This is a genomic window from Streptomyces sp. NPDC048057 (assembly GCF_040653095.1).
Lineage (GTDB): Bacteria > Actinomycetota > Actinomycetes > Streptomycetales > Streptomycetaceae > Streptomyces.
Genome location: NZ_JBEZNF010000010.1, coordinates 1 through 53,117 on the forward strand (window position 1 = coordinate 1; position 53,117 = coordinate 53,117).

Below are 53,117 nucleotides of genomic sequence, written 5' to 3' on the forward strand. Positions count from 1 at the left end.
GATCCACCGTCAAATCCGCACCAAAACCCCGATCACCACTCGCGTCAGGCACGTACTTCACACAGACAACGATCTTCAAGCTCACGCCGACTCCTCAATGCCTACTCGCAGTGGCCGTATCCGTGGTGCCCCCAGGCCCGGAGGCCGGGGCAGCGCTGTGAGGCAGCATAAGTGCCCACAGTCGGGGTTTCCGGTCGAATCGACCGGCGCTCCGGTCAAAATATTACTTACCAGTACGCCATCGAACCGGCTCCTGAGCAAGCGCTTGGACCTGTGACCTTGCCGACGTCAGAGCGGGGCCTCCGCATATGAGCCGATGGACGGAAAAGAGGGACGTGACGAGAATCTCGCCCGGTCCACACCCCAGGACTGGCCAGCGGGCGCCACATGGGGCACGATCTGCCCAGCACCGAATACCTACGGCTGCGTAACTTCCGCCGGGAGAACCCTCCCCGGGCACGACAGAAGGATCCTCCCCGCATGGCAGAGCTCGTCTACCCGCCGGTCATCGGCGCGGCGCGCACGATGTTCAAGGCGCTGGACCTCAAGATCGACATTCAGGGGTCGCAGAACATCCCGCGTTCGGGCGGCGCCGTGCTGGTCAGCAACCACATCAGCTATCTGGACTTCATCTTCACCGGTCTCGGCGCCCTCCCCCAGAAGCGACTGGTGCGCTTCATGGCGAAGGACTCGGTCTTCCGCCACCGGATCGGCGGTCCGCTGATGCGCGGGATGAAGCACATCCCCGTCGACCGGGCCCAGGGCGACGCGGCGTACCGCCACGCCCTCGACTCGCTCCGTTCGGGCGAGATCGTCGGCGTCTTCCCCGAGGCGACCATCTCGCAGTCGTTCACGCTGAAGTCGTTCAAGTCCGGTGCCGCGCGGCTGGCGCAGGAGGCCGGGGTGCCGCTGATCCCGATGGCCCTGTGGGGCACGCAACGGCTGTGGACCAAGGGGCGTCCGCGGAACCTCAAGCGCAGCCACATCCCGGTGACGATCCGGGTGGGCGAGCCGGTCGAGGCGCCCTCCGACCAGTACGCGGGAGCGATCACCCGACGGCTGCGGGAGCGCGTGCAGGAGCTGCTGGAAGCGGCGCAGCGCGCCTATCCCGTACGCCCCCGGGACGCTTCGGACACCTGGTGGATGCCCGCGCACCTCGGGGGGACGGCTCCGACCCCGGAGCAGCTCCGCGGGGTCCACTGACCTCTGGGGCGCGTCAGGCCGGCGCGTGGACGACGATCCGCGCGCCCGGGCTGAACTTCTCCAGCGACTCCACCAGTTCCGCGCCGGCGGCCTCCAGCTCGGCGCCGGTCACGGGCGCCAGCGCCTCCAGCAGGAAGAGCGCGTTCGTCGTCTCCTCGGTGAGCCGGGTGCGCCGCCCCTGGCGCCAGCACCAGCGGCGGCAGGTGACGCCCGCGGCGTCCCGCCACACGACCTCGCCCGACTCCGGGTGTTCGACGCTCTCCTCGCCCGCGGCCACGGTGCCGAAGGGCTCGTCGCCGACGGCGCGGATCAGCCGCATGCCTCCCTGGATCCGGTCGAGGTCCTCGCCGCCGACGGGGAGCAGATGGGCGACGCTGATGGCGTTGTAGAGGTCGACGAGGAGGTTGATCCGCGGCAGTCCGCCGTCGGCGAGGGCCCGCTTGGCCAGCGCCTCGGCGGAGTTGCGCGTACGGGACGGCTTGGCGCCGAAGGCGGTGAAGGTCGTGCGCCAGGTGACCATGTGCGGGTCCTCGTGCGGGGCGCGTCCCTCCAGGCGCTGCGCGAGCCGGCGGGCGGCGTCGTCGAGGAGGGCGGAGCTGTCCTCGGTGCTGGGGCCGTTGACGAGGTCGTACGCCTCGATCGCGAGGTGCGTGTAGCCGGGCGCGAGGTCCCTGACGTCGTCGGAGACGGTGAGCGTGATCGCCATGCCGAAGTGCCTCATCACAGTGCGGTGGGAAGGTGCGCGAGCAGATGCTCCCGGTCGGGTGCGGCCTTGAGGGCGGCGAGGACGACCGGATGGGGTGCAGCATACAGCTCTGGATAGTCCACTTCATTGGACTCCGGCCGGACCGGGAAGGCCAACTGCTCCACGTCGAGTGAGAACTGGGCGTCGACGCCGGGCTTGTTCCCCCGCGGGTCCACGCGCGACCAGCCCGCACGCCCGGGCGGCCTCAGGGCGACCAGGCCGTGGATCCCGCCGAGATTCTGATAGCAGAAGGCGGCAGGGATGGACTCGACGCGCAGCAGTGCGACCAGGGCGTGGGCCTTGGCGTAGCAGATGCCGGTCCGCTGCCGCAGCACGTCCGAGGCGCGCCAGGTGACGCGGTCGTCCCCGGCGTCGGCGGAGTGCGGAATCGCGTCCCGGACGAACTCGAAGGCCGATCGGGCGTAGTCGTGCGCGTCGGAGGCGTGGCCGCGCAGGCGGGCGGCGGTCTCACGCACGAGCGGGTGCTCGTGGTCCACGGCTTCGTCGGCGGCGAGGTAGGCGGACAGGTCGGCGCTCTGCTGAATCAGCTCCATGGCGGCCCACCCTAAGCAGACGACCGACCGCAATCAATCGATTTACGGTCGGCCGCATATCCATGCACGAAGTCTGCCGGGGTCAGCCGCGGGCCGACTCCTCCTTCAGCGCCTGGACGAAGGCGTCGACGTCCTCCTCGGTGGTGTCGAAGGAGCACATCCAGCGCACGTCGCCCGCCGCTTCGTCCCAGAAGTAGAAGCGGAAGCGCTGCTGCAGTCGCACGCTCACCTCGTGCGGCAGCCGGGCGAAGACCGCGTTGGCCTGGACGGGGTGCAGGATCTCCACTCCGTCGACCTGGCGCACGCCTTCGGCGAGCCGCTGCGCCATGGCGTTGGCGTGCCGGGCGTTGCGCAGCCACAGGTCGCGTGCGAGCAGCGCTTCGAGCTGCACGGAGACGAACCGCATCTTGGAGGCGAGCTGCATGGACAGCTTGCGCAGGTGCTTCATGTGGCTGACCGCGTCCGGGTTCAGCACGACGACGGCTTCGCCGAACATCATGCCGTTCTTCGTGCCGCCGAAGGTGATCACGTCGACGCCGACGGCGTTGGTGAACGTCCGCATGGGGACGTCCAGGGAGGCCGCGGCGTTGGATATCCGGGCGCCGTCGAGGTGGACCTTCATCCCGCGCTCGTGGGCGTGCTCGACGATCGCGCGGATCTCACCCGGGGTGTAGACCGTGCCCAGCTCGGTGTTCTGGGTGATGGACACCACCTGCGGCATCGCCCGGTGCTCGTCGTCCCAGCCGTACGCCTCCCGGTCGATCAGCTCGGGGGTGAGCTTGCCGTCGGGCGTGGGCACGGACAGCAGCTTCAGCCCGCCCATGCGCTCGGGGGCACCGCCCTCGTCGACGTTGATGTGGGCGGTCTGGGCGCAGATCACCGCGCCCCACCGGTCGGTGAGCGCCTGGAGCGCGGTGACGTTGGCGCCGGTGCCGTTGAAGACGGGGAACGCCTCGGCGGTGGGGCCGAAGTGGCTGTGCATGATCCGCTGGAGGTGCTCGGTGTACTCGTCCTCGCCGTAGGCGACCTGGTGGCCGCCGTTGGCGAGGGCGAGTGCCGCGAGGACTTCGGGGTGCACGCCCGCGTAGTTGTCGCTGGCGAATCCGCGGACGTCGGGGTCGTGGTGGCGGCGCGCGGCCGTCGCGACGGGGGTCGTCCTCACGGTTGGGGCGTCAGCCACAGGCGCTGTCCATTCACTTCCGTGGCGGGCCGGTCCCAGACGCCGGCGATGGCATCGGCCAGCTCCGTGACGTCCGTGAAGCCCGCGAACTTGGCGTTCGGTCGCTCGGCACGCATCGCTTCGTGCACCAGAGCCTTCACCACCAGGATCGCAGCAGCGGAGCGCGGGCCGTCGTCGCCCCCCTCCTTGCGGAAGGCGTCGCCGAGGGCGAGCGTCCACGCCTCGGCGGCGGCCTTGGCCGCGGAGTACGCCGCGTTGCCCGCGGTGGGCTTGCTGGCGCCGGCCGCGCTGATCAGCAGGAAGCGCCCGCGGTCGCTGCGCAGCAGCCCGTCGTGGAAGGCGAGGGAGGTGTGCTGCACGGTGCGGATCAGCAGCCGCTCCAGGAGGTCCCAGTCGGACATCTTGGTCTCGGCGAAGGAGGCGCTGCCGCGCCAGCCGCCGACCAGGTGCACCAGGCCGTCGATGCGGCCGAACTCCTTCTCGGTCTTGTCCGCCCACTCGCGGGTCGCGGCGAGGTCGAGCAGGTCGACGGTGTCGCCGGTGACGGTCGCGCCGCCGTGGGCGTACCGGGCCGCGTCGACGGCCTCCGCGAGCCGCTCGGGGTCGGCGTCCGCGCCGACGACGGTGGCACCGGCCTCGGCGAGCCGCAGCAGGGCGGCGCGTCCAGCTGGACCCGCCGCTCCGGCGACCGCGACGACGGCTCCTTCCAGCGGGCCGTTGGAGTTCTTCATCTCGGTCGCCTCCTCGTTGCGCACGGTCACGCGGCAGCCCCGGAGGCAGCGCCGTCCACCGCGGGGCCGTTCGCGGTGATCCCCTTGGTGGAAGGAGTGCGCTTGCCTGCTTCAGATTTCACTACATCCTCCGCTGATTCATCGATCGCGCCGTAAATCTTCATGGGAGGCAGAGTGTATCCAGCAGGAGCTTCGACCCCTTCGTATGGGGCCATCGTCCGCAGGGCCTCGGCGTACATCCCGTCCGTGAACCAGCGGCGTGCAAGGCGGTAGAAGAAGCCCCAGCCCTTCCCGCCCATGCGCTCGTCGTGGTCGTAGTCGTGCCATCCCTTGATGTCGCGAAGCTTCTCCAGCAGCATCTGGAAGCACGCCCGATCCTCCAGGTTGGGCTTGCGTCGTGGTACCAGGATGCTCCCGACTCGCGCCCACTGCTCATCGGAGACAGCGAGAGGTATGGTGATCTTGTTCTTGCGGTGCCACTCCAGCATCGGGTCCTTGGTTCCGCCCTTCTGGCCGGACACACTGTCGCCGACGATCTCGACCCGCACCTGAAGTAGCTCCAAGATCTGCTTCTTGTCGACCCGGTCAAGATCATGGACATTTGTGCCGATCCGATCGATCAGCGCATGCATGCCCTCAGCCCGCCCCTCCTTGTGCTCGGCGTCCTCCAGCCACTCCGCGATGCGCTCCTGCTCCTCCCGGAGCCCCTTCTCCTTGGAGGCGATCTCCTCCTTCAGCTCGGCGATCAGCTTCTGGTCTTCCTCGTCATCCTCATCAAAGGAAGCGACGAGCATGGCGATCTTCTTCCGTCGGGTGTTGCGGAGCCGGTTCAGCTTCTCCTCGATCTCCCGCATACGGGCCCGGTAGGACTCCGCGCGCTCAGGGATGGCGCCCAGCCACTCGTCGACCAGCCCCTTGATCGACTCAGGGTCGGACAACTTCTTGGCAACCTCACCCCAGACCGCCTGCTCGGTCTCTTCTCCTGCAATCTGCTTGCAGGCGTGCCCATCGACCGCTTTGGCCGAGTTTGAGCACCGGTAGACGGTGTCGCCTTGGTCGGTTCGGCCCGCGCCGTACCGGGAGTGGCCGCAGATGCTGAACAGGTGGCCCGAGAGCAGGTGGGTGCTGTAGGAGGTCCGCGGGGTGCCCTTCATGTCCTCCAGAACGGCTTCCAGGGCCTTGCGCCGACTCTCATCCTCGAACAGGGGGGGCAGGTCCAGGCGGTAGGTGGTGGTGATCTCCTCCCCGTCCTCGTTCATGCCAGAGAAAGTGAAGTCGACGTAGCCGCGAACCGCCAGACGCATGCGGAGGATCAGGTTGTTACCCTCCCAGAGCTTCCCGGTCCGGGTGCGGCACTTGAGTTCGTTGAGCTCGGCGGCGGCCTGACCTCGGGACATTTTGCGGTCAATCGCCAGCTCGGCGAACTTGAAGATCACCTCCTGCTCGGCGGGATTGACGACGGGCTCGCCCTCTTCGTCGAGCTTGTAGCCGTAGGGCGGTACGCCGCTGGCCCAACCTCCCCCGGAGATCTTCTTGATCCGGCCGCCCATCGTTCGCTCCAGGATCAAAGCATGCTCAACCTCCGCCATGTACGCCAGAAGGGAGAGCAAGATCCCGAACATGGCGTCATCGGAGTCGATGCGGCCGTCGGCAGTGGCGACACGAACCCCGAAATCGGTCGCGTCGTAGACCCAGCGGTGGATGTTCTTCATCGTGCGGCCGATGCGGTCCAGCTTGCCGAAGACGACCACGTCAATCAGTCCCGCCTGGATGTCGCTCATCAGGCGGTCTACATCTTCGCGGTGTGCAATTTTGCCCGACACTCCTCCGTCGCAGTAGACGTCCACGATGACGTGTGGCGTGTTGCGCAACTGGTAGTTGACCCAAGCCCGGCAGCGCTCCTCCTGATCTTCGAGACCAAAGCCTTCGACCTGCTTGGCCGTCGAAACGCGCAGGTAGATGGCCACCCGCAATTTCTTGACCTTGCGAGGCAGCGTCTTCGTTCCCATGATCCCCTCCAGTTACATTTACACAGAGATGCGCGCGCCCCCGGCCAGAATGAGGCTCGGGGGCGCTTCGGGTACAGCGTGCACCTGTAGCTCAGTCAGCCCTTCTTCGCTACCGGCCCAAGCAGGATGCGAGCGAGGCGTTCACGTTCGGCCTGTGTCCATTTCACTCGCCTCCATTCGACGCTCACGACGGGGTCCCGACTCACTGGCGACGCCGACCTTCGAGTTCTTCGAGAAGGCCATCGATCTCGCTCACCGCACTCTCGTAGTTGCCCGCCTCCGCCACCAGAAGGAGTCGGAGGTCGGCGAGCTTGGCCTGCGCCCAGAGGGGGAGCATCTTCTCGCGCTCGCTGCTGAACAGGGTCGGGTAGCGCCCAATCAGGAACCGGGCACGATTTCGGCGTTCGTCACTCACGGAGTAGAGACCTCCTCGATCTGAAGCGGGGTGTCGGGGTGGGCGATGCCGCCCGGCTCGTACATGTCGAGCTCATTGACGTGATGGATCTCAGTGCCGCAGTGCTTCTCCAGCCAGGCGAACAGTTCGCGGAGGCGGCCAGCCTCCCGGCTCAACCCGAGGCCGACATGAAAGATCCTCTTCGGGCGCCTGCCGCGGAGCTGACCGAAGGCCCTCGCCCCGTGCAGGGTGAAGACGTTCTCCCGCTTGAACTCGGGGTGTCGACGGGCCTGGTGGAAGCCGTAGACGATCAGGACGTCGTCCTCGTTGACCGGCTCAAGCGGTCCGAATTTGAGCGACACTTACACAACCTCCTCAACGTAAATGCGGTTCTCGTACGACGCCCGTGACTCAGACGTCAGGTGCCAGCCACCCTCGGGGCACCGGTAGGTGCGGCTCTCGACCCGCAGCCCACGCCTGGTGCCGTGCGCGTCTGCACGTCGGGTCCGCTTGGCTCGGGCCTTGCCGAGGGCCCTCTCCGCGCCGTGCTTACTCATGAAATCCCGCTTGGCGCCGCAGGCGCACGGCCTCCAGTCGACGGTGCTCACTCTGATCTCCCTACTGGTCGAACTTGCTGTGACACGGCTTGCATCGCGGCTGGTAGTGCCCCAACTTCAGGCTGTACTTGACGACCCGACCAGCTCGGTCGGGACTGCTCACTTCCTCGGGGTCCCGGTGGTCGTAGGACCAGTCGCGAGCCTGGCCTCCGCAGTCGACGCACCCTTGCTCGGAGGCAGCGCCTCGCTCTCGCCGCAGACGCATGTGCACGAAGCCGTAACTCCGGTTCTCGCCTCGGGGGTGCTTGCTCCGATCTCCACAGTGAGGGCTTCCGCCTCCCGTGACTCCACCCATCCACTTCATGACTCGGGCGCCGCAGTCGCAGTCGACCACCCACTTGCGGTAGTCGCTGGGGTCTCGCTCGACGAAGATGAGCTGGTTGAATCGTTGTCCGGGGTGGTACTTCGGTTTGGTCAGAGTTCGTTCACCCCCTTCGCTGCGGCCGTCTTGGCGGCTGGCTTCCTCTTCTTGGCGCTGGGGTCGTCCTTGACGAACTTCCCGCAGTCGCAGTCCGCGCGGTGGCACTTGCCGCGGCTTGAGCCATCCATCGCGTGGTTCGTGGGGCTGTGCCCGCACTCGGGGTTCCAGCAGTAACCGGGCCAGCCCGTCTTGCCGTCGCAGTCGGCGAGGAGCACCCCAGACGAGGTAATCGGGACGACCCTGCCGGTGCCTCCGAGGCCCACCTTCTTGGCGAAGCTCTCGGCTTCAGCGACGGCGCCGAAGGGGCCCATGTTCAGCCCCTTCGAGCCGTCGGCCCAGGTGTGGACGAGGACGAACAGGTCCCGCATCTGGATCATGTCCCCGACCTCCTTGATGAGGGCCTTGGCCATCTGCTCGGGTCCGCTGAAGGTGGGGTCTTCGAGGATGTCGACGACCTTCTTGACCTCGTGCGCCCTCGCCGTGATCCTCATTCGTCCTCGTCGAGGCCGAGGTCGGCGCGCTCGCTCTCGTCCAGGTCGGCTTCGTCGACCAGTTCGGACGAGTAGCTGACGTAGTCCCACACGGCGTTCTCGATGATCTCGTTGTCCTCCGCGCCGTCCTTCTCGAAGTCGTCGTCGACCTCGATCACGCTGGTCTGCTCGGTATTGCTGTGCGGACCGCGTACCGTCACCCGCAGGTACTTCATCAGCCCACCACGATCTCGTCGGCGCGCAGCGCGCGGGCGAGACGGATCTGCTCGCGGGCGTGACGGATGTCGACCTGGAAGTGCTCGACGACCTCTCGCTTGGCCTCGGTCAGTGTCAAGGGCTGGGCGTGCTCGGAGGCGAACTTGATCGGCAGGATCTTGGGGAAGGCCGCGTCGCTCCAGTCGACGAAGTACTTCTCGCGCATCGCTGACTACTCCTCTCGTTTGGCTGCCATCGTCAGGGCCGAAGCGCCACCCTCGGCCGACCTCCTCCCGGAGGTTTCGGCTTGTCACACTTGCACACTCAGGTCTCGATGAGCGACACGTAGCGAGAGGCGACGTACTGGTGCATCCCGCCGTCCGACCGCACCTCGACGTCCCCGTCCTCGTCGAACTCGGCGATCACCGTGCCGACCACCTCGCCCGCGAAGTAGACCCAACCGCCCAGGGCGGTTACAGCATCGGCGGCGACGGTCACCCGGTCCCCCACCTTCAGCCGAGCGCCGAGCAGGTCACGCAACTCGGAGAGGAAGCTCCCGAGGTCGCCGTGCGAGTCGTTCCAGGCGCCGCGGCTGTGCTCGTCGTACGCGTTGAGGGATTGCCCCTCCTTCAGATCCCCCTCGCCGTCAAGGAAGGACTGGATGCCCTCCTCCCGCTTGGCGAACGCCACCCGGTAGCGCTCGACCAGTTCCACCAGGGCTTCGCGGCTGCTGCTCACTTCTCGGTACCCCTCTCTACGACCCGCGCTCCCCAGCGTCGGGTGTTGACGTACGTGTAGACGTTCTGGGTGCGGGACTTGTCCGCGGCGTGCCAGTGGCCGCTCCGCTTGAAGCGGATACTCCCTCGCTTGTCCAGCAGCTCAATCACGCTGCCATCCGGCAGTCCGTCGAGCTCCCGGATCGTCGTAACGCTCAACTTACACAGCCTGCGACAGTTGCACAAGATTGGCCACGCCATGCAACTTCAGGCGTAGATCCCGCGAGCCGTCGTTGACCAGCGTGTGGTCGTAGGCCCACCCCTCCAGGGCGACCTCTGATTCATGCACTCGCCCTGCTCGATCGCGAGCCGGCCCCGTACCGGGCCTCTCCACCCGGATCAGCACGCCGCCCCGCTCGCACACCGCGCGGGCCTCATTGGGGAAGCGCACGTCCGTGATCACCAGCGCCGCAGCTTCCGCGTGCTCGCGGAACAGGGCGTCGACCCAGACGTTGGCGCCGAGCACCTTGCGGCCGGCGTCAGTACCGGCCCGCTGAAGCAGGGCCCGAACCTCCGGGTAGCGCGTCTTGGCGTAGTCCCAGCCGACGTCCTCGACCAAGAGCCGCAGCCGAACGTTTCCCTCGCCGACCGGGCCGGGAATCACCGGGTTGAGGGCGAGCAGGAGCTCACGGAGCTTGTCGGCGAAGGCCGCCTGGCGCCAGCCGAACTGGACCAGAGCTTCGGCCGCCTCGTTCTTCCCAGACCTTGCGTAGCCGGCGAGTCCGATGATCAGCCCGCTCACTCCCGCGCCTCCTTCTTCCACAGTCGCTCTTCACGGCGCCGCACCAGGCGGCGAATCCACTGCCCCTTGTCGCCCTCGTTGGCGTACCAATGCTCCAGGATGCGGCTACCCGCACTGACGCTGCCGCGCAAACCGCCGCCAGTCTTGGACCGGAGCGCGGCCGGGCTCTTCCGGCCGGTGCCGGGTACGGGCTTACTCATCCTCGTCGTCCTCCTCGTCGTACGGCGGGTCGAAGTCGATGGTGACGCGGGCGACTCGTCCTCGCACGATCTCCGCGTACACCGGGTAGGAGCCGTCCCCGTACATCGTCGGGATGCTCAGGCCAACGCCGGACCCGACCGGCTCGACGACGTCGTAGTTCTTCCCGTTCCAGCGGAGCTGGCTGCACCACTCGGGCCAGGTCTTGATGTGGCGGGGGGCGTCTCCGGTGATGGTGTAGCAGGGATCTCCCACGAACACCGTCCCAGAGTCGACATCCACCATGCCGAGCTTCACTCGCTTGTCACTCACTGTCGGACTCCTTGGGGTAGTCGGGGAAGAGGAAATCGGCTGCCGCAAAGGCGCCCTCCACCTCATGGAGCGGCCACCGCTTGGCCTTCAGCTCCTCGACCGCGTCGCGCCGGGCCGCCCGGACCAGGTCGTCGAGCTCGGCCTTGCACTGCTCGTACTCGTCGCCGTACAGGCCGTTCGTGATCTCGCCCATCGCGATCTCGACGGTCGGCGCCCAGCGCGGGTCCTCCTTGGTGTACTCCCAGCCGTCCCGGTCGCGCGCCATCAGGCGGTCACCAGCTCGAAGTAGAACGCCTCGTTCACGTCGCCGGCCGCGACGAGCTCGCCCTCCAAGTGGGAGAACTGCCGGTCCACGGTCACCGCGACGGCCGCGACGCGGACCCGCCCCTCGACGAAGGCGACGCCCAAGTCCGTGATGGACCACCTCTGCTCGGTCTCGCGCTGGGCCAGACCGAACCAGGCCAGCTTGGCGAACACGCTGTACTCGGCGTTCGTGAGCTTCAACTCGTCGCGCTTCAGGGGCTGGCCGCCGTGCAGGTATAGCTTGCCCAGGCCCGCGACCTCGTTCTTGCCGATGCGGCTGCGCTTCTCCACCGTGGTGCTCCTCTCGATGACGTGGCTCATCAGGGCGTGGGCCGTCACCCCGCGCCGACCCCCGAAGGGGTTTCGCCTTGTGGTTGGTTGGGTCAGACGGCCAGGGCCTTGCGCTCTCGACCGAGGCGGCGCCCACCGATGTCGGCCCGCTCCCCCGCCGCGCGCCCGTCGTGCCAACCGTTGCCCGTCAGTCGACGTCGAGGGGAAGCCTTGACCTCGGGGTGGGCCTGCTTGAAGAAACGCTCAACGGCCGCCTCGCGTTTGACCAGGACCAGCTCGGCGCCGGAGCCCCCGGCTTGTGCTGGCGCCTCCTGGAGGGCGGCCTCTTCGGCCTCCGCCAGGCGCTTGCGCACCGTGCTGGAGAAGCCGGCCATCCAGCTCTTGCGGTAGGCGGTGACGGACTCCCCGTACATCGGGCGGGCCTTGGCCATGCCGTTCAGGGCCTGGAGCTGAAGGCTGCTGAACAGCATCTCGATGCGGTCGAGTGTGGACTGGTGGGCGTAGACCTTGATCTTGCGGTACCGCTTGCCGCCCTCCCGGTCAATCCGGGACCAGTAGATGCCCTGCGCGCCAAGCGCGTGGGTAATGGAGAACAGCAGGGCCGCGCGGTCCGGGACGTACTTGCCCTTGATGTCGAAGCTGCGGTACGTAAGCTCATCCGTCTCCGGGCGGGCCTCGGCGAGCATCGCCTGCTCGATCCCGTACTTCGCCATCAGGGTGGCGGCTCGCGTGAAGTACGCCTGCGCCTCTTCGGGCGAAGCGGCCGGGTCCTCGGCCTTCGCGAGCAGGGCCTTGATGGTTGCGAGCTTCAGGTTCTGATTCGTCGTCATCGCTACACTTTCACAGTCATGGCTGCCGTCGTCAGGAGGTGAGCGCCACCCCACCCCGACCTCCCCCTCGGGAGGTTTCGGCGTCACTTACGCAGCCCCGGTTCGATCGGGCCACGCCTCCTCCACCCAGGGAGGGCCGGACTCCTTGCGCACGCGGTTGAAGTTGTACGACTCCAGCTCGGGCGTCTCGCCAACGGCGACGAGCCTGTACTGCCAGGCCGCCTGGTAGACGTCTGCCAGGAGGGCGACGCCCCACTTCACCATCTGGCTGTAACTCAGGCCGGCCTGCCGTAGCGCCCGGATGTCTTGGGCCAGGGAGCCGTCAACCCGCGCACTCAACTGCCGGGGAAGGCTCACGTCGCGGCCACCCCCTCCAGCAGCTCGTCGGCGAACTCGCTGACGTCGCCGTCCCGAGTGAGGTACCCGGCTTGCACCAGCTCGATGGCCGTCCGACCGTAGGAGCCCTGAAGGGTCCAGGCCAGGCCGCTCTTCACCAGGAGGCTGAAGAGGTCCAACGTCTCCCGCGGAGAGAGTTCACCCATTTCGAAGCTGCCCAGCTCGATCGCAACGTCCTTCATGCGTCCCATCAGTAGTCCTCCCGAGTCGTTCCGAGGCGCTTGATCTCCTCAAAGCCCATCATGGCTACACTTTCACACATGGTTGGCTCATCAGGGCTGGAGATCCACTCCAACCGACCCCCGAAGGGGGTTTCGCCTTGTGTGCTACTCCTCGCGGATGCTCACCCGGTAGACGCGCTCGTCGTTCATTGGGTCGAGGGTCACGACTCGGATCTCGACGGGCACTCCCGGAACTGGGGGCAGCATCTCGGCCGAGACGATCGCAGCCGGCCGAGCCAGGCCCGCAAGGAAGCCGTAGAGCCGGTAGCGGAGTTCAAGCGGGTTCACTTCACGCCTCCTTGCCAAGTTCGTCGATACGCTCCTGCCACCCAGCCGCCTTCTTCTCGGCCGCCTCCGCCTCGGCGCGCAGGCGCACCGCCTCGCTCAGCTTGCGGTTGCGCTCGCACCGAAACAGGCGGTGCACGGACTCCCGCTCCCACTTGGGGTGCGCCTCAGCGAACTTCGCCAAAGCGCCATGCACGTACTCGCGCAGCACGTTGAAGGTGGGCGCGCGGTACTCCACCTGCTTCCGCTCGCTGCGGAAGGAGCCGCCGTAAGTAGGCTCGCGCTGCCACTGGCGGCCCGACGGCCCGTTGACCAAGGCCAGCATCTCTTCGATCACATACTTCCGGCCGCGCACCTTGACGTATCCGAGCTCGAACTCCTGCTTGAACTCGGGGTCGGTGGCCAGCCAGACCCGCGGACGCAGTTCCTCGCCCGGCTCGCTTCGGCCCATGACGTGGCGGCTGAAGGTCCGGCGCTCAGCCGCGAGAACGCGGACGTAGAAGGCGCCGTTCTCGGTCTCGATCTCGTGGGTTACGTAGTCGCTCATTCGCTACACCTTCACAGTGGGTGGCATCTTCAGGACCGGAACCCCCTCCCGGCCGACCGGCCGGAGCCGGTTTCGCCTCTCTGTGAGCTACAGTATCACACTGCTACACTTGCACGGTCTACCCGTAGCGAACCTCGTCGAAGATCGCCACCTGGACGATGGCGTCGGCCATGCCGGCGTCGATGATGCCGGTCTCGATCCCGTACTTGTCCGTTCTGTCCATCCAGGATTCGACGATGTAGCCGTGGTACTCGCGGCCCACGTACTCCTGGTCAAGGTCGAGCAGCTTCGCGTACGCCCCGCGGAGGTCGTCCTCGTTCAGAAAGTGGACCCCGTCCACGCTGCGCTCTTCCCCGGTGAAGGAATCGTCAAAGCCCTCTACGATGATCCACCTCTTGTCACGGGGGAAGTTGCGACGCTCCTCCGCAGTCGGCTCGATCGCCCAGTACGTGATCCCTCCGAACGATGCGATGTCCATGATCTCCTGGGCGCACTCGTCGGACAGGAACTTCTTGATCTCGTCGATGCTCGGCAACTGAACTCCTCAGTCCTCGGCGGTGTAGATGACGGCCCGATGCGTCCGGGACGACTTGATGAACTCGGGGAAGACGCGCACCATCGCGGGCGCACTGATCCGCGGGTGGACGAGGCGGGCCAGGAGCAAGGCGCCCGTCGGGCAGCAACCGTCGATGCAGTTGTCCCAGTAGGCGATCAGGTTCTTGTCCTCGATCCACATCTCGTCGTACGCCACTTCCAAGTCATCCTGCGTGGCGTTCTCATCCGCGTAGAGCACGCGCAGTCGCTCGGCCCAGCGGTTGAACCGCTCGTCGATCTCGTCCATCAGGCGGTCACGCCGATACGGACGGCAGCCGGGCTCCCGTACTTCTGGCGCCGCAGCTCGCGCCGGGCCAGGGTCTTCGCCTTGTCCGTGCGCTTCGAGTCACGGACGTTGCCGTCGTGGTCGCGGAACTTCGGGGTCACTGCTGCTCCTTGCGTGTTGGCTTGGCTCATCAGGGCGTGGGCAGCCATCCCTCGCCGACCCCCGAAGGGGTTTCGCCAGGTCAGTTGAGACCGATGCGCGAGGCGTAGACCTCGCACTCGGAGTGGTGGTACAGGCCGATGTTCCAGCCGTGATCAGGGCAGTAGTCCGGGTCGTCGTCCGCGAACGGCATCCCGCCCTCATGAAGGGCGTCCAGGAGTTCCTGCGGGGTCACAGGCCCATCAGCTCGATCAGCTCCTCCGCAGTGGGGGCGGGCTGCATCCGCCAAGGGAGGGCGGCGATCAACCCCTCCGCCTGGTCTGCCAGCTCGCACAGAGTCAGCCACTCAGGGGTGCCGGGGTCCTGCTCTGTGCGCCACTCCTGCACCTTGTGGACGAGGGCCTGGACCTCGGTCGCACGCTTACGAATTTCGTCGCCCGCCATCTCTGCCACACCTTCATGCTTCGGCCTGCCATCGTCGGAGCGGGGGCTGCCATCCCTCGCTGACCCCCGAGCCGGGGGTTTCGGCTTGTTACACTTGCACGCTCAGATCGCGGCGTCGAGTTCGAGCTGGTCGGGGCTGAACCCCAAGACGTTCCACCGGTAGACCTCGATCGCCCGCTCCAGGAAGTAGGCGTTGCGCGCCCCGCGGTACTCCTCCGCCACCACTCCCCAGTCAACGTCCTCGGCGCGGCACCAGCTCTGCCGGTGTGTGTTGTCCTCGTCCTGGTAGTACAGCTCAGCGATTGCGTCGTCTTCCGCGCAGGTGTCGACCAGCGTGTACTCGCACTGGGCGTGCTCGACAGCCTCCTTCAGCGTCTTCTCGAACGCCTCCCACTCGCGCTCGGAGTAGTCCGAGTCGTCGAGGATCGGGCAGTCCTGGAGGGACAGCGCGAGCTTGGTCGCCTCGATGAACGCTGCGGTGAACTCCTCCTGCTCGGGCAGGCACTCCTCACCGTCGCACTCGATGCGGCAGTACAGCTCGCAGTAGAAGCTGTCCTCGTCGTGCTCGCAGTCGTCCTCATGCTCCCAGGTGGGCTCGCACTCGCACTCCTCGTCCTCGTAGGTCTCGTAGACCTGGACGTAGATCGTCCGGAGGGAGCCGCAGGCCCAGTGCCGGGAGGTCCCGTCGATGACGTGCTCGTCCGCGAGGTCACCCGCCGCGCCCTTGATCAGGTCAAGGGCGGTCAGGTAGTTGGACTCCGCCAGGAGGTCGTCGCCGTGTTCGGCCCAGTGGAACACCGCGCCGTGCGTCTCGAACAGGCGGTCGTCCCAGAAGATCGCGCCGCCCGGACGAGACAGCGCCTCTTCGGCCGCCTCCTCCAGTGTCTCCCTGTCCAGCTCCACGTCTCTCCTCCACGGCTGCTCATCAGGGCCAGGCCGCCACGCCTGACCGACCCACCGACCGAGGACGGCCGGCTGGGGTTTCGCATGTGTGTGAGTTGCACCCCCTCCCCCAAGATGCCGGTGAGGTACGGAAGGAGGCGCGGAAGTTGGATCAGCCGATGCTGACCCTCCTGAAGAACCCGGCTTCCCCGTCGCTGTCCTCGCGGTCACGCCGCGCGTCGAGCAACACCGTGGTTCCCCCAAGCAACTTCATGTGTGACCTTTCGGTCTCGTTGGGCTGACGTCCGCGGTTGGCTCATCAGCGGCCAGGAACCACCTGACCGGACGCCCTACTGGGCGTTTCGCCTCAACGCGACACTTGCACTTCTCGACTTCGGTACCGGGCCCAGTCGCACACCTGCCCTTTCTCGATCCAGGGCATCGTGTCGTTCCTGCGGCGCGGGCTCCACTCCATCTCCCGGCCAACCGCCGGGGGCACGGCCCCGACGACCTTCCCGCCTGCTTCCTGCGCCTCTCGCAGTTCCTTCGCGGCCATTCCTCCACCTTCGCCGTAGTTGCAGTATCACGCTGGCTACACTTACACAGCTACCGAAGCGCCATGAACACCACGTCCGGCTCGCCCGACACCCAGTTCGGAACCCGCTCGGTCTCGATGAACCCGTGCCGCTTGTAGAGTCCGGGCAGGTACCCGTCAAAGCAGTCCAGGTGAGTGGCGCCCTTGTGCGTCACGGCGTCCGTGATCAGGTCGTCGCCACGCCCCTGCACCGTGCTGAACAGGCCGATCAGCGCGCCGTCGGCCGCGACGCCGAATCCGGACTGAAGGTCGGCGGTGAGGTAGTACCTCGCATCTCCAGGCATCTCCTCGGGGGCGCTCGTAGCCCTTGAGATCCTTTCCGATTCAGACCTGGCCAAACCCAGGGCCGCGGTGTACTCGGACTGCGAAGCGGGGTAGATGTACGTCACGCTCGTCTCCTCAGATTTGAGCAGGCTGGCTCATCAGCGGCCGGCAACCCAAGCCGACCGGACCCCCGAAGGGGTTTCGCCTTCAGCTCCAGCTACTCGGCTCAGCACCGAGCTGGAGGGCCACCACCGTGACGCCATCCTGGTGCCCGACGAACTGAACGTCAGGGTGATCCGCGAGCACGCTCTCGCACGGGTCTCCCTCCTCGCCGCCCCTTCTCACCACGACAGTCAGGGTGATGAAGTCTTCGTCCTGCATTGCGCACCTCTCTCCGGGCTGGCTCATCAGCGGCCGGCAACCCAAGCCGGCCGGACCCCGACAGGGGTTTCGCCTTGTCAGTTGGTCGCGAATCCGCGCAGCTCGGCCAGGACCAGCAGGCACTCGGTCACCGTGGTCAGGTCCGAGTAGTCGATGCCTGCGCCGTGTTCTTCGTCCGAGAACTTCTGGAGCTGGGCTCGCAAGCTCTCGACCGACGCGGGCAGGTACTGCGCGATGAGCCGGTCGAAGCCCTCCGCGCTGGTCTGGAACTGACCGTGGGTCGTGACGTTCATTCGGATGTGTCCCTGGGGCTGCATGTCCCTGTCCTCTCCTCGCTGAGCAGGCTGGCTCATCAGCGGCCGGGAACCACCCGGCCGGACCGGCTGAAGCCGGTTTCGCCTTGTCATCCGATCTCGATCTTGGTGATCTGCGACTTCCACCCCACCTTCACTCGGATGGGAGCGTCCTCATCGACTTCCGACGCGTCCTCGATCGTGGCCAGCAGCTTCTTCAGCTCGCCGTACGTCAGGCCGTTCTTGCTGGTCGTCTCCAGGGCGAACCTCGATCTCACGTTGTTCATTGAGCCGACACCTCTCCGGCGGCCTTGGCCGCCGCGTCGTGCACTCGCATGCCGAAGACAAATGCCAGGGCTGCGACGTTGTTCTTGCGGAGCTCTCGACCGACCAGGGCCCGCGCCTTGGCGACGGCGATGGTTCGCGGGGTCTTGTCCAGGGAGATCACGATGTTCCTCTCGGTCAGGAGCTGGCTCATCAGCGTGGGGCGCTCATCTCCCACGGACCCCCGAAGAGGTTTCACCTTGCTACACTTACACACATGGTCCAAAGATCGATCCCGCATCGGCGGGAGAGCTGGCCCCCTTGTGAGCCATGACGCTCTGGACCGCGACCGCCTTGCGGCGGTCCGATCAGGGGTTCTGCGGGAGCCTTGCGACTCCCCCCGCCCCGCTCACACCGGGGCGGGACGTTCCGTGTTGCGTACGGGCATCTCACCCGCTTGCCGTTCTCTCCGCCCCGTTTCCGGGCCGTTCGTGAGAACGGTGACAGTGACTCGCCTCGCCCTGATGTCACAACCACTTGCCTGGTATCGCCAGCACAAGGGCTCACCTTGCGCCGTTCCACACCCCCGAAGGAATGCTTCACCAGGATTGGCCGGGTCGGATCACGGCCGCGAAAGCGGCCCCGACTCTGCTTGGTCCGTATGCCGGAGGTATTCGCGAACAGTCCCCGCCTTCACTCCTCGGTACTGCGATGGTGGCCCATCTTCGAGTCGATTCAACGGTTGGCCGGTAGCCTCCCCTACTCACCCACACCACTCGGAGAAGTGGCTGCGACATCCCTTACGGGGGCCGGGTGAGCGTCGTACGAAGTTCTCTGTGCGCTTGGCCTGTTGACCTCTGCGCTGAAGCGACAGTATCACACTCGCTTCGGGCCGTGCAGCTTGCGATTCGCTTGGCCGGACCGTTGCGAGTGAGCCGTTTACCACCGCTCGCAGTACGTTCCCAGGTGCGTCGGTAACCCTGGTCACACACTCGCTTGCCTGCCTTGCTGAGCTCCACCGTACCCGAGTTGGACTCGGTGTGCAAGTGGCGCTGTCTCCGTTTCGGTCTGCCTTGCGGCGTCCCGTTCTGGCGACAGGCAGAACTCTGCACCACTTGCACAGTGGGCGTCAAGTCGCGCAGGTCAGAGCACGTTTCTGAAGCGCTGGAAGCCCTTCTGCGGGTCGTTCAGTCGCCCCTTGGGCAGTTCCGTCGACTGCTCGGAGGGAAGACGCGAGAGCGCGACGTGGGCGGGCGCGCGCGAGGGTAGCACCAGCCCGAAAGGGGTGGGGGGTGACCCCCAGTGCACGTTCTTCCGGACCGCCGAGTCTTACCGGACGGGGTCCTGCCACAGTTTCAGGGGCGATTTGACCCACGATCCCGTAGGACAAATCTACTCAAGGCGGAAAACGGTAGGAACCAAGCGCCCGCGCGGAACACTTCGTACGCCAAAGAGCCGATCTCTCGCGCCCGATCGCCGGGCGCCTCCTTGTCGAGGTCCACGTCGACCAGAGGCATGTGCGCGCATGCCGCCTCCACGTCCTGGCCGTCGAGCAGGAGGGTCACGGTGATCATCTGACCTCGCCTGATGTGCCCCGGCCTGACTTCGACCCGACCCTCCGCTCCTGGCGGAAGCTGGACGTCGGGGAGGCGGGTTCCTTCGGGCTCGCTCCTAAGCTCCAACGGCGCCACGATCGGAGAGTTGAACTTGAAGTCCAAGCTCTCGCCGTTGTGGAAAATGGATGAAGTAATGTCCCTGCGGCCGATGTTCGTGAGGTGGAACTGAACGATGCGGGGCTCGTTGATGGTGATGCCGGCCGCGCTGACGGTAATCGGGCCGCCAAACCGCGAGTCGAAGAGTGGAGGCTGCGCCACGGTCCACCATTGCAGACGCAGCTTTGGATTGGCTGACCTGAATGTGGCCCAGGCTCCAAGTACTCCGACGAGAACACCGACAATGGACGAAACGATGATTGCCCAGACGTCCGTGCTCATCCACCACTCCCCCGCGATCGGGCGCATGGCAGGAAATTACAGCACCTCAGAGCTTCCCGCTCAGCGCTTGAGCAACATGGTCTTGAGTCAAGCGCTCGATGTCGTTGTCCGCGACGAACTGACGCAGTCGGCCGAGCGGGCTGTCAGGAGCCGGAGACTTGTCGGACAGCTCGGCGCCAGCGACCTGAAGGGCGAAGTCGAGGTCGATGTCGTTGCTCATGAGGACCAGCGTAAGCCGTAGAGCCGTCAGTCGGCACTGGATTGCGGGGCGCGGCAGCGCCCCCAGAGTGCCTGCGGCTCCACTCTGTGGCGCCCTTCGGGGCGCCCCTGGCACTACGTCCTCTTCGCCGTCGCCTCAAGCCCTGGTGGCCGCCGACAGGCGGCCCAGTCTCGATCGCACCTGTGCAAGTGTGACCACAGTCACAGCAAGTCCCGTTTCTGAGGCCAAGATCAACTTCCGTACAGTAAGTGTAAGAGAGTAAGTCGCAAGACGAAGTAGCAGGCTGGAGGCCCTGTCGGGCCTCGCCGACCAGAGCCACTTACGGCTTCACAGTAAGGGGCGCGGAGCGCCCCACTGAACGTAGCAACTTACATACCAGACCCCTCGGGTTGACAGCTCATGGCAGCCGCCTGCTCAGGCGGGACGTCACCGAGGACTCAGCTTCCACGTCGGAGGTGATGGATGCCGAACTGGGAGGGGTCGGACAGGCGCTCTCGCCTGCCGGCCGACTGGCCCAAGATCCGACTCCGGGTCCTTCGCCGAGACGGAGGGCAGTGCACCGCGCTGACTCAAGCGGGTGGACGCTGCGACTCGCTCGCCTCCGACGTGGACCACATTCGGCCGGGAGACGATCACAGCCTGGCGAACCTTCGCTCGCTGTGCTCCCGGCACCACCGCCAGAAGTCCTCCCGTGAGGGAGCCGAGGCCGCGAACGCCAGACGGCGTGCGATCCAGAAGCGCTTCAAGCGGACCGAGGCCCACCCCGGCCTTGTAAACCGGGCGGGGAGTCCTGCTTCCCGGCCCTGACACCCGCGTTCCAGGCCCTCCCCTGCCTGTCGAGCGCGAGCGCCCCCCGAGCCCTCCTCTCCTTGGGCGCGGCGCCGGCCCCTGGTTCATTCTTGGGGGCCGAGACTTCCAGCCGCACGGCGGCTGGTGAGAGATGGCAGTGATGGTGGCAACACTGACAGAACCAACTCGTCCATCCGCGCTTACCGGGCCGCGCGTCGTCAACGCCCGATGAACTTCAAGGAGGTGACCGGTGGGCGCACGTGGCCCTGTCCCCAATCGCGAGGATGACCTCGCGCGCCCGCGGTCCCGGAAGGGGTCCGACGAGCAGCCCGTGACCAAGGGCGAGATGAAGCCGGTCAAGATCCCCGATGGGGATCGAGACTGGCACCCCATCGCCAAGCAGTTGTGGGATTCGCTCAAGACGTCCGGCCAGGCCGACTTCTACCAGAACTCCGACTGGGCCTTCGCCTTCTCGCTGTGCGAGGACTTGTCCTACTACAAGAAGGCGGGCAAGCGGAGCGGCCAGATGCTCCAGACCATCTACTCCGCCTTCGAACGCCTTCTCGTGGCAGAGGGCGACCGGCGCCGTGTGCGCATCGAGCTGACCGAGCCCGTACCCGAGCAGGACTCTGCCGCAGTCGTAGCCATCGCGGACTACAAGAAGGAACTCGGACTCTGATTGTCAGCGGGGGGAGCTACCGTCCCGATCATGGCGAATCCGACCCCAAGCTGCGCAGTTCCCAAGTGTCCGACCCCGCCCCGACGCCGGGGCTACTGCGGTCGTCATTACCAACGCCTCATGAAATTCGGCTCAGTCGAGGTTACGTCGCTGCATGACGTAGACCTGACCGCCGAGCGCCTGTGCCGTAGCTGTGGCTGCGACGTCTCACACAAGCGCAGCAACGCCGTGTACTGCTCCCGCGACTGCAAGAGCGCCGGGGCGCACCAGCGACTCCGGGCAACACCAGAGGGCAAGGCCGCCGAGCGCGTTCGTAACAAAGCGCGGTACGAAGGCGAAGCGGAAAAGCGCCGAGCCGGCGCCATCGACTACTACGAGCGCAACCGCGAGTTGCGTGTCCAGTACGCCCGCGAGTGGCGAGCCGAGAACCCCCACCGCCGACGCGATCAGGCAGATCGCCGAGCCGCCTTGATGGTTGGCAATCCCGGCTTCTGCCCGTTCGGCGTCAAGGAGTGGGAGGCGCTGAAGCGCCGCTTCGACTACCGCTGTGCCTACTGCGACTCACGCAGTAGCGGACCGCTCCACAAGGATCACGTCGTTCCGCTCGCGAAGGGTGGACGGCACGCCATCGCGAACATCCTTCCCACGTGCGTGGACTGCAACTCACACAAAAGCGACCTACTCCTCGCGGTATGGAAGGGGCGCCCGAGCTACCCGAGGAGGTGAGACCCATCTCAACCCTGACTCTCGAAGAGATCGAAGCCCTGGAGCCTGAATACTTGGGGCCGACCTGGCAGAAGGACACCTTCGGCCAATGGAAGCTCCCGGAGCGCACGCTCGGCTGGCAGATCGCTGGCTGGTGCGCCGAGTACCTGGATGGCGAAGGCTCGACGGATGAGAAGCGAATGCCCTGGAAGTTCACCAGGGAGCAGCTTCGCTTTCTGCTCTGGTGGTATGCGATTGACGAGAACGGCGAGTTCGTTTACCGGACCGGCGTTCTTCAAAGACTGAAGGGTTGGGGCTTACCCCGGTAAGGACCCGCTCCTGGCGGTGATCTCGCTCGTCGAGTTCGTCGGACCGTCGCGCTTCTCCCACTGGGGCGAGAACGGCGCCCCGGTGGCGAAGGCGCACCCGCAGGCGTGGGTGCAGGTCACGGCAGTGAACCAGGAGCAGACCACCAACACGATGGGCTACCTGCCCATCCTGATGGGGCCGAAGCTCATCCAGACGTACGGCATCAAGATGGGCGCCGAGCTCATCCGGGCCGACCGAGGCCGTAAGCGGCTCCAAGCCGTGACCAGCTCGTATCGGTCAATCGAAGGCAAGAGAACTACCTTCACACTGCTCAATGAAACTCACCACTGGGTGGCCGGCAACGGCGGCCACAAGATGTACGAGACCATCGACGGCAACTCGACGAAGATGGACTCGCGGTACCTGGCGATCACAAACGCCCACCTCCCTGGCGAGGACAGCGTGGCCGAGCGGATGCGCGAGGCGCACAACAAGGTGCTCGAAGGTCGCGCGGTCGACGTCGGCGCCCTGTATGACTCGATCGAGGCCCACCCGAAGACTCCGCTGACGCCCGAGGCGCTGCGGATTGTCCTCCCGAAGATTCGGGGCGACGCAACGTGGTTGAAGATCGAGTCGATCATCAAGTCGGTCATGAACTTGACCATCTCGGCCTCGCGCTCGCGGCGCATGTACCTGAACCAGGTCATCGCCGAGGAGGACGCCCTCTACGGGCCAGCCGAGTGGGACCCGTTGCTCGACGAGGGCAAGAGCCTGAAGCCGGGCGACGAGATCGTCCTCGGGTTCGACGGCGGCAAGAGCTCGGACAGCACGGCCTTGGTGGCTCTTCGCGTGTGCGACATGCACGCGGTGCTGCTCAACATCTGGGAGCACCCGGAGGGCGAGGCCGCGAAGGACTGGTCGGTCCCTCGGCACGAGGTCGACTCCGCGGTGCACGAAGCGTTCCGACTCTTCGAGGTGCGGGCATTCTTTGCCGATGTCGCCCTGTGGGAGTCGTACATCTCCGACTGGTCGGAGGCGTACGGCGAACGGCTCGGCGTGAAGTCTCCGACTGGCAAGGACGCGATCGGCTGGGACATGCGCGGGTCACAGAAGACGGTGACCATGGCGCACGAGCGCCTGATGCGCACGATCTTCGACAAGAAGCTGAGTCACGACGGCGACCTGACGCTGCGCCGGCACGTCCTCTCGGCTCGGCGCCGGACCAACAACTACGGCCTCTCCTTCGGCAAGGAGAGCAAGGACTCCCCGCGGAAGATCGACGCGTACGCCGCGTTGATGCTCGCGCACGAAGCCCTGTACGAGCTTCGGGCCCGCGGCAAGAAGGTCCGGAAGCGGACTGGGCGAAGTTACTTCATGTAGGTCTGTGCAAGTGTAGCGAAAGGTGGTGAGGCATGGTTGACACCAGCCCGCTGAAGCTGGCCAAAGAACTGCTCGCCATCCTCGATCGCGATGCGGGCCGACTGGATCGGATCGACCGCTTCACCCGAGGCAAGCACGACGACCCGTACATGCCGCCCCATGCGGATGACGAGTACAAGCTGCTCGCGGAGCGCGCGGTATCCAACTGGATGCCGCTCTTGATCGGCACGCCGGCCCAGGCCCTCTACGTGGACGGCTTCCGGCCGGGTACCTCCAGCGAGGGCCTGCCCGAGGCGTCGTTCTCGAAGAGCCCGGCCTGGTCGCACTGGCAGCGCTCGCGCATGGACGCCCGGCAGGCGGCCGTGTACCGCGGCGCCCTCGGCTTCGGCCACTCCTTCGTCCTGACGGAGAAGACCAAGAAGGGCGTCACCTCCAAGGGCCTGTCGGCCAAGAAGACGGCGGCCCTGTACGAAGACCCTGCGAACGACGACGAGCCGTATGCGGCCCTGACCATCACCGCCTGGCCCAAGGGCGAGACGCCGGGCAGGGCCCGGATGTTCGACTCGACGTACGAGTACGCGGTGACGTTCAAGTCCATCAACGACCTCGACTCGGTCAAGGTGGCCGGCACGAAGCAGCGGCACGGCAACACCGAGTGCCCGGTGACGCGGTTCGCTGCACAGGTCGACCTCGAAGGTCGCACGGTCGGCGTCGTCGAGCCGATGATCCCGCTCCAGAATCGCATCAACCAAACGGTCTTCGATGCTCTGGTGGCGCAGACGTACACCTCGCACGAGGTGAGGTACGCGACCGGCATGGCGCCGCCACTCCTGAGGGAGTGGTTGGACGAGAACGGGAACGTCACCACCGACCCCGAGCTGGCGGTTGACAGCCGGCCCAAGCTGGGCCCGGACGGCAACCCGATGCCGGCCGCCATCCATCACAATGCCAGGCGCTTCCTGTTCGCAGAGGACCCCGACGTCAAATTCGGCAGCCTGCCCTCCGGTCCGATCTCTCCGCTGATTGACGCGGTGGACATGAGCATCCGGCACCTCGCCGCGATCTCACAGACGCCTCCCCATCACCTACTTGGGCAGATCGCGAACTTGTCAGCGGAGGCCCTCCTCGCCGCCGAGACCGCGCTGTCCCGGAAGATCGCCGAGTTCCGCTCCCTCTTCGGAGAGGCGTGGGAGAGGGTCTTCCGCCTCGCGGCCGAGCTCGAAGGCGAGACCGGCGCGGCCGACGACTTCACTGGCGAGGTCCAGTGGCGCGACATGGAGTCCCGCTCCCTGGCGCAGGCCGCTGACGCCCTCGGCAAGCTGAAGGAACAGCTCGGCATCCCGGCACGTGGCCTGTGGAAGCGCGTCCCCGGCGTGACGCAGACCGAGTACGAGGACTGGGAGCAGATGGCCGAGGAGGACGACTCCATCGGCCAGCTCGCCAACGCCCTGACTCGGGCGACTCCGTCCGCGGACTCGGTGCAGACGGCCCGCGAACTGGCTGCGGCGTGACCAGCCCCGCCCGGCAGGCCGAGGCTGACCGCGCTTCTCTTGCGTTCCAGACGGCACTGACCCAGATCGGGGCCGGCACCGTCGCGGAAGCGCTCTCTCTGTGGGAGGACGTCCCGGCCACAAGCCGGGCGTCCACCGCCGCCTCCTGGCTGAGGCGGGCCATCACACTGGTGATGGGGCGCAGGCGTCAGTCCCGCGACCTGGCCCGTGCGTACTACCGCCTTGCCCGCGCTCTGCGCACGGGTACGACGGTGGCCGATCCGTACCACCCCGAGCCCACGTACATCACGCTCGATGTACTGCGCGACGAGTTCGCCGCCTTGACTGGAGGCGTTGAGCGCCCCCAGGAGGGGCGTACAGACAGCGCCCCTACCGAGGAGACGGACTCCCCCTCGTCGGCCGCGACCAGCGAGCCTGGGGAAGCTGACGAGGGGGCCCTCGACGACCCCGACCTGGCGGAAGAGGAAGAACTCGACCGCATCCTGATCGAGGAGATCGAGGGCCTACGCGAGGCCGAGGAGCGGATCGAGCGCGAGGCCGAGGAAGAGCTTCGCACCGTGCTTGAAGCTCTCGGGCCAGCCAACCTCCAGAAGAAGGTCGACAAGATCGACAGCGCCAGGAGCGCCGACGAGGTCGACGCCCTTCGGGATCGGGCCCACCGGGAAGCCGGTGCGCGGCAGGCAGCAGCAGCCGAGCGTGTCGCCATGAACGGCGGACGTTCGACCGTCTGGGCCCACGGGCAGCGAGACAAGCGCGTGGTCGGCTACATCCGGCTCTCGCTCTCTGGCACCCCGTGCGGATGGTGCGCAATGCTCATTTCTCGCGGCGCCGTCTACCGGTCCGCCGAAGGCTCCGGGGCCATGGCGAGCGGGATTGTCACCTTCGGCGACCTCGACAAGTACCACGACAACTGCCACTGCTACGCGGATCCCGTCTTCTCTCGCGAGCAGTACAACCGCTCGTCCGCGTACGAGCTGAACCGTCGGTACGAGGAGCTGTGGCCCGAGGTCACGCGCGGCTTGGCCGGCAAGGCGGCGGTAGCCGCCTGGCGCCGGTTCATCCGGCAAGAACAGAAGGCCGCAGCCCAGGAGGCTCGGCGATCCACCACGAGCGTCCAGGAGGCGTAACAGTGCCCGAGCAGGAAACCCCCAGCACCGAAGAGACCCCCGCGGAAGAGACCGTCGTGACGCCCCCGGAGGGCGAGACCCCCACGGGCGACGAGGGCTCCACCGAGGAGAAGCCGGCCGAGGAGACCGTTCCCCCGGAGGTGCTTCGCAAGAAGCTCACCGACGCGAACGCCGAGGCCGCGAACTACCGCACCAAGCTCCGCGAGACGGAGGCCAAGCTGTCCAAGGCCAAGACCCTGGACGAGTTCGAGGCCGCCACCTCCGAGCTTCGCGGCCAAATCGAGGCGTTGGAGCGGCAGATCCTGATCGGCAACGTGGCAGCCAAGTACGAGCTGCCCGCGCCCCTGGCCAAGCGCCTGACGGGCACCACCGAAGTCGAGCTGGAGGCGGACGCGAAGGAGCTCCAGAAGCTCATCGTCCCGTCCGCTCCCGAATCGCTCAGCGGCGGCCTGACCCCCGACAACGGGGAGGACTTCGACCCCGTCAAGGCGGCTCGCGCGGCGCGCAAGCGCCGCTACTGACTCACCCCCAGGTGTGCAAGTGACGCACGCCGAGCCTCCCTGCATCCTCTACTGACAGGAGATCCCGCCAGTGCCGTACACCGAGCACGATGTCATCAAGCCGGAGAAGATCGCCGCGACCGCCGCGGTCGCTCTGGAAGAGTCCCTGGTCGTCCCCGCCGTCTTCCAGCGCGAGGGCATCGACCAGTTCAAGGGCGCCAAGGGCGACGCCATCAACATCAAGGTCGAGGGAGTCCTGCCCTACCGCACGTACGGGTGGCGCAACAACCGCTCGACGGAGCTCCAGTTCGACACCTACGCCGAGAAGACCGTCCAGGTCACCTTCGGTGGGGACGTCTACTCCGCGCTCCAGCTCACCGACGAGCAGGCCGACTTCGACCTGCTCGGCTGGGCCAAGCTCATGGCCAAGCAGACCGAGGCGGTCGGCAAGGGCCTGGAGTACGAGGCGGTCGACTACCTGCTCAAGGCTCCGTACTCGGTCACCCTCGGCGGTGCGGTCGCAAGCCGCTCCTACCGCAAGACCCTGATCCGGGCCCGCGAGGTGCTGAACAAGTTCCGCGTCCCGAAGGAGGGCCGCACCCTCCTGGTCGGCTCCGGCTGGGAGAACGAGCTCCTGTCCGACCCGGACCTGAACCTTGCCTCCAACGTCGGCGACGGCGAGGCCGTCTCCGCACTGAAGGAGGCCACCCTCGGCCGCCGGTATGGTTTCAACATCGTCACCTCCGACGAGCTGCCGGCCGACTTCGCCGTCGCCATGGTCTCCAGCGCGTTCATCTTCGCGACGGGTGCCCCGTCCGTCCCGAAGTCCGTTCCCTTCGGCGCCGCGGCGTCGTACAACGGCATCTCCCTGCGCTGGATTCGCGACTACGACGCGACTCGCCTGGTCGACCGCTCCGTGGTCAACACCTACAAGGGGTTCCGGATCATCCAGGACCACCTCATCGGCCGCGACGCGCAGACCCCGAGCCAGGGCTTCGTCTCGGAGCACGAGCACTTCGTTCGCGCGATCAAGCTCGACCTCGACGCGACGGCCGACATCCTGCCCGACCCGGACGGCCCGGACCTGAAGCAGCAGGAGCTCGCGGCCATCACCGGCATCGCGGGAGCGGCTGACGGCCCGACCGTCTGATCCAGCCGAGGAGCAGGACAAGATGTGCAAGTGTCGCACATCTTGCCTGCTCGTGAGTGAAGGAGGTCCGACTTGGCGAACTTCGCCACCCTGGGGGAGCTGAAGGCTCGCCTCGACTGGACGCTCGACGCTGATGAGGAGCGCATCGCTACCTCTGCCCTGGAGGACGCCTCCGACCTGGCCTGCGTGTACGCCGGCCGCGAATGGTCGGCCACCTCGGTACCGCGCATCGTGCGGACGTTGGTCTTGAAGGTGTGCAAGCGCCACATGAACAACCCTTCGGGTTACACGCAGTCCCGAGCCGGCGACGAGATGGTGGGCTGGAGCGACGACCAGAGCGAGAACGCCGGCACCGTCTACTTCAGCCGCGACGAGCAGAAGCTGCTCCAGGAGATCGGTGGGCGCAAGCCCAGCCTGATCGCCGCGCAGGTCTCCGCTTGGAACTCCGTGCGCCGGCCCGTGCCGGCCGGCCTGGTTCCGGTAGCGCAGCCCACTTCCGGCTCCAAGCCCTTCCCGCTCTTCGCGGACGGGGAGGGGCCCTGGTGAGCTCGATTCAGCGCAGGCGCGGCGTGAAGGCCAAGATCTGGAAGAGCGAGCTGCGGACTGACAACCGCGGCAACGAGATCCTGGTTGCCGATGCGGATGGCCCGCACGAAGTGACGTGCGCACTGATCCCGCAGCGGTCAGCCCGAGCCGAGGTGCCCGGCCAGCAGCAGATCAACATCACCCGAATGATCGTGGCCGCCGGCCTGGAAGGCGTCAGCCTCTGGTCGCGGGTCGAAGTGCTTGGCTCCGTCTGGGACATCGTCACGCCGCCCGCCTACCACCACGGCGAAAGGCGCACGCGGCACTGGTCGATCGACATCCGCGAGAGGCCGAGCTGATGGCGTACATCTACAAGGGTGTCGACGGCAAGAAGATGTCCGAGGTCATTGCCTCCCTCCCTGAGGTGCAGGACGAGATCTGGGAGCGCACCTTCGAGATCGCAGCGCGAGCTGAAGCCCTCTTGGTCCAGCATCGGGTCGAGGGCGTCGCGAAGATCGACATGGCCAAGGGCGACATTGACGCCTACGTGGTCCTCGAAGACCGCAACGCGACCAACGTGCGCAAGTCCAACAACTCGGCAGCCTCCATCGAGCTCGGCCGTGGAGGCTACACCGTCGAGGTGGTCAACGAGCGGGGCCAGGTCGTGAACGAGTACGAGGTGGCGCCGGCCGAGGGCCTGCACATCCTCGCCGAGGCGTCCCGCCTGCCCAAGCGCTCGCGCGGTCTGCGCGCAGCAACCGAGAAGCGGATCAAGATCAAGCGGCGCAAGCGGAACGGGCGGCGAAGCTGATGGCCGGGCTCCCTCCGGGAATCAAGGCGCTGGCCGAGCTCTCCCCCGTGGAGGATCTGATGCTCGCGGTGCTCCAACAGGGCCTGCCCGGCATCCAGGTGCAGTCGCTCATCTCGAAGAACCAGACCTTTCCGCTCGTCATCGCGCGCCGCGATCCCTCCTTCGGGAACTGGGCGGGCGACACTCGCTTCCTCGACGCGGCCCGCGTCGCGGTCCACGTCTTCTGCGAAGACCCCGACGGCGACGAGGACGCGGCGATCCTCTCCGAGGCCGTCCGCGTGGTCCTGCGTGACGCCTGGCTGAAGCAGGTGGTCTACCCCGGGCGCGGCCACATCACGCGAGTCGATCTCGCGTCCGCCCCTCGCCGGCAGGCGGACTGGGCAACAAGCTCTGGCCCCGTGCAGTACGCGGACCTCCCGACCGGTGTCTGGCGCTACGAGGCCACCTACGACATCGAGATCCGCAAGCCGCGGAGCCGCCCCTACCCCATCCAGTAAGGAGATCCCTTCGTGGCTCTGAACGACAACGCCACTCTTGTCATCGGCTCCGGCAACTACTTGACCGCTCCGGTAGGCACCGACATCCCGACCGACCTCCTGGTCCCCGTCTCCCCCTGGGAGACCGTCGGCCACACCTCCCTGGAGGAGATCTTCGCCATCGCCTCGGAGGGCGGCGAGGCTACCGTGATCGGGAGCCTCCAGAACAAGAGCCTGCGGACGAAGTACTCGACTCGCACCGAAACCATGTCCTTCACGCTCCAGCAGTTCGACGTCAAGGGCCTCAAGCTGTACTACGGCGCGAACGCCCCGATCCTCGCGGACGGCAGCGTCGGCGTCCCGGCCGACCCGGTCCCGACCTCGGCCGCGTTCCTTGCGGTATTCCTGGATGGCGAGAACGTCTTCGGTTTCTACGCCCCGAAGGCGGAGATCTACCGGAGTGACGACCTGTCCTTCGGCGACACGGAGAGCCTGGCCGGCCTGCCCATTGGCGTGAAGCCCATGACGTACGGCGCCAACTCGTGGACGTACGCGATCACCCCGCTCGGCACCGTCGCCGCGACCGGTGCGACCGCCGGCACTCCGGGCATCTTCGTCCCGGCCGGCTCGACCGCGCCGTACGACCTGGTCGACCTTGACCTGGTGACCGCGGACCCGAAGACCGCGTGGGCCACAGGTCAGCACGTTGTGCTCGGCGACGGCTCCACGGCTCACTGGTCCGGCACGGCGTGGGTCGCCGGCTCCGCTGCCTGATCCCGATCTCCCCGGCTGTGCAAGTGACGCGGACCTCCTTGCACGGCCGGGGCCCCTTCCGGGGGTCCCTCTCGACGGTCCGCACTGCATCCCCTACGACCTGGAGGTCCGCAACCCCATGGCCAGCTTCTCCCTTGACGACATCCGCGCCGCAGCCGATGCGAAGTACGGCTCGACCGACATCGAGGTCGACGAGAAGACCACCGTCCACCTGCTCAACCCGCTCCGCCTGCCCAAGGGGAAGCGCAAGGAGCTCGAAGCCATCCAGGAGCGGATGGACGCCGACGACGCAGACCAGGAAGCGCTCCTGGCCGAGGCGATCGTCCTGGTCTCCGACCACCCCAAGAAGGGTGAGGCCCTGATCAAGGCCGTGGCCGGCGACCTCGCTGTGCTCGCCGAGATCTTCGAGACCTACGGCAAGGGCGCCCAGGTGGGGGAAGCCTCAGCCTCTGCAAGCTGATCGACGACTTCGGGGAGGGGCTGTATGCCGACCTCCGCTACCACTACGGCATCGACCTGGTGGACGTGATCGAGGGGCGCGGCCCCTCCCCGATGTTCGTCATGGCGCTCGTGCGGAGGCTGCCTGACACATCCCTGACCGTCGCTCTCGCGTCGGGCGGCAGGGACCACTTCGGGTGGGGCGTCGACCGCCACCTGAAGGCCGACATCTTCGACGCGATCAATTCAAACACCCGGGCGACCGGCAACTGGGGCAGCAAGGGCAAGGCGCCCAAGATCCCGAGCTGGCCACGCCCGAAGCCGCCGAAGAAGCCGCGCAAGACCGGCCCGAAGGCAGGCAAGCGGGTCTCCGTGGCGGAGATCTACAACAGATTCACGGCCCGGAGGTAGCCCATGCCAGCAGGGCAGGTGATCGGCCGCGTCAGCGTCCGCGTCCTTCCAGATACCAGCAACTTCCGGCGGGACACGCAGAAGCAACTCGACCGGATCGAGCGGCAGCTCAGGATTGACGTGCAGGTCAAGCCGAACATGGACGGCTTCCTGCGGGAGATGCTGACCGAGGTCCAGAAGATCAACCAACAGAACCGGGCATCCAGCGCCCGCAAGATCCGGCTGTACACCCGGATCGACACGAGCACGATGGCTGGCGAACTGGCCAAGGCGATCAGGCAGTACAACGCCAAGGCCCGCTCGGGCGCGAAGGTTCAGCTCCCCACTCAGCTCACTGCCACGGACGTTGACCTCAAGATCAGCGACCAGTCCCTTCGGGACATGTCTGACCAGCTCAAGGAGTGGCGCGACAAGAACTCGCCGCTGAAGATCAGGATCGAGCCGGACGTCTCTGCTGCGTCGTCCGCAGCCACCAGCGCACGCCTGCGCGCCCTGACTCGGCCGCGGACGGTCTCGATCATTCCGCACCTCGACAATGCAGCCGTCGCCAAGGTAGCCGCCTCGCTCGCGGCCCTCAGCGGCATCCGCGTCCTGAACAACCTGTTCACGCGGTTCAGCAACATCCTGCGAAACCTCGACCAGAGCGTTCCGATCATCGGCACGCTCGCCTCCGCGATCGCCGGGCTGGCCGCGCTCGCCTTGACCTCGGCCAGCAACCTCTTCGCGCTGTCGGCGTCGCTCGCGCAGATCGGGGCGGTCGCCCTCACTCTGCCCGGCATCCTTGGCGGTTTCGCAGTCGGCATCGGCGTCACGATCGCCGCACTGCGCGACTTCAACAAGGAAGTCCCCCAGGTCAAAAAGGCCCTGTCGGCCCTTCAGAACCAGATCAGCGCGAACTTCTGGGAGCAGGCCCGGCAGCCAATTCGAGACCTGGTCGACAACCTGCTGCCCCGCTTCGCTCAGGGCTTCCGCGCCACGGCAACGGAGATCGGTAAGTTCTTCGGCTCCTTCGCCACCGACCTGACAGCCGCGCTGAACCCCGAGCTGGTCGACAAGATGTTCGGCTACCTCAACGAGTCGATCAAGACCGCGACCGGCGGCACGAAGATCTTCTCGTCGATCATCGCCCAGCTCGGCGAGGTCGGCGCGTCGTACCTCCCGAACCTGGCCGGCTGGTTCGTCAACATCTCCCGCCAGTTTGACAACTGGCTGAAGAAGAAGGGCCAGCTCGGACTCCGCAAGGAGATCGACGAGGGAATCCAGTCGCTCAAGGATCTCGGCGGCGTCCTGTTCGAGACAGGCGGCATTCTCGCCGGCCTGTCCCGCGCCGCCACCGAGGCGGGCGGCTCCACTCTGGGGAACCTCCGCGAGACCCTGAAGTCCATCCATCAGACGGTCGACTCCCCCGGCTTTCAGCGGGGCTTGGTCGACGTGTTCAGGGCCTCGCACGTGGCCATGGCCAACCTGTCCAGCACGGCCGGCCCTGCGGTGAAACGTCTCTTCATCGAGCTCGGCGCACTGCTGACCACGGTCCTGCCGCACGCAGGGCTGATCCTGGGTACGGCTTTCGGCGCCATCGCTGATGCGCTCGCCCAGCCCGCGGTCACGGAAGGCGTCGTCGCGGTCTTCGATGGCCTGCTGAAGGCCGTGCAGCTCCTCGCTCCCGCGATGGCGCCGCTTGGCCTGGCGCTCGGCGCGGTATTGCAGGTGGTCTCCGCCATGCTGCCGGCGTTCGCCGCGCTGGTCAGCGCGGCTTTGATACCGCTTTCCAATGCATTTGCCCAGCTTGCTCCAATGGTCATCCCCATCATCGAGCTGCTGGCCGGAGCGCTGACCAGCGCCGTCGTGCAGCTTTCGCCGCTCGTCATGCAACTCGCCGCCGTCGTTGCGGAAGTGTTGGGGACCGCCGCCCTCGGTGGACTCCAGGCGATTCTTCCGCTCGTCTCGGCGCTCTTTACGCGACTACTGGCCGCCGTTACACCCATTGCCGTCCAGTTGGGCGAGGCCCTGGCGCCCATCCTGATTTCGGTCGGTGAGTACATCGCTCAAGTTGGTGCGGCTGCGATGCCGCTCGTCGACATCGGTCTGAAGATCATCTCGGCCGTCCTGATGCCGCTCATCCCGCTGATACAGCAGTTGGTCACGCAATTTCTGCCGCAATTCGCGGACGCGTTCAGCCGTTTGTACACGTCACTCCAGCCCGCTCTTCAGGCCCTGCTCTCGCTGGTGAACCTTCTGATGCCGGTCCTTGCACCGGCCATCGGGTTCATTGTCGGGCTGCTCTTGGGTTCCCTGGTTGGGGCGATCAACGGCGTAGCGCTCGTCTTCGAGGGCTTGACCGGCGTGGTGACCGGCGTATGGGACATCATCGTCGGCGTGATCAAGATTGCTTGGGGCTTGATCGAGGGGTTGTTCACTGGGAATTTCTCCACGTTGAGCGCCGGCTGGTCGCAGTTTTGGTCCGGAATCTGGACGCTCCTCAAGGGCGTCTGGGACACCATTCTCGGAGCCCTGGTCGTCTTCCTGAACATCGGGCTGATCGGCGGTATCGGGAAGGCCCTCACGGCTGTCGGCGGACTGTTCAAGTCCGGCTGGAAGTACGTCACGGACGTGTGCACGGGAGCGTTCAACGCGATCCGCGGATACGTCGGGGTGTTCCTCACTGGCGTACGGGGCCTGGTCTCGGACGGCCTCAATGTAGTGAAGGGGTTCTTCGCTTCCGCCTGGACGTCGATCCGCAGCACTGCGAGTACGGCCTTGAGCAAGCTCGTGAGCACGATCGGCGAGTGGATCGGCAAGGCCGTGTCCAAGGTCAAGGAGCTGCCCGGCAAGGCCAAGGAAGGGCTCGGGTCGCTCGGCTCGACGTTGGCCACCGCTGGCAAGGATTTGATCAGGGGCTTCATCGACGGCATCGGCGGCATGTTCGGTTCAGTCAAGTCCAAGCTCGGCGACCTCACCAACAAGCTCAAGGACTGGAAGGGCCCCGAATCCTTGGACCGAGTGCTTCTCGTGGGCGCCGGGCAGCTCGTCATCGACGGCTTCATCAAGGGCTTGGAGTCCCGATACGACGCAGTCCGCAAATCCCTCCAGGGGCTGACGGCAGACATCGGCAACACCGAGATCAGCGTGCCCTCGGTCGGACAGATCGGCGTCTCGGGCGGAGTGTCCTCCGCGGTCGGTGCCGCCCTGGCCGTTTCGAATGGGGGCGGCTCCACGAAGATCCTCAACTACTACGCAGCGCCGGGCAGCAGCCTCGGGTCCGAAGAGGATCTGTTCGCCGCCGCCAACCGTGCGCGGTTTGGGTGGTGATGCAGTAGATGCCGAAGCTGCTCCTGAGCAGCGAGACGGACACGCTCGACCTGAACGAGATCATGGACACCGGCCTGGGCTACCAGGCCAAGACGGGGGTGACAGGCTTCGGCCTGCCCCCCGTCTCCGTCCAGTGGCTCGAAGGCGCCGGGGACGGCGCCACCTTCCGCAGGCGACGAGTCCTGACGCGCGACATCGACATACCCCTGGAGATCCTGGCCCGAGACCGCCGACACCTTCAGGAGCTCACCGACCGGCTGGCCCTCGCGCTGGCCGGTCGGTGCACGCTCACCCTCCTCGACGACGACGGCACCCGCTGGACGACGGACGTGTACCGAACGGGCGGAGGCGAGTACTCCTACGGCGCGGACACGACCGGCGAGCGCGAGTTCCAGACCGTCATTACCTTCCGCGCCCCCGACCCTTACTGGACCGGCTCGGAGGCTCAGATCCGCTACATCGGCGGAAGCGCCGCGGCCCCCTTCCTCACCGCCCTGGTCAACGTGGAGATCTCCGCGTCCCAGGCGATCGGCGAGATCCAGCTCGACAACTCCGGTAACGCGGAGGCGTACCCAATCTGGGAGATCGCCGGCCCCGGCACCAACTTCGTCACGGTCTCACCGGACGGCGAGAGGCTGGCCTGGTCCGGAACTCTCCTGGCGGACGAGCGCCTGACGATCGACACCCGCAAGGGCACGGTCGTCGACCGGGCCGGCACCAACCGCTACGCCGAGCTCGACGAGGCACCCCGCTTCTGGACCGTCAAGCCGGGCCTGTCCACCGCGACTGCTCAGCTCGAAGACATCACGACCGCCTCGAAGATCACCTGCTCGTGGCAGCCCCGGAAGTGGATGGTGATCTGAGTGCGGTTGCAGGACATCACGGTCGAGGTCCGCGACAAGTCCCTGACTCGTCGCGGACTCGTCCGGCCGGAAGTGCTCAGCATGAGCCTGACGGACAACTTCAACAACGTGGGTCAGTGGACGCTGACCCTGGCGGCCGAGAACCCGCTCGCACAGGCCCTGCGCCAGCCCGGCGCAGGCGTCATCATCACCGGGCCCAGCGACGTCCTCATGTCGGGGCCGGCGGTGAAGGCCGAGTTCGCCGCCACCCAGGAGGACCCCGGTGGGTCGATCACCTTCGAGGGCGTGTCGGACACGGTCGTCCTCGCGGACACCCTCGCGTTCCCTGACCCGACCAACCCCAACGGCGCCAGCCAGACGAAGGCGCACGATGTCAGGCAGGGCAAGGCGGAGGATGTCATGCACTCCTTCGTCATGGCGAACATTGGTCCGACAGCCCCAGTCGAGCGGCGCAAGACAGCGCTCGTCAGCGGGGGCACTCAAGGCCGCGGGCCCGCCGTCATCAAGAGAGCGCGGTTCCCTGTGCTCGGCAACCTCCTGACCGAGCTCGCCCTGCTGGGCGGCTTCGGATTCCGTGTCGTGCAGCGCGGATCGAGCCTCGTCTTCGAGACCTACCAGATCACCGACCGCACCAAGCTGATCCGGCTCGACGTGGCCTCCGGGTCGCTCGCCGGCCAGCGCGTCGCCATCTCCCCGCCTGGCGTCACCCGCGCCATCGTGGCCGGCCAGGGCGAGCTCACCAAGCGCCAGTTCCTCCAGGTCCAGACGGCTGCGTCCGTGGCCGCCGAGAAGGACTGGGGCCGGCGCATCGAGAAGTTCATCGATCAGCGGCAGACCGACGACTGGAAGGAGCTCCAGCAGGCCGGCGACGAGGCGATGGAGGACGCGGGCTTCACTGCCGTCAACGTCCAGGTCGTACCGATGGAGGACGGCACCATGCGCTTCGGGCACGACTGGTACCTGGGAGACAAGGTCTCCGTCGTCGTCGAGGACCAGGAGCTCGTGTCCAACGCGACCGGCATGGTCCTCAAGGCCGGGTCTGACGGCTTCCAGGTCGGCGTGCTTCTGGGTGACGCGACCGGCTTCTCCGTAGATGCCGCGCTCTCGAAGCGTGTGACAAGCGCCGAGGCCCGTGTCTCCCAACTGGAGCGGACGTCAGACGTGGGCGCCGCAGCCGACAACCAGCTCTTCTCGATCATGGGGGTGTACTGATGGCCACTGCGCCGAAGAGCTTCTGGCGGGGCCAGCTCCCCGCGGAGGAGTCCATCGTCTACACCGTCCCGTCGAACGGCCAGGCGATCATCACCGACATCGTCTGCACGAACATGAGCGCGTCGAGCGCGCTCCTCGCAGTGAAGATCAACAGCACGCCCCTTCTCGCGAACGTCGGCGTCCACCCCAACGGCGTCTTCACACTCCGGATCTCAACGGTCCTCGAACCCAACGACTCGATCAGCATCCAGGGCAACTCGGCCACGGCCTACGCCCACATCAGCGGAGTGGAGGTCGCGTAAGTGCCGTCTACGTACTACCCCTACGACAACGGGACCGTAGGTCCCACAGGGCCCGCAGGCCCGGCGGGAGCAACCGGACCGGCAGGCGCCCCCGGCATCGTGCAGTCGGTCAACGGACAGAGCGTCAAGGACGTCGTGCTCAACGCAGGCGACGTAGGCGCCCTGCCGAACAACGCCAACGCCACGCTCAACGCCGCATACCTCGGCATCAACCGGGCCGCCGGGAACTACCGGGTGCTCCGGTGGATGACCGATGGCGTGAGCCGCTGGGAAGCGCAGACTGACGACGTCGCCGAGACCGGCACGGCCACGGGCTCCGACTTCCGCTTGGCCGCCCGCAACGACGACGGCTCCTTCAACAAGACCACCGTCCACGCGAAGCGGTCGGACGGCACGATCAGCTTCGGCACGACCATCCACCACGGCTCCGCCCAGGTGACGTCGTCCGGCTCGGTCGGCCTGCGAGACGTCGGGACCGATCCGGCCACCACCTCGGGCGGCGTCTTCATCTACTCCAAGTCCGGGAAGATGTTCGTCAAGCAGTCGGACGGCACCAGCTTCCAGATCGCGCAGGTCAGTTACCCGGTTACGTCGGTGAACACCCGGACCGGCGCCGTGAACCTCGGCGCTGCCGATGTCGGCGCACTGCCCACCACGGGCGGCACCGTCACGGGCGCGGTGAAGGTCAGCGGGGCGGCCGGTTCCTACCGGTCGCTGAGCTTGGCGACGGGCGGCGTCAACCGCTGGAGCATCGAGGCGGACGACACCGCCGAGCCCGGCGACGGCTCTGGCTCCGACCTCGTCATCGCCGCCCACGGCGACGATGGCTCGTTCAAGAAGCACACCATCTACGCGAAGCGCTCGACGGGCCAGACCTCGTTCGGTGGGACCGTTCCGCTCGGCGAAGCGCAGGTGACGAGCTCCGGCGCGATCGGTGCGCGCGACCTGGCGGCCGACCCTGCGACCGCCTCGGGCGGTATACAGCTCTACTCGAAGGCGGGCCTGGCCTACATCAAGCAGGGCGACGGTACGGTCTTCAAGGTCGGCTCCGGGGGCGGCGCGGGCGGCGCGGTCGACTCCGTCAACGGCAAGACCGGCGCGGTCACCCTCAACGCGGCCGACGTCGGCGCCCTGCCGAGCGCGGGCGGAACCCTCGCGGGTCCCACCGTCATGCAGCCGGCCACAGGCCACGCGCTCACCGCGTACGGCAGCGCCGACCCGGCCACATACTTCCGGGTCACGGACGCCGGCCACCCATACAGCAACAGCTCGCGCGCCACGTTCTACAACCTGGGGATCGGTGACACGACCGCCCCGTTCGCCGGGGGCAAGTTCGTCCTCGCGTTCAAAAACGCCAGCATCCCGCCGACCTCCAACCCCTCGGACGGCGCGGTCGCCTACGCTGAAGGCGGCGTGCTGAAGGTCCGACAGGCGGACGGCAAGATCGTGACGGTTGCCAACGTGGACGTCACGTCGGTGAACGGTCAAACGGGCGTCGTGACCGTCGACCTCGACGACCTCGGCGGTATCGCCTGGGCCGACCGCGGTGTGGCCAACGGTGTCGCCCCCCTGGGTCCGGACGCCAAGGTGCCAGCCGCGCAGCTCCCGTCCTACGCCAAGCCGAGCGACTTCGACCCGACCGACCTCGGATTGAAGGCGTGGTCGAGCGACCCGGCGATGTGCTCAGTGCAGGTGGTCTACCCGACCAGCGGCCAAGGCCGCGTCACGGCCGTGAAGGTCAACGAAACCGCCTCGGTGTCCCGGATCGTGTGGTACTTCAAGGGCTACTCGGGCGGCCTGAAGGCCGGTTCCTGGGCCGGCATCTACAACTCGGCCGGCACCCTGGTGCGGGCGACCGGCGACCTGTCCACGGTCGCCTACGAGCCACAGGAGCAGCACGCCACGGGCGGCGGGACTTCCTGGAGCAACCTGACTTCCGCGGTCACGCTCCAGCCCGGCGTGTACTACGTCGCCTTTCGCATGCTCTACACGGAGAGCCCTGTCGACGGGCCGGCCATGCTCGCCTACGACAACAGCTCCGCGTGCCCGTCACGACTCGGCGCCAACAACATGTGGCGCTGGGCTTCGATCAACACCTCTGCGACGACGGCTCCCGGCTCAATCTCGACCAACTCGTTCCTCGGCGACCCGAAGCGCTTCTGGGTCGGGCTCGCGTAACTTCAACCGAAAGGAATCACACAGCAGTGTCTCTCGTAACCCGCGGCTCCGTCCGCTACGGAATCAGCGAGGAAAAGGCGACCGAGAAGGTCGTCGTCCAGTTCACTGGCGTCGGAGTGGACCCGCTTGGCGGACTCTCCAACGAGCAGCGATCCCGGATTCTCAAGGCAGCCCTCGATGCCATCATCGCCAACCTCCCGACGGGTGGTTCCTACGTTTTCGCGGCTGGCGACGAGGTCTCCGAGGCAAGGGTCCAGGTCTCCCCGACCGCGTAACACGCAGGAAGGTGTGCAAGTGGGACTTCTACTTCCCGGCTACATGCCTCGCGGAGTCGTGGCCATTCAGACCGACCTGACGAATACAGCCCTTGCGTCCGTCGAGACGATGGCCTACCAACTCACCTTCACCGCAGCACCGAAGCGCATCTACAAGGTGCACTTCCTCGCCTACCTGGTGGACGCAGGCTCGGAGGGAGACGGGACCGCCTCGGTGTATCCCGTCAAGAACGCAGCGATCGTGCGGGGGCGCTGGGCTCCTGGCGCCTCCGCTTCGGACGGCACCGTCTTCGGCGCGTACCGAGTCGCCGTATTCGACGATGACGCCACTGCGGCCCAGGGCTGCGACTGCACGTTCTACCTCACGAACCCCCCGGCCGGTCAGACGACCGTGGGCATCTCGATCGCGCCCAGCCGTCCAGCCACCACCTACGGCCCTGTGGCCTTCCAGCCGAGCATCGGCTCTCACCTCGTGGTCGAAGACGTCGGCCCGTACTCCGACTGACCCCCGCCTCAAAGGAGGACCCACCGCGTGTCCATCAGTTCCTACCCGTTCGACGGCCAGGCCGTATCCGAGGGGCAGTACAGCGCCCTCTTCCGTGAGCTGGCTTCGCACTCTGGTGTCGCTGACCACGTCGGCGGGCCCGGCTTTCACGCCTACGGGGACAGCTCCGGCATGCGGGTCAAGGTCGCCCCCGGCTTCGCGATCGTCCGCGGTCACGCCGTCCAGTCGACGGCGACCGAGACCGTGACCATCGCGGCAGCGAGCGCGGCCCAGCGCTACGACCGCGTCGTCCTGCGCCTGGACCCGACCGCCAACTCCATCACCCTCGCAGTTGTCCAGGGCACGTCGGGCGGCAGCGTCCCGGCCCTCACCCAGACCGACACGGGTGTTCACGAGTTCCCGCTGGCCACGGTCACCGTCCCAGTCGGCGCCGCGACCATCTCGGCCGGCAACGTCCAGAGCGAGCGCGAGTTCCTGGGTAACTCAGTCGGCGGCTGGACTACAGCCACCCGCCCGAAGGCGCCCCGCACGGGACGGCTCGGCCTCAACACCTCAACGAACCAATGGGAGTTCTGGGACGGGACTCGGTGGAAGGATCTCGCCCCGACAATCAACTGGACCATGATCGAGGGCGCCCCCGCCAGCTTCCCCCCTGCTGCTCACGCACATCCCTGGGGCGACGTGACGGGCAAGCCGTCCACTTTCCCGCCCAGCTCGCACAATCACGACTGGGACGCGATCACCGGGAAGCCCTCAACGTACGCGCCGTCCAGCCACTCCCACTCCTGGTCATCGATTACTGGTCGGCCGTCGGCCTTCCCGCCGAGCACGCACAGCCACGCCGGGTACCTCACCTCCAGCTCGACGATCTCCTGGGCCAACGGCTCGAAGAAGCCGCACAGCAACGCGGCCTCCGGGTCCGGCACCTGGTACGCGGTGTGGGTCGAGGGCGACGGCACCTTTTGCCGCAACACGTCATCCGTACGTTTCAAGGAAAACGTACGGGACCAGGTCATCAACCCGGATGACGTACTGGCGCTGCGTCCGGTCATCTACGACCGCAAGGACACGGTGACCGAGGGCGGCTCGGTGAAGGAGGGCCGCAAGGACGAGGTCGGCCTGATCGCCGAGGAAGTCGAGGCCGCGGGCCTGGACTGGATGGTCAACTACCTCGACGGCGAGGTCGACGGACTGCGCTACGACCTCCTGGGCGTCGCCTTGGTCCCGGTCGTGCAGCGCCAGGCGAGGCAGATCGTCGACCTGGAGCGACGCCTGGCAACGCTGGAGGCGAAGCTCTCGTGATCACCGCCGCCATCGACCCCACTGTGCAAGTGGCGCTGGTAACTGCTGGGGGAGCCATCATGGCCGCCCTCGTCGGCGTACTCGTCGAACTCGTACGTCGACAGGGCAACGCCTTGAGCGCGGTCGCCGAGGACGTATCGGTCGCCCGCGATCACGTTGCCAACACGCACGACACGAACCTCCGGGACGACATCGACTCCCTGATGCACCGCATCGACCGCGTCCTTGACGGCCAGGCCCATCACGACGAAGCGCTGCGCGATCTACGCCGCGACATCGCGCACGAACGCCTGGAGCGGCTGGCGGTCTCCAAGCGCTTGGACCAGCACGTCTCTACGACGGCCGGCACTACCGCGGCCGTCGGCACCGAGTAAGACCCCGCCCCCAAACCCCGAAGGCCCTGTCTCCCGTGTGGAGGCGGGGCCTTCGCCTTGCCCGAGGAGGTACCCGCCTTGTCCGTTCAGATCGTTTCCCGCTCCAAGTGGGGCGCAAAGCCGTGGAACGGCACGCCCGCCTACGTGCCGCTGAGCTCGCGCACGGAGTTCTTCATCCACTACGACGGCGCATCGCGCATCAGCTACGTCGGCCCCAAGGTGCCGCAGGCCATCGAGCGCACCCATCTTGCGAAGGGGTGGGCCGGCGTGGGCTACAACTTCGTCATCGACCAGGACGGGGTCGTCTACGAGGGGCGCGGCTGGACTCTCCAGGGAGCGCACTGCCCCGGCCGCAACGTCAGCGGCCTCGGAGTCCAGATCGCCATCGGCGGCGATCAGGAGCCGAGCGCTCGCGCGCTGGCCTCCGCTCGCGCGCTGTACGACGAGGCATGCTCGCGCACCGGCCGGAAGCTGGCGAAGAGGGGGCACAAGGACGGCATCGCGACCGCCTGCCCCGGCCCCAAGCTCTACGCCTGGGTCCAGGCTGGGATGCCCGCCCCGGCCGGCAGCAAGCCGAGCAAGCCCGCACCGAAGCCGGCCTCGAAGGTCGTCGACCTGTCCAACGTCGTGGCAGCCGCCCGGCGTGACCCTGGCCTGCGTCAGGGCGGCACCACCCACCCGGCTGACGTGCGGATCGTCGAGGCCGCCCTGAAGGCGGAGGGCCTGCTCTCTGCTGCGTACGCCTTGGACGGCTCCTTCGGGTCCGTCACGATCGCGGCGTACCGGAAGTGGCAGCAGCGACTTGGCTTCACCGGCTCGGACGCGGACGGCGTACCCGGCATGACGAGCCTGAAGCAGCTCGGCGCGCGGCGCGGCTTCTCGGTGAAGGCGTGATACGCGTGGCCAAGCACGCCAAGGTGACCACGAAGGGGCTCGGCGCCATCGCCCGGGCCCTTCCCACCCGGTACAAGAGCAAGGCCGGGCTGGTCGCGGCCGTCGCAGGCGTGGCCCTGTCCGTCGCCGCCCTGCTCGCCACCGACTACCCGCAGATCGCGGTCATCATCCAGACGCTGACCGCCTTCGGCTTCGTCGAGAACAAGTAGCAGCAGCCCCCGTCGGCCTGTACGGCTGGCGGGGGCTCTTCGTCTCGTCTCAGCCCTGCTTTCGAGCCTCGATCTCTTCCAGGGACGTGATCCTTGGGCGTCGCCGTGAAGGTGTCGCCTTCTTGGCCGACGCCTTCTTGGTAGCCGTCTTCTTGGCTGCGACCTTCTTGGTGGCGGTCCGCCTGGACGTCTGCTTCGGCGCCGCGGGCGCCGGCTCGGGCTGGGGGGCAACCTCAGTCTTCTTCTCGTCGAGCCCCCCCTCCTCCGTTTCCCGGCGCTCAGGGTCGGGCTTCAGGCCGTCCGCCGATTCCGTGCTTGTGGCCTCCTCCAGCAACTGTTCGAACGGAGCCGCGTGTTCCGCACACAGATCCGCTGAGATGCTGCGACCATCGCTCGCCGTGACGGTGTACGTCTTGGCGGGGAACTTCTTGTCGACGTCGCAGGCGAGGACTTCGACCTGGAGCTTCATGCGACCCTCCCGGTGTGCATCTTGATGTGACATCCACGATACCCGTGCACACATTGGCCGACGTGCAGTAGTGTGGAAGTGTTGCTGGCCGCCCCAAGGTCATACCGCGCAGTAAGGAGTCCCATGGGAGCGCGCAAGATCCAGGATGAAGGCGAGGTCATCCGTTGGTTCGAAGAGGGACGCACGTACCAGTGGATGATCGACAAGTACAAGGAGAAGTACGGCATTGACACCGTCCCCTCAATGTGGGGGAACTTCCGCCGCCGCCGGGGTCTCGATCGCCGCATCGTGCGGGATGACGAACTGATCCCCTGGTTCGTCAAAGAGGAGCACCGTTGGGCCTACCCCCTGGTGATGCTCCGAACCGAGGCCCGACAACGCGCCGGCAGCCCCGTCACTCCGGCTGACCAGGCCCGACTGACGGCCTGGAAACAGATGCTGGAAGAAGAGAATGCCGTGGTGCACTACGACCCCGACACGGAGGAGGGTTTTCACTACGTACTCCGACAGCCCGAGGATGACGACATCATCCATCGGCCAGCGAAAAAAACGACAGTACGCCCGAACGCGGACAAGGAGTAAGACTGAAGGCGTAGGCGACAAAGCCCCCCGCACTGGACTTACGGGGGGTTTTGTCATGCCCAGAGTAAGGGGCCAGTCGAAAATCGCAAATCTTTTCGAGCGCGTATGCAACCATCCAGGCGACACCGGAGTCGGACCTTCCAGATCGTGAAGATCCAGTGAGCATTTGCTTGACACCCCGTTGAAGGATCATGCACGATGGGTGACGACAGCGACACTTGCACAGAAGGGGGTCGGGTAGTGAAAATTCTCTCGGGGGCGGGACTGGACGACTGGCAGGGCAAGGGCGAATTCACTCCCCCGGGCGGGCTGATCACGCTGAGGGTGGACTACGACGACGAGGACTACCACATCGACGCCAAGCCGGGGCACTCGCCGGTCACCATGAGGACCGTCCTCGCGCAGGCGAGAGCGTGCGGCTTGGAGCCGATGGACTCCGACGAGTGCGAGCCCGAGATCCTTGAAGACGGCACCGTACGCATCTACCTGGCCATGACCGAGCAGGCTGTCGACGCACTCGCCAGCTCTCAGGAGAGCAGGCGCCAGCCAATCAGGCGCGGACCGCTGACCATCGCCGTCGCCGCCTCGGTCGTGGCCCTGTTTCTGCCGAGCCCTCTGCACTTCGATCACTTCCCTCACAGCAAGGACCAGGCGGAACGTCACGCACCTCTGAACCAGACGCCGGTCGACACCTCGACGAAAGGACAGTGAGTGGTACTGAATCTGATCGACCTTCCTCAGGCCAAGCCCTTGCACCCCAACGAAGCAGTCCCCCGTGATGGTTGGGGACGGCCACTCGTCGTCCCCAGTGGCGGCGGCACTCCGAAGGGGTACACCCGGACCACCACATTCATCGACTGCATCGAGGACAAGTCGGCCCTCGTCGACTGGAAGACCCGCAACGTCTTGATCGGCGCGACCAGGCGCCCAGACCTGACTTCCAAGGTGCGCGAGCTGGACCCCGAGGACCCGGTCGGCAAGAGGCAGCTCAACGCCCTCGCCAAGCAGGCTGAGGATGCCGCAGGCGCCAACGAGAAGAGCCGACGCGGTACCTACCTGCACGACCTCTCCGAGTACGTCGACCGCGGGGAGCCGCTACCCAGGACCATCTCGGGTCAGGATCTCGACGACATGGCCGCGTACATGATGGCGACCGCACCCCTGAAGGTGGTGGCTGTCGAGCAGTTCGTCATCGTGGACGAGCTCGGAGTGGGCGGGACGTTCGACCGGCTGGCGTACTACGAGGGCCCTGGCCCGGACGGCAAGCCGATCGCCGGCAACTTCATCACGGACACGAAGACCGGCAACATCGAGTACGGCAAGCTCAAGATGGCGTCGCAGCTCGCGGTGTACTCGCGCGGCAAGCTGTACGACCACACCCACTTCCCCGCGCCGGACAAGGACGACAAGAAGGCGTTCGCCGCGTGGAAGAAGACGAAGTTCACGGCGGAGCAGGCGGCAGCGGCTTACTCGCCATTGCCTCTCGTACGCCAGGACTGGGGCATCGTCGTCCACTTGCCACAGGGCGAGGGAGTGTGTAACTTGTACTGGGTCGACCTGAACATCGGGTGGGCACTGGCTCAACTTGCACTCACGGTTCGACAGGCTCGGTCCACGAAGGGCGCGATGCTGCCGTTTGTAACCCGGACCGCCGAGAACAGGCTTGACCCGTCGGGCAAAGTGTGAAAGTGTAGCGACATCGCAGCGAGAGAGGGGCACACCAACCAGTGAGCGAGATCAGCGTCACGATCAAGTACGACAAGGGCCACGACGCGACGTGGGCGGTCTTCCGGGGGACAGCCGGGGAGATCAGGGCCGACGTCATGGAGTTCTTCGGCATGGACCCGGCGACGCAGGCCGGCCTCAGCCTGAGCAGCATCGTTACGAACGCGACCCAGATCGCGCACGGTAAGGGCCTGATCGCGACGGCGCTCGGAGCGACGGTGGTCGAGGAGACCGCCGTCGAGCCGGCCAAGCCGAGCGACGACCCGTGGGAGGCTGCCTCGGCTGCCCAGTCTGGCGAACCCTGGCCCGGCAGTGCAAGTGTCGCAGAGTCGAAGAGGGAGAACCCGAACGCCTACATCCTCGGGGAGATTGAGCGGCAGACCACGGTCGACGGCCTGAAGAGGTTGTGGGCCGGCAACCAGGCAGCCTTCGCCGATGCCGCCGTGATGGCGGCGTGGAAGGCGAAGGGCAAGGCGCTCCAGACCGCGGGCGCGTAGCGCCCGTCAGCAGCACCTCAACTCACATCGCACCGCAACCGCAGAACGAAGGAGATCAGACACAGTGGCTCTCAACCTCATCGACATCCCGGTTCAGGGAAGCGGCTGGTTCAAGCCGACGGACAACCAGAGCGCGGTCGCGATCCTTCTGGAGGTCCACAGCTTCGAGCGCCAGCGCCCCACCCCGAACGGCCCGAAGGACAGCATCCTCGCGGACATCACCGTCTTCCAGGACCAGGCCGCGCTCGCGTCCGGTACTCCGCAGGTCACCAAGGGCCAGAGGATCGAGCAGACCATCCTCGCCCGCGACCTGGAGACCATCGTCGGTGGCGCCACGATCGTCACCCTCGACCAGATACCCCCGACCAAGCCCGGCCAGCGCCCGGCCTGGGTCTGGCGTCCGCTCACCGACGCGGCCGTCCGAAACGCGGTGATCGCGTACGCCAAGAAGCGCGAGGAGCAGACGGAGGCCGCTCTGGCGGCTGCCCCGGACTTCGACTGACCTGACTGTGTAAGTGTCGCTGCAATCGAAGGGGGTCGATGAGCCCGCACCTACGGGCAGAGAGGAGGTCCAGTGAGGCCGACATGGGACGAATGGGCGTCGGAGATCGCCCTTACGGTCTCGACCCGAGCGGACTGCACGCGCTCCCAGGTGGGAGCCGTCCTGCTCAGCCGAACACATCGCATTCTCGCCGTTGGCTACAACGGCCTGCCGGCCGGCATCCCCGGTTGCGCCTCCGCGGGCAACTGCCCCCGCGGGCGCCTCGAATACGCCGAGCTGGCCGCGGACACCGACTACGCGAACTGCTCGGCGGTCCACGCTGAGGCGAACGCCATCTACCACTCGAACCCCTTCGAGCTGCCCGGCTCCACGCTGTACGTGACCCGGAAGCCCTGCACCGCCTGCACCACCCTGATCACTTCGGCCGGCATCGGCCGCGTCGTCGTCATCGGAAAGGGGGGCGCCTCGTGCTGACTCCCGGAAGGTCCCTCGCCTTGCACGCCGCAAGCGGTCGGGAGCTCCCCCGCGTGGAGGCGTTCGCCGACCTGTACGCCATGGGCGTGAAGCCCAGGCATGGCGAAGTGGTGATGATCGCCGGCCGAAGCGGCACGCAGAAGTCGGGCTTCGCCCTGTTCTGGGTGGCGCAGATGAACCTGCCGACTCTGTATTTTTCCGCCGACATGAGCGCCTTCACGGCGTCCAGCCGGCTTGCCTCGATGGCCACGCGGGACACGACCGAGATGGTCGAGGCCGGCATGGCGGAGGGCGGCAAGTACAGGCAGGCGTACATCGACGCGCTCGCCGCCTCGAAGATCACGTTCTCGTTCGGCTCGCCCATCACCTGGCGCTCGGTGGACGAGGAGTTGGAGGCGTACGTCGAGCTGTGGGACGCGTACCCGCAGGTGATCGTGTTCGACAACCTGATGGACTTCGAGGGCGCCGAGTCCGACTACACCGAGCAGATGGCGGTCATGCAGTCCTGCACCGAGCTGGCCCGCCACACGGGCGCCACGGTGCTGATCCTGCACCATGCCAGCGACAAGGCATGGGAGGCCAAGACGAACCCCTGGGCCCCTCCGTCCCGCGACCAGGTCAAGGGCGGCCTGTCCGAGAAGCCCGAGCTCTCGCTTTCGGTGGCCCTGGACCCGACGTCGCTGGCATACAACGTGGCGTGCATCAAGCAACGAATGGGCCCCTGCGATCCGACTGCCGGCCGATACGCCACGATGATCTGCGAGCCGGAGTACACCCGCTTCCGCAAGGCGGAGGTGCGGCAGATCATCCAGGCCGTGAAGGAGAAGCCGGCTGAGGAGTGGTCGCCGACGAAGGTGGCCCTGTCGCTCGGATCTTGATGTGTAACTGTAGCGAGATGTTGGACATCTGTCCGGCTTGCCGAGAGGTGGTGTGAAAGTTGAGCAGCAGCATTGCGGCGAGGAACAAGCGCAACAAGCGAGTCGGCGCGCAGTGGGAGGCCGACCTGCGCGAGGGACTGCGGAGCGAGGGGTTCGACGTCGAGTCCCTTCGCCTGGCAGGCGCCGAGGATGAGGGCGACCTGGTCATCCGCGAGGGCGACGGCAAGTACTTGGTGATCGAGGCGAAGAACGCGAAGTTCGAGCCCGGCGTCTTCCTCGGTGAGGCGATCGTCGAGCGGGAGAATTTCGCCAAGCACCGGGGCCTGGACCTGGAGGACGTCGAGTCGGTCGTGGTCGTGAAGCGGCGCGGAAAGAACTGGCGCCAGGCGTTCGTTCTCACGACCGTCGAGGACTACCTCGGGCTGGACCCGCAGTGACGGGTGACGAGCTGGTGGAGTCCCGGCTCGCGATCTGGGCGGAGGTCTGGGACATCGCCCTGGCTTTCGCCGCCTACTTCGGGGACCCCGAGTCCGACTACGACCTGATCCTCGCCGTCGAAGAGCACCTGGGGGTGACGCATCCGTGAGGTTCCACCGGATCGACTCCGACCGAGGCGAAGGGTCCGACAGCAAGCCCCTGCTCGACTCGGTCATGCACCACTTCGACGTGGACTTCAACCAGCGCAACACCGGTATGGCGAAGTGCCCCCTGCACGACGACAACACTCCCTCGATGTCCTACCGGCTCGACGAGGGCCTGTGGAACTGCCACTCCTGCGGGAATGGCGGGGACAGCTTCACCTTGATCGAGAAGTACCACGACATGCAGCTCGACAAGGCGATCGACTTCAAACAGGCCAAGGCGTACGCCAAGAAACACGGCCTGGAGGAAGGCGCGGTCGCCAAGGAGACGAGCTACACGAGCCGCTACGGAGGCGGCCGTAAGGCGCCGGGCAAGACGCCCGGCCGCAAGTCCGGAGACGGCTACGTGCCGGCCTGGAAGAGGAAGTAAGGAGGAGAACCAGCTTGGCCGAGCACGAACCGCTCACGCCGCTCTCGACGTCCCAGAAGGAGATGCTGGAGGAGGCGGTCAGCGCCTACCAGGCGCACGTGACCCCCGAGGCCGCGAAGTACCTGATGGATCGGGGTATCGGGCGGGAGGAGGCCCTGGCCTTCAGGCTCGGGATCGTCGTCGACCCGGCACCGGGCCACGAGAAGTACCGCGGGATGCTTGCCATCCCCTACCTCGGACGCGACGGACAGCCCCTCACCGTGCGCTTTCGCTGCCTGAGCGAGCACAACCACCGGGACTACTTCCACGGCAAGTACAACACGATCAAGGACGACATCCCCAGGGCGTTCAACGTCGGGGCCGTCCACCGCGCGGGCGAGGAGATCCACGTCACCGAGGGCGAGCTCGACGCGATCATCCTGACCAAGCTCGGCCTGTGCGCGGTCGCCATCCCCGGGGCCAACATGTGGTTCGGCCGGCACCGGCGGATGCTCGCCGGCTTCAACCGCGTGTGGACCTGGGCCGACCCCGACGACGCGGGCGCCGAACTCACCGGCAAGATCACGCGGGCCCTGCGCACCGCCAAGGCCGTACGCCTGCGCGCGGACGTCACGGACACCTACCTGGCGCACGGCGCCGAGCACGTTCTCTCCCTCTACCGAAAGGACCTGGAGACCGCAGCATGAGCGACGACGAGACGAGCACCGAAACCAAGGCCACTCCGAAGAAGGCCACCCGCCGACCCGACCCGACGGCGCAGCTCCTTACCGCCCTGAAGGCCGAGCTCAAGAACCACGCCGAGCTGGAGGTGAGGCCCGTTGAGGCTGGTCGCGCCGAGCAGTACGACCGCCGCGCTGCCGCCTGGGGCCGCCACTTCGCCGACCACGGCTCCCTCGACGGGCTGGTCCTGTCCCTGGGCTTCGAGGCCCTGGCCGCCCTGAATCCCGCCGAGCGTCGGTACGCCCTCGTCCAGCTTGCCGCTGCGGCACTCGTCGCCGTCAGCAAGCTGGACGAGGACGGGGGTGCGCCCGTGAAGGAGGCAGTCACCCAGTGAACCTGATCGAGATCACCAACGCGTACAACACCGTCGAGGAGGCTTCCGCCGACTGGTCGATCCTCTCCGAGGAGGGCGTGATCGGCGTCGCCGAGGTCGTCGCCCTCAAGGCGGCCGAGCGGTACGGCCTCACGCTGGAGCGCGACGACGCGCACCAGGAGTGCTTGGTTCTCCTGGCCACCCGGCACCGGCAGGCGCGCGAGGCCCTGTCTGTCAGTCCGGGCGTGCTGCACAACTGGCTGTGGCAGAGGCTTCGCGACAGGACCCTCACCGCGGCGAAGCACCGATCCAAGGGGCAGTCCTACGAGGCGGCCCTGGAGTCCTTCAACCCCAAGGTGGCCTGAATGGCGGGAGGCTACAACCGAGCGATCGTCGAACGGATGCTGGCCGCCATCTTCGATCCGGACGCCGCATACGGCATGAAGAACGACCAGCGCCCCGACCCCGACATGCCCAAGGGGCACGTCGACAAGAAGAAGGGCTCCGACTTCCTCGTGCACCTCGCCGACGTGAGCACTGCATGGAGGGTCGGGCCGCTCTCTCTGGAGGAAAAGCAAGCCCTCTACATGCGCTACCACCTCGACTGCACTCAGGACATGATCGCCGGCTTCCAGGGGGTGACGCAGCGCGCGGTCTCGTACCGGTGTGAGCGAGGAGTGGGCAAGCTCGCTGCCCACCTGAACGGCGAGCGGTACATCGACGGTTACGACCAACTGGAGGACGCCGCGTGAGCCAGGCACCGCCCGCGGGCATGACCGGGAATCGCTTTGACTACCACGACGATGAACGCGAGCTGTACTTCTGGCGCGATGTGCGTGCGGACAGCGCGGGCGTCATCTACTCCCGCCCGTACACAGCGGAAGAGATCGCCGGCAAGGCCAAGCGAGCCCTGCTTGATGGCCTGCGAGCCGAGGTCGACGTTGCGCTTCCGTACCTGAACGAGCGGATCGGCCTGTCCCTGGCCTACTTCGCGAATCCGGCACCCACAGCCGAGGAGACGGTCGCGCAGGTGAAACTGCTGTCCGACCTCGCCGCGTACAGCGCAGGGACGCTGAAGCGGGTGATCGTCGTACTCGGCGAGCTGACCGGCCGACCTGTGTAAGTGTAGCCAGCCGGCAGTCCTCAGGGGCTGCCGGCTTGAGGCAGTGAAAGGCCCGACGAACTTCAGGAGGAATTACCCAGTGAGCAATGCCCCCTTCGGCCCGACCGGCGAGCTCGTCTACAACCGCACCTACTCCCGCACGCTGCCCGACGGCTCGAAGGAGACCTGGCCCGACACTGTCCGCCGCGTCGCTCGCGGCAACCTCGCCCTCGTCCACGGCGCCGACATGGACGCGTGGCCGCGGGCGGCGAAGGACGAATACGACGAGCTCGTCTCCTTCATGGACGTGTTCGCCATCATTCCCGCAGGCCGACACCTGTGGGCGACCGGCGTCAAGGGCCGCCAGTACCTGTTCAACTGCCACGTCGCGCCCTGGGGCGACAAGCTCAGCCGGCACTTCGAGTTCACCTACATGCGGCTGATGGAAGGCGGCGGGGTCGGCGGCAACTACAGCTCGAAGTACCTCCAGCCGTACGGCGCCCCACGGCGCGAGCTCGAAGTGCACGTCGTCTGCGACCCGATGCACCAGGACTACGCCGAGATGAAGGCGGCCGGCCTGCTGTCGACCGAGTACGACTCCGACTGGGCTGGCGCCTTCGAAGTCGAAGACTCCCGTGAGGGCTGGGCTGACGCTCTCGTCGACCTGATCGACACCTTCATGACCGACGGCGAGGTCAAGCACAAGCAGCGCGTGTACGACGTGTCCCGCGTGCGCTGCAAGGGCTCGCGCCTGAAGACGTTCGGCGGCACGGCGAGCGGGCCCGGCCCCTTCGCTCGAATGCTGGCCGAAGTCGGGCGCATCCTCTCGCACTCAGCCTCTGAGGTCGGCGAATGGGGCGTAGAGCCGTATCTGACCCCGACCGAGGCGATGGAGATCGACCACGCCATCGCCGAGTGCGTCGTCTCTGGCGGCGTCCGCCGCTCTGCCCGCATGGCCATCTGCAAGTGGGACGACCCGTTCATCCACGACTTCCTGACGTGCAAGATCGACGGCTTGAAGCACTGGACGACGAACATCTCAATCGAGATCGACGACCGCTTCATCAAGGCACTGCGCGACCAGACCGACCGTGAGGCGCACGTCGAGGCGACCGCCGTCCATGAGGCGGTCATCGCCGGGATGCTGCGGAACGGCGAGCCCGGCTACTGGAACAGCTCGTACTCGAACGAGGGTGAGGTCGGCGAGGTCATCGCGACCAACCCGTGCGGCGAGATCGCCCTGGAGTCGGCCGAGAACTGCAACCTGGGGCACGTGAACCTGGACTACTTCGCTCCGAAGGAGAAGGGCGGGGAGGTCGACTACATCGCCCTTGACCAGGCTCACCGGCTGATGACTCGCTTCCTGATGCGCGCCACCTACGGCGACGTGACCGACGCGGAGCAGGCCAAGCGCCTGGCGGCCAATCGCCGCATCGGCGTCGGCCACCTCGGAGTGCAGGGCTTCCTCGCGAAGCAGGGCATCCGCTACTCGGAGGCCCCGTCCAACCAGACCTTCCGCGACTACCTGTTCAGCCTGCAAGGCCAGGTGCGCGACGAGGCTCGCGCCTACGCCTTCAAGCTCCGCATCCCGGAGCCGGTGAAGGTGACGACCATCGCGCCGACTGGCTCGATCGCGAAGCTCCCCGGCGTGAGCGAGGGCATCCACCCGATCTACGCCCGGCACTTCCTTCGCCGCGTCCGCTTCTCAATGACCGACCCAGCCCAGGCCGCGACGGTTGCCAAGGCGGAGTTCGACGGCTTCAAGGTCGAGCCCTGCATCTACGACCAGAGCGGCAACACCTACGTCGTGGCCTACCCGACGAAGGAGAAGCTGGTCGCCGAGGTCGAGGCGATGGGCTACGACCCGGGGATCGTGGAGGCTGCGGACGAGATCGACCTGGACCGGATGCTCGCCCTCCAGGCCATGTACCAGGGCGAGTACGCCGACAATGCGGTCAGCTTCACCGCGAACTTCCCCGAGGGCAAGTACACCGTCGAGGAGGCCGCCGGCATCATCGCCGGCTGGCTACCGGACCTGAAGGGCACCACCCTGATGCCGGACGGGACGCGCGAGCAGGC

At 66.7% G+C, this 53,117-nt stretch carries 79 protein-coding genes, 9 other RNA genes and 1 pseudogene (1 of these 89 running past the window's edge); 43 read left to right on the forward strand and 46 right to left on the reverse strand.

Going from position 1 to position 53,117, the window contains the following annotated elements; genetic code table 11:
• A pseudogene (locus AB0E05_RS13325) lies at positions 1-85 on the reverse strand (electron transfer flavoprotein subunit beta); the annotation flags it as partial.
• A gap of 395 nt (positions 86-480) precedes the next feature.
• On the opposite strand from AB0E05_RS13325, the gene AB0E05_RS13330 reads away from it, so the two are divergent.
• On the forward strand, positions 481-1,203 hold the full coding sequence (locus AB0E05_RS13330) for a lysophospholipid acyltransferase family protein (protein WP_361962560.1): 723 nt from the start codon (positions 481-483) through the stop codon (positions 1,201-1,203).
• Positions 1,204-1,216: 13 nt separating this feature from the next.
• On the opposite strand, the gene AB0E05_RS13335 is transcribed toward AB0E05_RS13330, so the two are convergent.
• The 44 genes from AB0E05_RS13335 to AB0E05_RS13550 form a co-directional block, all read right to left on the reverse strand.
• Complete coding sequence (locus AB0E05_RS13335) at positions 1,217-1,909, reverse strand: phenylalanine--tRNA ligase beta subunit-related protein (RefSeq protein ID WP_361962562.1); 693 nt, start codon at positions 1,907-1,909, stop codon at positions 1,217-1,219.
• A 14-nt stretch (positions 1,910-1,923) separates the two neighbouring features.
• A complete protein-coding gene (locus AB0E05_RS13340) occupies positions 1,924-2,502 on the reverse strand; it encodes a transglutaminase family protein (RefSeq protein ID WP_361962564.1) in 579 nt (192 codons plus the stop codon).
• Between the two features lie 82 nt (positions 2,503-2,584).
• Positions 2,585-3,664 (reverse strand): low specificity L-threonine aldolase, encoded by a 1,080-nt coding sequence (locus AB0E05_RS13345; RefSeq protein ID WP_361962566.1) that lies wholly within the window; start codon positions 3,662-3,664, stop codon positions 2,585-2,587.
• Positions 3,661-4,413, reverse strand: coding sequence for an SDR family oxidoreductase (locus tag AB0E05_RS13350; RefSeq protein WP_361963039.1), 753 nt, complete (start codon positions 4,411-4,413; stop codon positions 3,661-3,663). The genes AB0E05_RS13345 and AB0E05_RS13350 overlap by 4 nt, the downstream gene beginning before the upstream one ends.
• 26 nt (positions 4,414-4,439) lie before the next feature.
• Positions 4,440-6,422, reverse strand: a complete 1,983-nt coding sequence (locus tag AB0E05_RS13355) for a recombinase family protein (RefSeq protein ID WP_361962568.1) — start codon at positions 6,420-6,422, stop codon at positions 4,440-4,442.
• A 202-nt stretch (positions 6,423-6,624) separates the two neighbouring features.
• Positions 6,625-6,837 (reverse strand): hypothetical protein, encoded by a 213-nt coding sequence (locus AB0E05_RS13360; RefSeq protein WP_361962570.1) that lies wholly within the window; start codon positions 6,835-6,837, stop codon positions 6,625-6,627.
• On the reverse strand, positions 6,834-7,178 hold the full coding sequence (locus AB0E05_RS13365; RefSeq protein WP_361962572.1) for a hypothetical protein: 345 nt from the start codon (positions 7,176-7,178) through the stop codon (positions 6,834-6,836). Before AB0E05_RS13365 ends, AB0E05_RS13360 begins: the two co-directional genes overlap by 4 nt.
• Positions 7,179-7,847: 669 nt before the next feature.
• Positions 7,848-8,345: a hypothetical protein gene (locus AB0E05_RS13370; protein WP_361962574.1), complete on the reverse strand. Its 498-nt coding sequence runs from the start codon at positions 8,343-8,345 to the stop codon at positions 7,848-7,850.
• Positions 8,342-8,560 (reverse strand): hypothetical protein, encoded by a 219-nt coding sequence (locus tag AB0E05_RS13375; RefSeq protein WP_361962576.1) that lies wholly within the window; start codon positions 8,558-8,560, stop codon positions 8,342-8,344. Before AB0E05_RS13375 ends, AB0E05_RS13370 begins: the two co-directional genes overlap by 4 nt.
• On the reverse strand, positions 8,560-8,766 hold the full coding sequence (locus AB0E05_RS13380; RefSeq protein WP_361962578.1) for a hypothetical protein: 207 nt from the start codon (positions 8,764-8,766) through the stop codon (positions 8,560-8,562). The genes AB0E05_RS13375 and AB0E05_RS13380 overlap by 1 nt, the downstream gene beginning before the upstream one ends.
• Before the next feature lie 17 nt (positions 8,767-8,783).
• Positions 8,784-8,848, reverse strand: an RNA gene (locus tag AB0E05_RS13385) — hammerhead ribozyme type II.
• A gap of 16 nt (positions 8,849-8,864) precedes the next feature.
• Positions 8,865-9,278, reverse strand: a complete 414-nt coding sequence (locus AB0E05_RS13390) for a hypothetical protein (protein ID WP_361962580.1) — start codon at positions 9,276-9,278, stop codon at positions 8,865-8,867.
• Complete coding sequence (locus AB0E05_RS13395; RefSeq protein WP_361962582.1) at positions 9,275-9,475, reverse strand: hypothetical protein; 201 nt, start codon at positions 9,473-9,475, stop codon at positions 9,275-9,277. The genes AB0E05_RS13390 and AB0E05_RS13395 overlap by 4 nt, the downstream gene beginning before the upstream one ends.
• Position 9,476: 1 nt before the next feature.
• The gene (locus AB0E05_RS13400; RefSeq protein WP_361962583.1) at positions 9,477-10,058 is read right to left on the reverse strand and encodes a hypothetical protein; all 582 of its coding nucleotides are present in this window, start codon (positions 10,056-10,058) and stop codon (positions 9,477-9,479) included.
• Positions 10,055-10,258, reverse strand: coding sequence for a hypothetical protein (locus tag AB0E05_RS13405; RefSeq protein WP_361962585.1), 204 nt, complete (start codon positions 10,256-10,258; stop codon positions 10,055-10,057). The genes AB0E05_RS13400 and AB0E05_RS13405 overlap by 4 nt, the downstream gene beginning before the upstream one ends.
• A complete protein-coding gene (locus AB0E05_RS13410; protein ID WP_361962587.1) occupies positions 10,251-10,568 on the reverse strand; it encodes a hypothetical protein in 318 nt (105 codons plus the stop codon). The genes AB0E05_RS13405 and AB0E05_RS13410 overlap by 8 nt, the downstream gene beginning before the upstream one ends.
• Entirely contained in the window at positions 10,561-10,833 is a 273-nt protein-coding gene (locus tag AB0E05_RS13415) for a hypothetical protein (protein ID WP_361962589.1), read from the reverse strand. Before AB0E05_RS13415 ends, AB0E05_RS13410 begins: the two co-directional genes overlap by 8 nt.
• A complete protein-coding gene (locus AB0E05_RS13420) occupies positions 10,833-11,210 on the reverse strand; it encodes a hypothetical protein (RefSeq protein ID WP_361962591.1) in 378 nt (125 codons plus the stop codon). The genes AB0E05_RS13415 and AB0E05_RS13420 overlap by 1 nt, the downstream gene beginning before the upstream one ends.
• Before the next feature lie 44 nt (positions 11,211-11,254).
• The gene (locus tag AB0E05_RS13425; RefSeq protein WP_361962593.1) at positions 11,255-11,992 is read right to left on the reverse strand and encodes a DUF2786 domain-containing protein; all 738 of its coding nucleotides are present in this window, start codon (positions 11,990-11,992) and stop codon (positions 11,255-11,257) included.
• A gap of 16 nt (positions 11,993-12,008) precedes the next feature.
• Positions 12,009-12,075: hammerhead ribozyme type II (locus AB0E05_RS13430), an RNA gene on the reverse strand.
• A 4-nt stretch (positions 12,076-12,079) separates the two neighbouring features.
• Positions 12,080-12,331: a hypothetical protein gene (locus AB0E05_RS13435; RefSeq protein WP_361962595.1), complete on the reverse strand. Its 252-nt coding sequence runs from the start codon at positions 12,329-12,331 to the stop codon at positions 12,080-12,082.
• 14 nt (positions 12,332-12,345) lie between these two features.
• On the reverse strand, positions 12,346-12,579 hold the full coding sequence (locus AB0E05_RS13440) for a hypothetical protein (RefSeq protein WP_361962597.1): 234 nt from the start codon (positions 12,577-12,579) through the stop codon (positions 12,346-12,348).
• A 67-nt stretch (positions 12,580-12,646) separates the two neighbouring features.
• Positions 12,647-12,708: hammerhead ribozyme type II (locus AB0E05_RS13445), an RNA gene on the reverse strand.
• Positions 12,709-12,714: 6 nt separating this feature from the next.
• On the reverse strand, positions 12,715-12,897 hold the full coding sequence (locus AB0E05_RS13450; protein ID WP_361962599.1) for a hypothetical protein: 183 nt from the start codon (positions 12,895-12,897) through the stop codon (positions 12,715-12,717).
• A gap of 1 nt (position 12,898) precedes the next feature.
• A complete protein-coding gene (locus AB0E05_RS13455) occupies positions 12,899-13,441 on the reverse strand; it encodes a hypothetical protein (protein WP_361962601.1) in 543 nt (180 codons plus the stop codon).
• A 118-nt stretch (positions 13,442-13,559) separates the two neighbouring features.
• Positions 13,560-13,976, reverse strand: a complete 417-nt coding sequence (locus AB0E05_RS13460; protein ID WP_361962603.1) for a hypothetical protein — start codon at positions 13,974-13,976, stop codon at positions 13,560-13,562.
• A 9-nt stretch (positions 13,977-13,985) separates the two neighbouring features.
• Positions 13,986-14,282, reverse strand: a complete 297-nt coding sequence (locus AB0E05_RS13465) for a hypothetical protein (RefSeq protein ID WP_361962605.1) — start codon at positions 14,280-14,282, stop codon at positions 13,986-13,988.
• Positions 14,282-14,422, reverse strand: coding sequence for a hypothetical protein (locus AB0E05_RS13470; RefSeq protein ID WP_361962608.1), 141 nt, complete (start codon positions 14,420-14,422; stop codon positions 14,282-14,284). The genes AB0E05_RS13465 and AB0E05_RS13470 overlap by 1 nt, the downstream gene beginning before the upstream one ends.
• A gap of 14 nt (positions 14,423-14,436) precedes the next feature.
• Positions 14,437-14,500: hammerhead ribozyme type II (locus tag AB0E05_RS13475), an RNA gene on the reverse strand.
• Between the two features lie 2 nt (positions 14,501-14,502).
• Positions 14,503-14,655 carry a hypothetical protein gene (locus AB0E05_RS13480; RefSeq protein ID WP_361962610.1) on the reverse strand — a complete coding sequence of 51 codons (153 nt, stop codon included), beginning with the start codon at positions 14,653-14,655 and terminating at the stop codon, positions 14,503-14,505.
• On the reverse strand, positions 14,652-14,864 hold the full coding sequence (locus tag AB0E05_RS13485; protein WP_361962612.1) for a hypothetical protein: 213 nt from the start codon (positions 14,862-14,864) through the stop codon (positions 14,652-14,654). The genes AB0E05_RS13480 and AB0E05_RS13485 overlap by 4 nt, the downstream gene beginning before the upstream one ends.
• A 102-nt stretch (positions 14,865-14,966) precedes the next feature.
• Positions 14,967-15,767 (reverse strand): hypothetical protein, encoded by an 801-nt coding sequence (locus tag AB0E05_RS13490; RefSeq protein ID WP_361962614.1) that lies wholly within the window; start codon positions 15,765-15,767, stop codon positions 14,967-14,969.
• Between the two features lie 9 nt (positions 15,768-15,776).
• An RNA gene (locus AB0E05_RS13495) (hammerhead ribozyme type II) lies at positions 15,777-15,853 on the reverse strand.
• A 198-nt stretch (positions 15,854-16,051) separates the two neighbouring features.
• Positions 16,052-16,114, reverse strand: an RNA gene (locus AB0E05_RS13500) — hammerhead ribozyme type II.
• 238 nt (positions 16,115-16,352) lie between these two features.
• Positions 16,353-16,730: a hypothetical protein gene (locus AB0E05_RS13505; protein ID WP_361962616.1), complete on the reverse strand. Its 378-nt coding sequence runs from the start codon at positions 16,728-16,730 to the stop codon at positions 16,353-16,355.
• Between the two features lie 19 nt (positions 16,731-16,749).
• An RNA gene (locus AB0E05_RS13510) (hammerhead ribozyme type II) lies at positions 16,750-16,812 on the reverse strand.
• Positions 16,813-16,986 carry a hypothetical protein gene (locus tag AB0E05_RS13515; protein ID WP_361962618.1) on the reverse strand — a complete coding sequence of 58 codons (174 nt, stop codon included), beginning with the start codon at positions 16,984-16,986 and terminating at the stop codon, positions 16,813-16,815.
• A 12-nt stretch (positions 16,987-16,998) separates the two neighbouring features.
• Positions 16,999-17,061: hammerhead ribozyme type II (locus AB0E05_RS13520), an RNA gene on the reverse strand.
• A gap of 2 nt (positions 17,062-17,063) precedes the next feature.
• On the reverse strand, positions 17,064-17,279 hold the full coding sequence (locus tag AB0E05_RS13525; RefSeq protein WP_361962620.1) for a hypothetical protein: 216 nt from the start codon (positions 17,277-17,279) through the stop codon (positions 17,064-17,066).
• Positions 17,280-17,324: 45 nt separating this feature from the next.
• Positions 17,325-17,387: hammerhead ribozyme type II (locus AB0E05_RS13530), an RNA gene on the reverse strand.
• 2 nt (positions 17,388-17,389) lie between these two features.
• Positions 17,390-17,566 (reverse strand): hypothetical protein, encoded by a 177-nt coding sequence (locus AB0E05_RS13535; protein WP_361962622.1) that lies wholly within the window; start codon positions 17,564-17,566, stop codon positions 17,390-17,392.
• Complete coding sequence (locus tag AB0E05_RS13540) at positions 17,563-17,757, reverse strand: hypothetical protein (protein ID WP_361962624.1); 195 nt, start codon at positions 17,755-17,757, stop codon at positions 17,563-17,565. Before AB0E05_RS13540 ends, AB0E05_RS13535 begins: the two co-directional genes overlap by 4 nt.
• A 1,141-nt stretch (positions 17,758-18,898) precedes the next feature.
• The gene (locus tag AB0E05_RS13545; RefSeq protein ID WP_361962626.1) at positions 18,899-19,537 is read right to left on the reverse strand and encodes a hypothetical protein; all 639 of its coding nucleotides are present in this window, start codon (positions 19,535-19,537) and stop codon (positions 18,899-18,901) included.
• Positions 19,538-19,583: 46 nt separating this feature from the next.
• Positions 19,584-19,757, reverse strand: a complete 174-nt coding sequence (locus AB0E05_RS13550) for a hypothetical protein (RefSeq protein ID WP_361962628.1) — start codon at positions 19,755-19,757, stop codon at positions 19,584-19,586.
• A gap of 1,135 nt (positions 19,758-20,892) precedes the next feature.
• Here AB0E05_RS13550 and AB0E05_RS13555 point away from each other — a divergent pair.
• From AB0E05_RS13555 to AB0E05_RS13680, 26 genes are all read left to right on the forward strand, one after another.
• Positions 20,893-21,225 (forward strand): hypothetical protein, encoded by a 333-nt coding sequence (locus AB0E05_RS13555; RefSeq protein ID WP_361962630.1) that lies wholly within the window; start codon positions 20,893-20,895, stop codon positions 21,223-21,225.
• A gap of 120 nt (positions 21,226-21,345) precedes the next feature.
• The gene (locus AB0E05_RS13560) at positions 21,346-21,951 is read left to right on the forward strand and encodes an HNH endonuclease (protein WP_361962632.1); all 606 of its coding nucleotides are present in this window, start codon (positions 21,346-21,348) and stop codon (positions 21,949-21,951) included.
• On the forward strand, positions 21,948-22,259 hold the full coding sequence (locus AB0E05_RS13565) for a hypothetical protein (protein ID WP_361962635.1): 312 nt from the start codon (positions 21,948-21,950) through the stop codon (positions 22,257-22,259). Before AB0E05_RS13560 ends, AB0E05_RS13565 begins: the two co-directional genes overlap by 4 nt.
• A gap of 16 nt (positions 22,260-22,275) precedes the next feature.
• Entirely contained in the window at positions 22,276-23,619 is a 1,344-nt protein-coding gene (locus AB0E05_RS13570; protein WP_361962637.1) for a terminase, read from the forward strand.
• A 32-nt stretch (positions 23,620-23,651) separates the two neighbouring features.
• Entirely contained in the window at positions 23,652-25,130 is a 1,479-nt protein-coding gene (locus AB0E05_RS13575; RefSeq protein WP_361962639.1) for a phage portal protein, read from the forward strand.
• A complete protein-coding gene (locus AB0E05_RS13580) occupies positions 25,127-26,257 on the forward strand; it encodes a hypothetical protein (RefSeq protein WP_361962641.1) in 1,131 nt (376 codons plus the stop codon). The genes AB0E05_RS13575 and AB0E05_RS13580 overlap by 4 nt, the downstream gene beginning before the upstream one ends.
• 2 nt (positions 26,258-26,259) lie before the next feature.
• Positions 26,260-26,778, forward strand: coding sequence for a hypothetical protein (locus AB0E05_RS13585; protein WP_361962643.1), 519 nt, complete (start codon positions 26,260-26,262; stop codon positions 26,776-26,778).
• A gap of 70 nt (positions 26,779-26,848) precedes the next feature.
• Complete coding sequence (locus tag AB0E05_RS13590) at positions 26,849-27,907, forward strand: hypothetical protein (RefSeq protein ID WP_361962645.1); 1,059 nt, start codon at positions 26,849-26,851, stop codon at positions 27,905-27,907.
• Between the two features lie 72 nt (positions 27,908-27,979).
• Positions 27,980-28,453 (forward strand): hypothetical protein, encoded by a 474-nt coding sequence (locus AB0E05_RS13595; RefSeq protein WP_361962647.1) that lies wholly within the window; start codon positions 27,980-27,982, stop codon positions 28,451-28,453.
• Positions 28,450-28,791: a phage head-tail adapter protein gene (locus AB0E05_RS13600; RefSeq protein WP_361962649.1), complete on the forward strand. Its 342-nt coding sequence runs from the start codon at positions 28,450-28,452 to the stop codon at positions 28,789-28,791. Before AB0E05_RS13595 ends, AB0E05_RS13600 begins: the two co-directional genes overlap by 4 nt.
• Positions 28,791-29,243 carry a DUF5403 family protein gene (locus AB0E05_RS13605; RefSeq protein WP_361962651.1) on the forward strand — a complete coding sequence of 151 codons (453 nt, stop codon included), beginning with the start codon at positions 28,791-28,793 and terminating at the stop codon, positions 29,241-29,243. Before AB0E05_RS13600 ends, AB0E05_RS13605 begins: the two co-directional genes overlap by 1 nt.
• Positions 29,243-29,740, forward strand: a complete 498-nt coding sequence (locus AB0E05_RS13610) for a hypothetical protein (RefSeq protein WP_361962653.1) — start codon at positions 29,243-29,245, stop codon at positions 29,738-29,740. Before AB0E05_RS13605 ends, AB0E05_RS13610 begins: the two co-directional genes overlap by 1 nt.
• A gap of 12 nt (positions 29,741-29,752) precedes the next feature.
• A complete protein-coding gene (locus AB0E05_RS13615; protein WP_361962655.1) occupies positions 29,753-30,493 on the forward strand; it encodes a hypothetical protein in 741 nt (246 codons plus the stop codon).
• A 118-nt stretch (positions 30,494-30,611) separates the two neighbouring features.
• Positions 30,612-30,953: a phage tail assembly protein gene (locus AB0E05_RS13620; protein ID WP_361962657.1), complete on the forward strand. Its 342-nt coding sequence runs from the start codon at positions 30,612-30,614 to the stop codon at positions 30,951-30,953.
• A 59-nt stretch (positions 30,954-31,012) separates the two neighbouring features.
• A complete protein-coding gene (locus AB0E05_RS13625; protein ID WP_361962659.1) occupies positions 31,013-31,342 on the forward strand; it encodes a hypothetical protein in 330 nt (109 codons plus the stop codon).
• A 3-nt stretch (positions 31,343-31,345) separates the two neighbouring features.
• A complete protein-coding gene (locus AB0E05_RS13630) occupies positions 31,346-34,651 on the forward strand; it encodes a hypothetical protein (protein ID WP_361962661.1) in 3,306 nt (1,101 codons plus the stop codon).
• An 8-nt stretch (positions 34,652-34,659) separates the two neighbouring features.
• On the forward strand, positions 34,660-35,514 hold the full coding sequence (locus AB0E05_RS13635) for a phage tail family protein (protein ID WP_361962663.1): 855 nt from the start codon (positions 34,660-34,662) through the stop codon (positions 35,512-35,514).
• Complete coding sequence (locus tag AB0E05_RS13640; RefSeq protein WP_361962665.1) at positions 35,515-36,726, forward strand: siphovirus ReqiPepy6 Gp37-like family protein; 1,212 nt, start codon at positions 35,515-35,517, stop codon at positions 36,724-36,726. It begins immediately after the preceding gene.
• Positions 36,726-37,028 (forward strand): hypothetical protein, encoded by a 303-nt coding sequence (locus AB0E05_RS13645; protein ID WP_361962667.1) that lies wholly within the window; start codon positions 36,726-36,728, stop codon positions 37,026-37,028. The genes AB0E05_RS13640 and AB0E05_RS13645 overlap by 1 nt, the downstream gene beginning before the upstream one ends.
• A gap of 99 nt (positions 37,029-37,127) precedes the next feature.
• Positions 37,128-39,206 (forward strand): hypothetical protein, encoded by a 2,079-nt coding sequence (locus AB0E05_RS13650; RefSeq protein WP_361962669.1) that lies wholly within the window; start codon positions 37,128-37,130, stop codon positions 39,204-39,206.
• 26 nt (positions 39,207-39,232) lie between these two features.
• Positions 39,233-39,481 (forward strand): hypothetical protein, encoded by a 249-nt coding sequence (locus AB0E05_RS13655; protein WP_361962671.1) that lies wholly within the window; start codon positions 39,233-39,235, stop codon positions 39,479-39,481.
• A gap of 58 nt (positions 39,482-39,539) precedes the next feature.
• Positions 39,540-39,986 (forward strand): hypothetical protein, encoded by a 447-nt coding sequence (locus AB0E05_RS13660; RefSeq protein WP_361962673.1) that lies wholly within the window; start codon positions 39,540-39,542, stop codon positions 39,984-39,986.
• 27 nt (positions 39,987-40,013) lie between these two features.
• Positions 40,014-41,288, forward strand: coding sequence for a tail fiber domain-containing protein (locus tag AB0E05_RS13665; protein WP_361962675.1), 1,275 nt, complete (start codon positions 40,014-40,016; stop codon positions 41,286-41,288).
• Between the two features lie 59 nt (positions 41,289-41,347).
• Positions 41,348-41,662, forward strand: a complete 315-nt coding sequence (locus AB0E05_RS13670; protein ID WP_361962677.1) for a DUF2746 domain-containing protein — start codon at positions 41,348-41,350, stop codon at positions 41,660-41,662.
• Between the two features lie 78 nt (positions 41,663-41,740).
• The gene (locus AB0E05_RS13675) at positions 41,741-42,556 is read left to right on the forward strand and encodes an N-acetylmuramoyl-L-alanine amidase (protein WP_361962679.1); all 816 of its coding nucleotides are present in this window, start codon (positions 41,741-41,743) and stop codon (positions 42,554-42,556) included.
• A 5-nt stretch (positions 42,557-42,561) separates the two neighbouring features.
• Positions 42,562-42,765: a hypothetical protein gene (locus AB0E05_RS13680; RefSeq protein WP_361962681.1), complete on the forward strand. Its 204-nt coding sequence runs from the start codon at positions 42,562-42,564 to the stop codon at positions 42,763-42,765.
• A gap of 49 nt (positions 42,766-42,814) precedes the next feature.
• Here AB0E05_RS13680 and AB0E05_RS13685 read toward each other — a convergent pair whose 3' ends face one another.
• Positions 42,815-43,234 carry a hypothetical protein gene (locus tag AB0E05_RS13685; protein WP_361962683.1) on the reverse strand — a complete coding sequence of 140 codons (420 nt, stop codon included), beginning with the start codon at positions 43,232-43,234 and terminating at the stop codon, positions 42,815-42,817.
• A 123-nt stretch (positions 43,235-43,357) separates the two neighbouring features.
• Here AB0E05_RS13685 and AB0E05_RS13690 point away from each other — a divergent pair, with 123 nt between their 5' ends.
• The 16 genes from AB0E05_RS13690 to nrdJ form a co-directional block, all read left to right on the forward strand.
• Positions 43,358-43,816: a hypothetical protein gene (locus AB0E05_RS13690; RefSeq protein WP_361962685.1), complete on the forward strand. Its 459-nt coding sequence runs from the start codon at positions 43,358-43,360 to the stop codon at positions 43,814-43,816.
• 198 nt (positions 43,817-44,014) lie between these two features.
• A complete protein-coding gene (locus AB0E05_RS13695) occupies positions 44,015-44,527 on the forward strand; it encodes a hypothetical protein (RefSeq protein ID WP_361962687.1) in 513 nt (170 codons plus the stop codon).
• The gene (locus tag AB0E05_RS13700) at positions 44,528-45,502 is read left to right on the forward strand and encodes a hypothetical protein (RefSeq protein WP_361962689.1); all 975 of its coding nucleotides are present in this window, start codon (positions 44,528-44,530) and stop codon (positions 45,500-45,502) included.
• A 41-nt stretch (positions 45,503-45,543) separates the two neighbouring features.
• Positions 45,544-46,038: a hypothetical protein gene (locus AB0E05_RS13705; RefSeq protein ID WP_361962691.1), complete on the forward strand. Its 495-nt coding sequence runs from the start codon at positions 45,544-45,546 to the stop codon at positions 46,036-46,038.
• A 64-nt stretch (positions 46,039-46,102) separates the two neighbouring features.
• Positions 46,103-46,540, forward strand: a complete 438-nt coding sequence (locus AB0E05_RS13710; RefSeq protein WP_361962693.1) for a hypothetical protein — start codon at positions 46,103-46,105, stop codon at positions 46,538-46,540.
• A 72-nt stretch (positions 46,541-46,612) separates the two neighbouring features.
• Positions 46,613-47,014, forward strand: a complete 402-nt coding sequence (locus AB0E05_RS13715; protein ID WP_361962695.1) for a deaminase — start codon at positions 46,613-46,615, stop codon at positions 47,012-47,014.
• Positions 47,015-47,034: 20 nt separating this feature from the next.
• Positions 47,035-47,892: an AAA family ATPase gene (locus AB0E05_RS13720; RefSeq protein WP_361962697.1), complete on the forward strand. Its 858-nt coding sequence runs from the start codon at positions 47,035-47,037 to the stop codon at positions 47,890-47,892.
• A gap of 59 nt (positions 47,893-47,951) precedes the next feature.
• A complete protein-coding gene (locus AB0E05_RS13725) occupies positions 47,952-48,329 on the forward strand; it encodes a hypothetical protein (RefSeq protein WP_361962699.1) in 378 nt (125 codons plus the stop codon).
• On the forward strand, positions 48,326-48,478 hold the full coding sequence (locus tag AB0E05_RS13730) for a hypothetical protein (protein ID WP_361962701.1): 153 nt from the start codon (positions 48,326-48,328) through the stop codon (positions 48,476-48,478). The genes AB0E05_RS13725 and AB0E05_RS13730 overlap by 4 nt, the downstream gene beginning before the upstream one ends.
• Positions 48,475-48,903: a CHC2 zinc finger domain-containing protein gene (locus AB0E05_RS13735; RefSeq protein WP_361962703.1), complete on the forward strand. Its 429-nt coding sequence runs from the start codon at positions 48,475-48,477 to the stop codon at positions 48,901-48,903. Before AB0E05_RS13730 ends, AB0E05_RS13735 begins: the two co-directional genes overlap by 4 nt.
• A gap of 14 nt (positions 48,904-48,917) precedes the next feature.
• Positions 48,918-49,589 carry a toprim domain-containing protein gene (locus AB0E05_RS13740; RefSeq protein ID WP_361962705.1) on the forward strand — a complete coding sequence of 224 codons (672 nt, stop codon included), beginning with the start codon at positions 48,918-48,920 and terminating at the stop codon, positions 49,587-49,589.
• Positions 49,586-49,957 (forward strand): hypothetical protein, encoded by a 372-nt coding sequence (locus tag AB0E05_RS13745; RefSeq protein WP_361962707.1) that lies wholly within the window; start codon positions 49,586-49,588, stop codon positions 49,955-49,957. The genes AB0E05_RS13740 and AB0E05_RS13745 overlap by 4 nt, the downstream gene beginning before the upstream one ends.
• Entirely contained in the window at positions 49,954-50,301 is a 348-nt protein-coding gene (locus AB0E05_RS13750) for a hypothetical protein (RefSeq protein WP_361962709.1), read from the forward strand. The genes AB0E05_RS13745 and AB0E05_RS13750 overlap by 4 nt, the downstream gene beginning before the upstream one ends.
• A complete protein-coding gene (locus AB0E05_RS13755) occupies positions 50,302-50,688 on the forward strand; it encodes a hypothetical protein (protein WP_361962711.1) in 387 nt (128 codons plus the stop codon). It abuts the gene before it with no gap.
• Positions 50,685-51,059, forward strand: a complete 375-nt coding sequence (locus AB0E05_RS13760; protein WP_361962713.1) for a hypothetical protein — start codon at positions 50,685-50,687, stop codon at positions 51,057-51,059. Before AB0E05_RS13755 ends, AB0E05_RS13760 begins: the two co-directional genes overlap by 4 nt.
• Positions 51,060-51,138: 79 nt before the next feature.
• Positions 51,139-53,117, forward strand: partial view of a ribonucleoside-triphosphate reductase, adenosylcobalamin-dependent gene (gene nrdJ, locus AB0E05_RS13765; protein WP_361962715.1) — the 5' portion only. 106 nt of this gene lie beyond the right edge of the window; only the first 1,979 of its 2,085 coding nucleotides appear in the window; the start codon lies at positions 51,139-51,141; the stop codon falls past the right edge of the window.

Coding starts and splice junctions, on each gene's coding strand:
- AB0E05_RS13330 (WP_361962560.1), top strand. CDS start 481: ATGGCAGAGCTCGTCTACCCGCCGGTCATCGGCGCGGCGCGCACGATG.
- AB0E05_RS13335 (WP_361962562.1), bottom strand. CDS start 1,909: ATGGCGATCACGCTCACCGTCTCCGACGACGTCAGGGACCTCGCGCCC.
- AB0E05_RS13340 (WP_361962564.1), bottom strand. CDS start 2,502: ATGGAGCTGATTCAGCAGAGCGCCGACCTGTCCGCCTACCTCGCCGCC.
- AB0E05_RS13350 (WP_361963039.1), bottom strand. CDS start 4,413: ATGAAGAACTCCAACGGCCCGCTGGAAGGAGCCGTCGTCGCGGTCGCC.
- AB0E05_RS13355 (WP_361962568.1), bottom strand. CDS start 6,422: ATGGGAACGAAGACGCTGCCTCGCAAGGTCAAGAAATTGCGGGTGGCC.
- AB0E05_RS13370 (WP_361962574.1), bottom strand. CDS start 8,345: ATGAGGATCACGGCGAGGGCGCACGAGGTCAAGAAGGTCGTCGACATC.
- AB0E05_RS13375 (WP_361962576.1), bottom strand. CDS start 8,560: ATGAAGTACCTGCGGGTGACGGTACGCGGTCCGCACAGCAATACCGAG.
- AB0E05_RS13380 (WP_361962578.1), bottom strand. CDS start 8,766: ATGCGCGAGAAGTACTTCGTCGACTGGAGCGACGCGGCCTTCCCCAAG.
- AB0E05_RS13405 (WP_361962585.1), bottom strand. CDS start 10,258: ATGAGTAAGCCCGTACCCGGCACCGGCCGGAAGAGCCCGGCCGCGCTC.
- AB0E05_RS13415 (WP_361962589.1), bottom strand. CDS start 10,833: ATGGCGCGCGACCGGGACGGCTGGGAGTACACCAAGGAGGACCCGCGC.
- AB0E05_RS13425 (WP_361962593.1), bottom strand. CDS start 11,992: ATGACGACGAATCAGAACCTGAAGCTCGCAACCATCAAGGCCCTGCTC.
- AB0E05_RS13440 (WP_361962597.1), bottom strand. CDS start 12,579: ATGGGACGCATGAAGGACGTTGCGATCGAGCTGGGCAGCTTCGAAATG.
- AB0E05_RS13455 (WP_361962601.1), bottom strand. CDS start 13,441: ATGAGCGACTACGTAACCCACGAGATCGAGACCGAGAACGGCGCCTTC.
- AB0E05_RS13465 (WP_361962605.1), bottom strand. CDS start 14,282: ATGGACGAGATCGACGAGCGGTTCAACCGCTGGGCCGAGCGACTGCGC.
- AB0E05_RS13485 (WP_361962612.1), bottom strand. CDS start 14,864: ATGGCGGGCGACGAAATTCGTAAGCGTGCGACCGAGGTCCAGGCCCTC.
- AB0E05_RS13515 (WP_361962618.1), bottom strand. CDS start 16,986: ATGCAGGACGAAGACTTCATCACCCTGACTGTCGTGGTGAGAAGGGGC.
- AB0E05_RS13525 (WP_361962620.1), bottom strand. CDS start 17,279: ATGAACGTCACGACCCACGGTCAGTTCCAGACCAGCGCGGAGGGCTTC.
- AB0E05_RS13535 (WP_361962622.1), bottom strand. CDS start 17,566: ATGAACAACGTGAGATCGAGGTTCGCCCTGGAGACGACCAGCAAGAAC.
- AB0E05_RS13540 (WP_361962624.1), bottom strand. CDS start 17,757: ATGAGCCAGCTCCTGACCGAGAGGAACATCGTGATCTCCCTGGACAAG.
- AB0E05_RS13545 (WP_361962626.1), bottom strand. CDS start 19,537: ATGAGCACGGACGTCTGGGCAATCATCGTTTCGTCCATTGTCGGTGTT.
- AB0E05_RS13550 (WP_361962628.1), bottom strand. CDS start 19,757: ATGAGCAACGACATCGACCTCGACTTCGCCCTTCAGGTCGCTGGCGCC.
- AB0E05_RS13555 (WP_361962630.1), top strand. CDS start 20,893: ATGAAGCCGGTCAAGATCCCCGATGGGGATCGAGACTGGCACCCCATC.
- AB0E05_RS13560 (WP_361962632.1), top strand. CDS start 21,346: ATGAAATTCGGCTCAGTCGAGGTTACGTCGCTGCATGACGTAGACCTG.
- AB0E05_RS13575 (WP_361962639.1), top strand. CDS start 23,652: ATGGTTGACACCAGCCCGCTGAAGCTGGCCAAAGAACTGCTCGCCATC.
- AB0E05_RS13605 (WP_361962651.1), top strand. CDS start 28,791: ATGGCGTACATCTACAAGGGTGTCGACGGCAAGAAGATGTCCGAGGTC.
- AB0E05_RS13610 (WP_361962653.1), top strand. CDS start 29,243: ATGGCCGGGCTCCCTCCGGGAATCAAGGCGCTGGCCGAGCTCTCCCCC.
- AB0E05_RS13620 (WP_361962657.1), top strand. CDS start 30,612: ATGGCCAGCTTCTCCCTTGACGACATCCGCGCCGCAGCCGATGCGAAG.
- AB0E05_RS13630 (WP_361962661.1), top strand. CDS start 31,346: ATGCCAGCAGGGCAGGTGATCGGCCGCGTCAGCGTCCGCGTCCTTCCA.
- AB0E05_RS13635 (WP_361962663.1), top strand. CDS start 34,660: ATGCCGAAGCTGCTCCTGAGCAGCGAGACGGACACGCTCGACCTGAAC.
- AB0E05_RS13645 (WP_361962667.1), top strand. CDS start 36,726: ATGGCCACTGCGCCGAAGAGCTTCTGGCGGGGCCAGCTCCCCGCGGAG.
- AB0E05_RS13670 (WP_361962677.1), top strand. CDS start 41,348: ATGGCCGCCCTCGTCGGCGTACTCGTCGAACTCGTACGTCGACAGGGC.
- AB0E05_RS13685 (WP_361962683.1), bottom strand. CDS start 43,234: ATGAAGCTCCAGGTCGAAGTCCTCGCCTGCGACGTCGACAAGAAGTTC.
- AB0E05_RS13690 (WP_361962685.1), top strand. CDS start 43,358: ATGGGAGCGCGCAAGATCCAGGATGAAGGCGAGGTCATCCGTTGGTTC.
- AB0E05_RS13695 (WP_361962687.1), top strand. CDS start 44,015: ATGGGTGACGACAGCGACACTTGCACAGAAGGGGGTCGGGTAGTGAAA.
- AB0E05_RS13745 (WP_361962707.1), top strand. CDS start 49,586: ATGAGCGACGACGAGACGAGCACCGAAACCAAGGCCACTCCGAAGAAG.
- AB0E05_RS13755 (WP_361962711.1), top strand. CDS start 50,302: ATGGCGGGAGGCTACAACCGAGCGATCGTCGAACGGATGCTGGCCGCC.